Origin of the sequence: Pseudomonas hefeiensis, assembly GCF_030687835.1 — a bacterium.
Taxonomy (GTDB): Bacteria; Pseudomonadota; Gammaproteobacteria; order Pseudomonadales; family Pseudomonadaceae; genus Aquipseudomonas; species Aquipseudomonas hefeiensis.
In genome coordinates, this window is the sequence record NZ_CP117449.1 from 2,759,176 (window position 1) to 2,816,313 (window position 57,138).

The following is a 57,138-nucleotide window of genomic DNA, read 5'->3' on the forward strand; positions in this document are numbered from 1 at the left end:
CGTTGATGCGCCGTGGTGTGATTGCGGCGGCGGTGGCTGGGGAGGTGGCGTTGACCCCGTTTCGTTCGGCCGAACGCACTGTGCGCGAGAACGGTTTTACCCGGCAGGTCATTGTGCGCCTGGCTGACGGCCTGGCGGCGATCGAGCCGGAAGACGGGATCACGGCAGTCAGCCTGTGCGGCATGGGCGGCGAGACGATCCGCGACATTCTCGCCGGCGGCAAGGCACGCCTGAACGGCCAGGAACGGTTGATCCTGCAGCCCAACGGCGGCGAGCAGCCACTGCGTCAATGGCTGATGGAAAATGGTTATCGCATCTGCTTTGAAGAAGTGCTGCGGGAAAACCGCTTCTACTATGAAATCATCGTCGCCGAGCGCGCCGGGCCGGTGATGTACACCGCGCAGGAGTTGTACTTCGGACCATTGCAGATGCGAGCCCGCAGCCCGGCGTTCCTGGCCAAGTGGCAACGCATGCTGCGCCTCAAGCAACGGACCCTGACTCACTTCGCCCGGGCGCGACAAGCCGTGCCTGAGCAGAAAATGCAGGACATCGCTGTGCAAACCCGGTGGATCACCGAGCTGCTGGCTTGAGCCCGATACACGGGAAATGACGAAGCAATTATCCCTCGTCGACCCCGTCACCGCCGCGGGAAAACCTCGATATGAGCGCGAAGCGCTCGCAAGGGCTTGCCCCTGTCATGTGAACCTTCCGCCAATGCAGCGCTCACTTGTTAAGTCGCCGCGTTGAGTGATCGCGCTGTCTCATTGCCGATAAGGAATTCGCATGCACCCAACCTCGCCAACAATCGCCCTGGATTACCCTGTCGAACGTGAGCTCAGCCTGCGAGCGGTCGGTACGGGAATCGTGATCGGTATCCTGTTGACGCCTTCCAACGTGTACGCCGGTCTCAAGATCGGCTGGTCGTTCAACATGTCGATCATTGCCTTGCTGATCGGCTATGGCATCTGGCAAGGCCTGGCCAAGCGCTCCAACGCGCAACTGCCCTGGACGCTGCACGAAAGCAACATCAACCAGACCGTGGCCTCAGCCGCTGCGTCAATCATTTCCGGTGGGCTGGTTGCGCCCATCCCGGCCTACACCTTGCTCACTGGTCAACAGTTGGACGTCATCCCGATGATCGCCTGGGTGTTCTCAGTGAGCTTCCTGGGGGTGTGGATCGCCTGGTACCTGCGACCCTCGCTGCTCAATGACAAAGCGCTGAAATTCCCCGAGGGCATGGCGACCCTGGAAACCCTTCTGCACATCTACAACCACGGCCACGAAGCGGCGAAGCGCTTGAAGGTGCTGCTTAGCGCCGCGCTACTGTCCGGGCTGGTCAAATGGGTCGATACCTTCATGTGGGCCTTCCCGCGCTGGTCGCCGACCCCGCAGCTGGAACGCCTGACGTTTACCGCTGACCCTTCGCTGTTGTTGTTAGGTTTTGGCGGGATCATCGGGATTCGTGTCGGCCTGACCCTGCTGCTCGGCGCCTTGCTGGCATGGGGCGGGTTGGCGCCGTGGCTGCTGGAGCAAGGCCTGGTACAGCTGCCGCCGGGCAGCAGCGGTCCGCAGTTCGCGGCGCTGGTGGAGTGGCTGCTGTGGCCGGGCGTGAGTCTGATGGTCTGCTCGACCCTGACCTCTCTGGCGATTCGCTTGTGGGCTTTGCATACGTCCACCAAGGCGAGCGGCGGGGCGACCTGGGTGGTGCCCAAGACCGGACCTGCCGCCGGTTTCCTGGTGGCAATCGTCTTGGTGGTGAGCCTGCAAGCGCTGTTGTTTGGCATCAACCCCTGGATGGCGTTGTTGACCATTCCCTTGGCGATCTGCCTGGCGGCCGTGGCCGCCCGGGTGGTCGGCGCCACGGGCATTGCGCCCATCGGTGCGATCGGGCAGTTGTCCCAGCTGAGTTTTGGCATCGTCGCCCCGGGGCAGGTGCCGATCAACTTGATGAGCGCCAACACCGCGGGCGGTTCGGCGGGTCAATGCACGGACTTGATGAACGACTTCAAGGTGGGCCGGGCGATTGGCGCCACACCGCACAAGCAGTTGATCGCGCAAACCCTGGGGATTTTCGTCGGAAGCATCGTTGGGGTGTTGGCCTACCTGGCGCTGATCCCGGACCCACAATCGATGTTGCTCACCCAAGAGTGGCCGGCCCCGGCGGTGGCCACCTGGAAAGCCGTGGCGCAGACCCTGACCCTGGGGCTGGACTCACTGTCAGCGAGCATTCGTTGGGCGGTCATCATCGGTGCCGTGGCCGGCTTGCTGTTGGGGATCCTCGACAGCGTATTACCCGCGCACCGGGCACGTTACTTGCCCAGCACGGCAGCTTTGGGCCTGGCGTTCGTCTTGCCGGCCTCGGTGTCGCTGATGATGGCCCTCGGCGCGGTACTCACCTGGCTGGTGAGCTGCCGCTGGCCGAGCCTTACAGAACGCTTTGCCATTACTGCGGCGGCGGGGTTGATTGCCGGGGAGAGCATTACCGGGGTGGGAGCATCGTTGTGGCAAATGGTTGGGAATTGGTGAGGGTAGAGGAATGCGGGAGCCTGGTTTTTCAAGACCGGCTAATCAAAAGGCACGGCGATAGGGAAGGTATATATTTCAGCCATGCCCCCACGCTTGTCGCATCTGAAATGTGTTTAATCCCAATGGACCCCTTTGCCCAATGCTAGACATTATTGCGATATTCCTCTGTATCACCGCAGTACTCGCTTACTTCAATCGGCGCTACGTAGGGCTACCCCCGGCCATCGGTGTGATGGGCATCGCCTTGGGCTTATCGTTATTGAACATGGCCTCCGATGCGCTGGGCTTTCACTCTCTGCACACGCTTGAGCAATCACTGGTGGAGTCCATCGACTTCTCCGAGTTGCTGATGGAGGGCATGCTGTCATTGCTGCTGTTCGCGGGGGCCCTGCACGTCGACTTGTCACAACTGCGCGCCTATCGATGGCAGGTGGCGTCCCTGGCAGTGGTCGGTACGACGGTGTCGACGCTGCTCATCGGCTTCGGGCTGTGGTGGTTGTTGTCTTTTTCCGCCCTGGAGTTACCGCTTGCCTACTGCCTGGTGTTCGGTGCGCTGATTTCACCCACCGACCCGATTGCGGTCATGGGTATTCTGAAATCCGCCGGTGCTCCGAGTAGCGTGGAACTGGTGATTTCCGGAGAATCGCTGTTTAACGACGGTGTCAGCGTTGTGCTGTTTTCGCTGATTCTGGCGATGATCGCCAGTGGCGATGCGCCCTCCGTTACAGGCGTTTCGCGGCTCTTGCTGGAGGAGGCGGGTGGCGGTGCGCTTCTAGGAGCGGTCGTTGGGTATGTCACGTTCCGTATGCTCAAGAGTATCGACAGCTATCAGGAGGAAGTGCTCATCACCTTGGCCGCCGTGCTCGGCGGCTATGCCCTGGCCACTCATTTGCACGTGTCCGGCCCGCTGGCGATGGTGGTGATGGGGTTGATTGTCGGTAATCACGGACGCTCTTATGCCATGTCTGAGCAGACCGAGAAAAACCTGGACATGTTCTGGGAGTTGATTGACGAAATACTCAACGCGGTCCTGTTTGTGCTGATCGGTCTGGAAGTGATTCTGATCCACTTCACCCGTCCACTCATTGTCACGGGATTGATGGTGATCGTGCTGACCTTGTTCTCGCGTCTGTTGACGGTAGGCGTTCCGATAGCGGTCCTGGGGCGGCGTTTCCGGTTACCTGAAGGCTCCTGGAGTGTGCTGACGTGGGGTGGGCTGCGCGGCGGGATATCGGTGGCCCTGGCGTTGTCGTTGCCGCCGGGGGATGCTCGCGATGTTGTGGTGGGTATGACCTACCTGGTCGTGGTGTTTTCGATTCTGATCCAGGGTATGACCATAGGTAAACTGGTCAAGCGCGTGATCCCTTGCTCGGGCGGATAGCGCACATGCAAGTCGTGGACGTGCCTCCGTAACTTGCATGATTCTGCGTCGCTGCTGCGTTGAATTGTTCTAGGGTTGCGACGTGGTCACAAGCTCGGTGTTCACGGTTGAGCGCCGATCAATGTGGGCCACGACATAGGCACACACTCCAAGTACCGCAGGGCACAGAGCCAGTACTGCGAAGCTCTTCACCACGGGCATGCCGCTGTTGAGCACATAGGCGCCGAGTAACGGCCCGCATACAGAGCCGATCTTACCCATTGATGCTGCCCAACCGGCGCCGTTGCCGCGAATGGCACTGGGGTAGAAAATCCCGGCGATACTGGTGATGCCGTAGTGGCTGCCCTTCACGAAAATAGCGCCCACCAGGCTCAGTGCAATAAAGGCGTTACCTTGCAGTTCGCCGATGCCCAGGACCAGCAGAAAGGGTAGCGATAACAGGGGATATATCATTACGGCGTAGGGCCCCCGAGTGTCGACCACTCGCATCAACACAAGCCCCGCCATGGCTCCGCTGAACGAGGCGAAGGAACTCACCCATGACGCGGTAGCCCGGTCGAAGCCTGCGTACTGGTACACCAGCGGGCTCCATGAAGCGAGGAAGTACATGGCCATGGAGCTTGCTCCGAAGCCAATCCAGATCATGGGCGTGATCCATTTCAGTTTGCCGATGAACAACTGTCCGACACGGAATGGTCGGTGGCCAATGTCGATTTCATCGCCAAGAAAATAGCGATCCCCGGGGTGAAGATCGATGCCCGGATCCAGGCGCTTGAGGATCTGCGCCACGGTTTCGGGCCGTTTGTGCTTGCTCACCAGAAATCGCACCGATTCTGGCAGGGTGAAAAACAACAGTACACTGGAAAGCAACGTCGCGATGCCGCCCAGCGCAAACACGCTGGCCCAGCCGTAGTGTGGAGCCATCCACACGGTCAGGGGGCCGGCCACCGCGCCGCCGAGGCTGAAGCCAACCATGATGATGGTGATCACGCTTGCACGGTAGCGCTTGGGCACAAACTCGATATTCAAAGCCCAGCAAAGCGGCAACATGGCGCCCAAGGCAAAGCCATTGAGAAAGCGCAAGATCAGCAGCGAGGCGTAACTATCGGCCAAGGTGAACAGCAAGGTCATCAGGCCAAAGGCGCTGGTGGACAGGATGATGGTTGGGCGACGGCCGATCCGGTCACCCAGATAACCGAAAAAGAATCCACCCAACATCATGCCGAACAAACCTATGGAAAAGATGTTGCCCAATTGCAGTTTATCCAGGCCAATCTCCTCGGCCATGTAGGCGGCGGTATGGGAGAGCATCAGCAAGTCAAAGCCATCGAGGAAGGTGATCAGCACCGACACACAGATGATCAGATAGTTGAAACTCGACAGTTTGCGCCCCTCAATCAAGGCGGCGACATCAATTGCGCGTGACGGAATCATGATTGCTCTCCACACAGTAAGACCCAAGTGAGCGTGTTCCGGTGTGCCGGGCTCACCACAATTTCCAGGTGTAACCGACGATCAGGCGATTTTCGTCGAGCTGCTGGGTCAGGCCATCCCCGGACCGGTACGTGACGTTGCGCCAGCGCAGGTTCAGGCCTTCCAGTGCACCGCTCTGGAAGACGTAGGTCAGGTCGGTATCACGTTCCCACTCACTGCCGTTGTTTACCGTACTGGTGCGGATATCGCTGCCTTTCACATATCGGGTCATGAACGTCAGGCCTGGTATGCCGAGCGCGGCGAAGTCATATTCGTAACGCAGTTGCCAGGATTTTTCGTTGGCTTTGGTGAAGGGGTTATAAGTGACGAGGTTCGCCACATACGGAGTGCCGGTGTCGATCACTGGATACACACTGTCTCCCGACAGGTGCTGAAACGCCGCGGCGAATCGCTGGGCCCCGACGGTCAGGGTGAACATGCCATTGAAGTTGCGGTTGTCGATCTTCCCGGCCTTTGCGGCGCCAGTGTCGCTACTGTCGACGTAGCGCAAATCGGAGCGCAGGCTCATGCCTTCTCCCAGTGGCAGTATGTGAATCACTCCGGAAAAGTGCTGGCGGTAGATGTCCTGCAGCTCTCCTCGGTGGTAGCGCAGGGTCAGGTTCTTGCCCAGCGTATAGTCGCCGCCGAGCAGGTCCAGATGATCGCTGCTCTGGCCGGCGTAGCTGATGTCGTCATTACTGGAAGAGTCGCGGCCGTTGGCCGCTGTCAACCTCGCTGCGGTGACGGTCAAGTTCTCGACTTCGCTCGACGTCAGGTAGGCGCCGGTGAAGGTCGAGGGCAGTAGTCGGGTATCGCTGTAATACGCCAGCGGGTGAATCGGCATCAGGGTTCCTACCTTGAGCCGGGTCTGGGACAGACGCATTTTTGCCGTCAGCCCCAGTTCGCTGTACTCGTCAACTGGCTGGTTGCTGTCGGGCCCGTAGGGCAACAGTGCGGTGCCCCGTCGACCTCGGCCCGAGTCGAGCTTGATCCCCAGTTCACCCAAGGCATCGAGGCCAAATCCAACGGTACCTTCGGTGTAGCCAGACTGAAGTTCGGCGAAGAAGCCTTGGGTCCATTCTTCGGCCTTGGCCTGGGGCGCGCCACTCTGGCGAAAGTCGCGATTGAGATAAAAATTGCGCGTGGTCAACGTCGCGCTGCTGTCCTTGAGAAAGTCTGCCTGGGCGTAGGTGCCGTGACACAAGAGTGCAAGCGCGGTGAAGAAGGGTAGATTCCTGTTCATTTTTTTATTGCTCTCAGGAGAGGGAAGAAGATTATCCGGGGCGAGTTTTGCCTGACCGCGTCGGTGACGACGCGGCGCAGCAGGCATGGGTCTAGGTGTTGTGGGTCAGAGGCAGGCGGTCACGTCTGTGACGGTGCCGGCAGTGGATCCACCGCAAGGTCGTGGCGGGTCAGGTGACCGATTGCGAACGCACAGGCGGCCAGCATTGCCGGACAGATGGCCAGGACCAGGAAACTCTTGACCACTGGCATTCCGCTGTTCAGTACATAAGCGCCCAGCAATGGGCCGAGGATCGAACCGATCTTGGCGATCGAGGTGGCCCAGCCCGCGCCATTGGCACGGATAGCGCTGGGGTAGAAGACCCCGGCGATACTGAGGATGCCGTAGTGGGAGCCTTTGACGAACACGGCCCCGATCAGGCTCAGCATCAGGAACGCGGTGCCCTGCATGCCGGAGATGCCCAATACCAGCAGGAAAGGCAACGCCAGCAGCGGATAGATCATCACCATATAAGGGCCGCGGGTATCGACGAAACGCATCATCGCCAAGCCCGCCATTGCGCCGCTGAACGAGGCGATCGAGCTGACCCACGAAGCTGTCGCGCGGTCAAATCCTGCGTACTGATAGACCAGTGGGCTCCACGAGGCGAGGAAGTACATGGCCATGGAACTGGCGGAGTAGCCCAGCCAGATCATCGGGGTAACCCATTTCAGGCGGCCGATAAACAGTTGGCTGACCCGAAACTCCTTGTGGCCCAGATCCGGCTCGTCCAGTAGGACGAAGCGGTCGCCAGGTCGCACATCCAGGCTCGAATCCATGCGTTTGAGCGTTGCCGTGATTTTTTCCGGGCCTTTACGCTTGCTGGCCAGGAACCGGACGGATTCGGGCAGGGTGAAAAACAGCAACACGCTGGCGGCCAGGGTCAGTACACCGCCTAACACGAACACCCCCTGCCAACCGACATGCGGCGCCAGCCAGACGGTGATCGGGCCGGCCATCGCGCTGCCCAGACTGAATCCGACCATGATGATGGTCACCACCGTCGAGCGATAACGCTTGGGTACGAACTCAATGTTCAAGGCCCAGCACAACGGCAGCATGGCGCCCAGGGCGAAACCGTTGAGAAAGCGCAGGACCATCAGCGACTCATAGCTGTTGGCCAAGGCAAACAGCAAGGTCAACACCCCAAATGAGCAGGTGGAAAGAAGAATGGTGGGACGCCGCCCGATTCGGTCACCCAGGTAGCCGAAGAAGAATCCACCGAGCATCATTCCCAGCAGGCCGATGGAGAAGATCTCGCCCAGCTGGATCTTGTCCAGGCCGACTTCATCGGCGATGTAGGAGGCCGTGTGCGACAGCACCAGCAAATCGAAGCCATCGAGGAAGGTGATCAGAACCGAGACCAGAATCACCACGTAGTTGAAGCGTGACAGTTTGCGACCTTCTATAAGCGCCGCTACGTCCAGGGTGCGGGACTGTGACATGTGCGTTCTCCACTGCATTTTTTATTTTTGTTGGAGTGGCGCCCCCGTTTGAATGGTGGGCGCGTCGAACTGCTTTAAGAATTATTCCAGATTGAATGCCAGCCGCTCGCGCAATGCCGGGGCGGGTATGTCACTCAACCTGCCATCGGGGCCTGCGAGGTCCAGCGCATGGGCCGCAGCAGCCCCCATTGCGATACAGGGGCCCATCACCCGGACACTCGACAGCGCGGCCGCGTCGGCGTCGATGCAGCGCCCGGCCACGACCAGGTTATCGCTACCCTCGGCAAGCATGCTGCGCAACGGCACACTGTGAATGTGATCGTCACCAAAGGGCTCCCACTGATAACCACTGGTATTGCCGTGTAATTCCACTGGCCAGGATGTACGGGCTACCGCGTCCGGGAACATCGTCGCCGCCCGCACTTCGTCGGTTGTCAAATGATGATGTCCGACAATCCAGCGGGTCTGGCGAATACCTGGCAGTGCGTATGCCCGTACCTTGGCCTTGCTGTAGGCCTCGGGGTACTCCGACTGAAGGAAGTTGATCACCAGATCCACCTGCTGGCGTCCGGCGATCGCGACATGGGAAGCGGCCACCGGATCCAGAGGCGTTTCAATGTGAGTCATGTTGAAGGCCGCGGTGCCACGCCCGGGGAACTGAAAGAACAGTCCGTCGTCGCGTTCGATACCGTAGCTTTTGGCTTTTTGTTTGACCCGTTCGGTGAATTGCGCGCGGGTGGGCAAGTACGCTTCATTGATATGCTCAAGGACAAACATCTGGGTGCCATAGATGGGTGTGTCCGGCTCGCGACAGGCAAGCCCGGCGTTCCAGACTAATGCCGCGTCTCCGCTGGCGTCGATAAAACCGTTGGCCGCGACACGCACATCGCCGTAGCGGGTGGCCAGTTCCACTTCGCGGATCCGCGGACCTTCGCGCACTACATTGCGTAACACCGCACCGAGCACCACGGTGATCCCGGCGTCGAGTACTTTCTGGCCAATCCATCGGCCCAAGGCAACTTCGTCGTAGTAAACAACAGTTGTCAGGGGGCCAATGGCCTGATGCAAGTCCCCCGAGGCGCCCAGGTCACGAAGGATGTCGTCGGCGATACCGTGGGTCAGCAATCGGCGGTTCGGACCATTGGAGAACAACCCGCAGAAGGTTCCGATAATTGAGCCGACCGCCTGGCCGCCGAGCATCGGCAGGGCATCGAACAGCACGACGCGTTTGCCGAGCGCTGCGGCCTCCAGAGCGGCAGAAATACCGGAGATACCCGCGCCGACAATGCATACGTCGGCCTGCAAGCGTTGAGCGGTGGGGGCGCTGGTACGGCGTACCGTGCGAATGACATGAGCCATAAAACTACCTTTGAGATGTAAAAAGGGCAGCCGACCCCGAACCCGATGACCAAAGGTCACGGGAGCGGTTGTTGCGGCTGGCAGATTCCGGTTACGACAGGTCCCGCGTTCGCTCCGGGCCTGTCGGGTGTTGCGATATGAATTGATCGGTTTGCAGTTGACGCGGAGTCACTTCAACGGTCCCGGCGTCGGCATCGACGCGAACCCAATCCCCGGTTTGAATACGGCTCAATGGATCCTCTGTGAAGTCGGTCATGGCCGGCGCATGGACGACCACCGCGCCAAGGCCCATTTTTGCGGTCATTTCGTTGAACAACATGGCGCCCGGGGCTACGCCGGCGAGACGGGCGATATGGAACTGCGAGGACCAGCCGGACGAGCCCTTGGCTCCGGGAAATACCAGCACTTTGCCGGCGAAGCTGATGCCCTTGAGTTCGTGACGGGTCTCAATGACGGTGCCGCTGCGCGGGTCGATACCGCCCCAGCCGGAGATGCGGTCCCGGGTCACCAGTGCTTCGCCTTCGAAACAGCCGCCGACGACCTTGCGGCCTGTGAGGGTGAAGGTTGTGCTCATCTCAATACTCCTTTCCAGCGGCCCTCAATGGCGGCCTGAACGCAATCGGCGGTGCTGCCGAACCAGGTCTGGATACCCATGATCGCAGGCAGGTAGTGCGCCTGTTTGGCCGAATCGACTGCCGCCACCCGTGTGCCCGTGGGAACCACCTTGCCAATGGCCGAGCAGGTATCGGTCATCAGATGCCCACCGGCCTGTTCGATGATGCGGGTGTAGCCGGCGACATCGGCCAGTTGTTTGATCGACGCCGCCGTAAATATCCAGAGCTCGGTATTCGGACTCAGGCGTTGGCCTTCCAGCAATTGGCAGACCTCCCAGAGTTGTTCGAGGCTGTAGTGCGGGCAACCGAGCATCACGAAGTCAATCTCGTCATCACGCGCGGTGATATTGACTTGCTCGTAGGCCCAGCGCCGCTCGGCCTCGCCGAAGCGTATTGTGGCCAGGGGCGGGGACGCGCCAAACGCCTGCTCGCTGGTTTGGGCTTCAGGTGTCACCCCAACCAGGTGATACATTTCCACCCCGCCACTGGAAGCCGCCGCCGCCCCGAAGTGCTTGAGGCGAGCCAGGTTGGGCTGGTGACTCAAGCCCTGGATGACCGGGATGCGGTCTTGCACCTGCTCACCGACCCAGTAGCCGAGCAACCCCCAGTCAGCCGTGGTACTTACGTCTATGTCCAGCTGGATCAGGTGAGTACCGCGACGGTTCTCCTCAATGTGCAGGCCCCAATAGGGGATCTTGCCGGTCAGCATCGCCGCGCCCGTGCTTTCCCGGCCTTCGGCATTGGTGCGGGCGCCGAGTACCGAGTTGATATAGATCACCGCAGAGGATTCCATCCATGCGCAGTGTTCGCCCTTTACCGGCACGTTGCCGACCTGATAGGGCGTACAGGTGTTCAAGGGTTGTACCCCCAGACCACTGCTGTAAGCCTGACCTGTTTCATAGATGCGGACCACGTCTTGCGAGATGCCTTGGCGTACAGCGTGCCGGGGGTCGATGCCTTGCTGCAGGTGGCTGCTCGGGACCTTGACCCGAGGAATCTTGACCCATTCGGCGCTGTCGAGGTTGAACTCGCTGAACACCGCATCCATGCCGCCATTTTGGTCTGCATACTGACGCAGAAAGGGCGTGGTGGCTCCGATGGTACCGGCCACATTTCGCGTATCCACCAGACATTGCGCATCCAGGGCTTCGCCATAGCGCACCAGCAAATCCATGGCTTTTTGCACCGCCGGCCCTTGTTCGCCAGCGAGCATGGCTTTTTCGTCGTCGCGCAACTTCATTGCGGTTGCTCCCCGGGCGGGGTGATGTCCAATGGCTTTATCAACACCGCACCGTGTTCCATGGAGGACACATTGTGGCGGTATATATCCAGCCAGCCACCACCGAACTGAGGGGCCGCAGGCATCCAGCGGGCGCGTCGCGCTTGCATTTGGGTGTCGCTGATATTGGCGTCAAGGGTGTTGAGATCCAGGTCGATATCGATGATGTCGCCGTCCTCCACCAGTGCGAGGGGGCCACCGACGGCTGCCTCTGGAGCCACCTCAGCCACCACCAAGCCTTTGCACACCAGCCCCGAAAGGTGACCGTCGGTAAGCATTGCCACGTGGTCACCCAGCCCGGCCCCGTCAATGGCGAACACTACCTTTGAGGCACCGCCGCCCATGGCGGGACCGCCCTGTACACCGGCACCACGCATGACCACGACATGGCCGGGCTGAATGCGTCCGTCCTGTAACGCTTGGATGGCATCGGCGGAGCGCTCGAAGCAGATCGCGGGGCCCTTGAACTGGCGTGGCTTGTGCGGATCGATGCCGTATTTGACGATGCCGGCCTGCGGGGCGATGTTGCCGCGCAGCATCACGATGGCCGGTTGGGTGGCAAAGGGGGTGTGCAACGGGCGGATCACCTCGTCGTCGCTGACGGTTACCCCCAGCAGGTTTTGCGTCAGGGTTTTGCCGGTGACGGTCAGCACGTCACCGTGCAACAAAGGCTCAAGGCGCTTGAGCAGCCCGCGGCCACCACCTGCCGCTTCCATTTGCTCAATGCTGTGTTCGCCCACTGGTCGTACGCCGACCAGCACCGGTATCTTTTTTCCCAGTTCCCTGAAGAGTTGGTACACGTCTACGTCAATGCCACCTTCAGCCGCCACCGCCTGCATATGTTTGATGGTGTTGACCGAGCCTCCCGCGGCGAGAATTGTCGCAACGGCGTTGGCAAAGGCAGCAGGAGTCAGGATGTCGCGAGGCTTGAGATCTTCCTCGACCATTTCCACGATGCGCTTGCCAGCCTGGTGAACGAAATCGAACATCTGCGGGCTATTAGCTGCAATAGGGGAACTGCCGGGCAAGGCCATGCCCAAGGCTTCACAGACCAGGTGCATGGAGTTGGCCGTGCCCATGCCCGAACAGACCCCGGGTCCCTTGATGGCATTGCGTGCCATGCCGGCCAGTTCCTCGACTGGCAATTTGCCGGTGACCACGTGCATGGAGCTGATGAATACATCTTCGATATCGACGTGCCGGCCGTTATATTCGCCGCTTGGCTGATACCCGCACACAACAATCAGCGTCGGGATGTTCAGCCGGGCGGCCGCCATCAACTGACCGGGTACTGTTTTGTCGCAAGAGGCCAGGCAGATCATGCCGTCGAGCTGAGCGCCTTCGACCGCTACTTCAATATCGTTGGTGATGAGGTCTCGGGCGGCGAGCATATAGGCGCCTCCCGCACCGGCACCGGTGATGAAATCACTGGGCGCGGCTGTACGAATTTCGAAGGGCAGCGCACCGGCATCGCGTATCGATTGCTTGAGGCTGGCAGCGATACCATCCAGATGGCTGAAACAAATCGCCAGGTTCGACGACGAGTTCACGATGGCGATTTTCGGTTTTTCCAGCTCGCTCTCCTCAATTCCCAAGGCGCGCCACTGGGCGGCACGCACAGCCCACAAGTAGGATCCGTAGGGGAAATTACTGCGTAGCTTCTTGGGCATGATTCGCTCCGTTGTTTTTATTAGATGTCGATTCGGTTAATTACCTTAACGATCTTGTACCGAGTCTAGGCTTCGACCTAGAATCCGAAAACCTTATTTTACTTATAGATAAAATCCAAAATATGGATATCAAGGACGTCGATCTCAACCTGCTGAAAGTCTTCGATGCGCTGCGCAAAAAGCAAAGCGTGACCCTGGCCGGTGATCTCATGGGGCTCAGCCAGCCTGCCATGAGCTTCGCGTTGGCCAAGTTGCGCACGCTGTTCGATGACCCATTGTTCATTCGCACTTCACGTGGCATGCAGCCTACGGCCAGAGCCCTGCAGATCGCCGAGCCGGTGCAACGGATCCTGGAGATGGTCAGCAGTGAGGTGTTGCCATCCAGCGGTTTCGTTGCCGAACACTCCGAGCGCCAGTTGGTGCTGTGCATGTCGGATATCGGTGAGATGGTGTTCCTGCCCCGATTGATGCGAATGCTCGACAGTAAAGCGCCGCAATTGAGAATTCGTACCCTGGCGTTGTCCGCGGAGCAGTTGGAGGAGGGGCTGGATGCCGGCGAGGTGGACGCGGCAATCGGCTATTTTCCGCGCTTGCTCAATACCTCGATCCGGCATCGTGCGTTGTATCGCCATTCGTTTGTCTGCATCGTTCGTCGCGATCATCCGACCATCGGTGACAGCATGAGCGCCGAGCAATATCAGAGTGCATTGCATGTCGCGGTCCAGCCTGACGGGCGTGGAATGAGTGGGCTGGATCGTGAGCTGGCGAGCCGCGGCATCACCCGTCGAGTGCGTTTCAGCCTGCCACGGTTTATGGGCGTACCGTTTCTGGTGGCCGAGTCCGACATGATCGCCACTGTACCCTTGGCAGTCGGACGCAGGTTTGCCGACATCACCGATGTGCGCCTGGTGCCGCTGCCATGGGATATTTGCGGATACGACATTCACCTTTACTGGCATACGCGTTTCCATCATGACCCGGCCAACCGCTGGTTGCGACAATCCTTCATTGAATTACTCGAGGATTTCTCTCCCGCTGACCAGATACAGGTTTAGTTAATTTAGATAATGGTTAATTGACATAACTAAAATGGCGGGTTAATTTTTTGTTCACCTTCAAGTGCGCAAAGAGAGAGCAAAAGCCATGGAACTCAGGGCGTGAGCAGTGCCGGGCAATATTGCGCCTTTGTCGATGTGGCAATTTTCGATGCGGTGCGCACCCCCTGGGTTGATCTTGGTGGGGCCCTGGCCCAGGTTTCGCCTATCGATCTTGGGATCAAGGTCGGTCGTGAGGTGCTGGCCCGGGCCGGCATCGATCCTCTGGCCGTAGACAGCGTGCTGGCCGGCTCCATGGCTCAAGCCAGCTTTGACGCCTATTTGTTGCCACGGCACATCGGGTTGTACAGCGGCGTGGCGCAAACGGTTCCTGCGCTGGGGGTGCAGCGCATCTGCGCCACCGGCTTTGAGCTGTTGCGCCAGTCTGCTGAACAGTTGCGCGATGGCGTTCAGTTAGCCTTATGCGTGGCCAGTGAATCGATGTCACGCAATCCGATTGCTGCTTACACACACCGGGACGGGTTTCGTCTCGGTGGCGGGGTGCAATTCAAGGATTTTCTCTGGGAAGCCCTGTACGACCCGGCCCCCGGGTTGGACATGATCGCCACCGCCGACAACCTGGCGCGACGCTATGATCTGTGTCGCGAGGCGGTGGACCGTTATGCCTGCGACAGTCATCAGCGAGCCTTGCAGGCACAGCGCGCAGGCGCCTGGTGTGAGGAGATCGTCCCCATCGATAACCAGGTGTTCGAACTGGAAGGCTATCAGCCAAGGGGCATCAAGCTGCCGCGTGGCACCGGTATCGTCACCGAGGACAGCCATCCGCGACCCACTGACTTCTCGGCTCTGTCGCGCCTGCGGGCGTTACATGTCGGTGGCGTACAAACCGCCGGTAACAGCTGCGCAGTCGTCGATGGCGCGGCGGCGGCCCTGGTAGGACGGGGCTCAGCCTGCACGCGTGTGCCCTTGGCTCGTTTGCTGGCCAGCGCGGTGGTCGGTGTGGCGCCTGAGTTCATGGGCATCGGCCCGGTACCAGCGATCCGCCTGTTGCTGCAACGCAGTGGATTGAGTCTTGATGACATTGGTCGTTTTGAGATCAACGAAGCCCAGGCGGCCCAGGTACTGGCGGTTGCGCAGGAGTTGGAGCTGGATCATTCCCGGCTCAACGTCCAGGGTGGCTCTTTGGCCGTCGGGCATCCACTGGCGGCTACCGGCTTGCGGTTGGTCATGACCCTGGCCAGGCAGTTGCGCCAGCACAATCTGCGCTACGGGATAGCCGCAGCATGTGTCGGCGGTGGCCAGGGCATGGGGTTGTTGATCGAGAATCCGACCTACCACCCCTGAGTTTATGCCCGCCTTGAGTGGTGGGTGGTCCGTTTTATACCCTGACGAGGTTACTTATGTGGAGCTACCAGGCGCCTCTGCGCGATATTCAATTTGTGTTTGAGCACTGGTTGCAGGCGCCCGCTACATGGCGTCGCTGTCAGGCGTTCGATGCGCTTGATCTGCCGCTGGCGATGCAGGTGCTGGAGGAGGCGGGGCGCTTCAGTCAGAACGTGCTGGCGCCGTTGAACAGCAGTGGCGATCGCCAGGGTTGCCGTTGGAAGGCAGGCCAGGTCAGTACCCCGGACGGTTTTGCCGGTGCCTATCAGGCTTACGTCGACGGTGGCTGGCCTGCGCTGGCTTGTGGCGAGGCGCTGGGTGGGCAGGGGTTGCCGCAATTGCTCGATGCCGCGCTGCAAGAGATGCTCTATGCCAGCAACCATGCCTGGGCCATGTACACCGGCATCGTCTACGGTGCATACCTGTGCCTCAAGAGCCATGGCGCACCTTGGCTGCAGGAACGGTATCTGCCCGAGATCGTCAGTGGCCAAACCCTGCCTACCATGTGTTTGACCGAGCCCCAGGCAGGCAGTGATGTCGGCCTGCTGCGCTGTCGCGCCGAGCCTGGCGAAGATGGCAGCTATCGCCTGCAGGGTAACAAGCTGTTTATCTCCGGCGGCGAGCACGACCTTACGGAAAATATCCTGCACCTGGTGTTGGCGCGCTTGCCAGATGCGCCGTCGGGCAGTCGTGGCATCTCACTGTTCCTGGTGCCCAAACGACTGGACGATGGCCAGGCCAACGGTGTGCGCTGCGACGGCCTGGAACACAAGATGGGTATCAAGGGAAGTGCCACTTGTTCCCTGGTTTTCGATGGCGCCAAAGGCTGGTTGATCGGCGAAGCCAATCAGGGCCTGGCGGCGATGTTCGTGATGATGAATTCGGCGCGCCTGCATGTCGGCCTGCAAGGCTTGGGGCATGCCGAGGCGGCGTGGCAGAACGCAAGGAAATATGCCGCCGAGCGGTTGCAGATGCGCGCACCGCTGAGACCCGAAGGGGTAGAGGCACAGGCTGCCGACCCGATTCATTATCATCCGGCCATGCGCCGGGTGTTACTGGAGTTGCGCACTGCCAGCCAAGGCATGCGAGCCATCGGCTATTGGGCCGCCCATTTGCTGGATCAGGCCGAGCATGCCGTGGAGCTACAGACCCGGGAGCATGCCAGTCAACTGGCGCAGCTGTTGACGCCGATCATCAAGGCGTTCTTTACCGAGCAGGGTTTCCGCCAAGCCAGCAGCTCCTTGCAAGTGTTCGGCGGTTACGGCTATGTCGCCGAGTTCGCCATTGAGCAGACCTTGCGCGACAGCCGCATTGCCATGATCTATGAGGGCAGCAACGAAATTCAGGCCAATGACCTGCTGCTGCGCAAGGTACTGGGCGACCATGGCCGGGCGTTTGGCTTGCTGCTGGCGCAGATGCGCGAAGAGGCGAGGCTGGGTGGCGAATGGGTTGAGTGTCAGGGGTTCGCCGCAGCCCTGGAAAGTCTTTGCAATACACTGGCTGCGGTGGTCGAGGACGTGGTCGAACGGACGCGGGAAGACAGCGAATACCCCTATCGAATAGCAGGGGATTTCCTTCAGTTGTGTGGCGTAACGCTGCTGGCCCTGTCCTGGGCGCGGGCAGCACGGGTCTCCAGGGCATTGCCTGAAACGGATCCCCTGCGTGCCGACAAGTTGCAAAGCGCGGGGTTCTTTTTCGACTACCTGCCGTCCAGGCTGGCACAGCATCTGGCTGCGATCGTGGATGCCCGGGCTGCCCTGGCGTTTCTCTGAGGGGCGAGCCCCGGCCGGGTGTGCGCACGAGCGTGGGTACTCAAAGCCGGGCAGGGTCATCCAACGGCTCCGGCCGAGACAACTCAAACAGCAGGCCCGGCTCCGCTCGTTTTGCAGACAGCGTCCAACCATGGGCCCGGGCAATTTCCTGGCAGATAGTCAGGCCAAGCCCCGCGCCGTGATCACGGCGATGCGGCCCCCGCCAGAAGCGAGTGAATAAGTGCGGCAATTGCTCGCGATCAACGCCGGGTCCCCAATCGCGCACCCTGAGTGCATTCACGCTGACGTGCAGCCTGACCTCAGTACTTCGGGGGGCATGTTGAATGGCATTTTCCAGCAGATTCTTGAGCAACGTGAAGAGCGCGCTCCGATCGGCCTGCCATTGGCCGCCGTCAGTAGTCTCGTCAACCAGAACGAGACGTACGTCGACGGCCTCGGCCATACGCTGCAGATAGCCGGAGGCTTCCCGGGGCGACATCGGCTATTTCCACCGTGGCCAAACTGTAGTTCTGCGCCTCACTGGCTTCGGTCAGGTGCAGCAGTTGATGAACTTGCCGGGTCATATGCGCCACGTCATTGAGCAGGGCGTTGCGCGCGTGACTGCCTTGCATCAGTTCGATTTGCGCGCGAATCAGCGCCAGCGGTGTTTTCAACTCGTGCGCTGCGGTTGCAAGAAACTCCTGCTGGACACGATAGCCTTGCTCCAGGCGCGCTAGCGCTTGATTGAAGCTGGTGACCAGCGGCTCGACCTCGGACGGCACGGTTTTTACCTGCAACCGGGAGTGCAGGGAGCGAGGGGAAATGGCAGCCGCTGACACCGACACTTCACGCAAGGGTTTGAGGGTGTAGCCTAGCGTGAAGTAAGCGCAGGCGCCGAAGACGAACAGCAGCACCAGGCTGAACAGCGCGATCCCGGCCCCCATGAATGGCCAGGCAAATCCCCCGTGGAGCAAATCCATTAGCCTTTCGCTGGCGGCAAATTGCAGATACCAGGTCTTGCCTTGATGCTCGACAGGCGCGGTGGCGGCGTACATGACGATGCCTTCACGCTCGAACTTGAATCTCGGCTGTTCCAATGGAGGGCTCGTTGCAACTGAAGACCAAAACGTCGCTTCGGTGGAGGTCAGGGCCACATTGCCCGTTGAATCCAGCACGCGGAGGCCGATTTCCCGCCCCAGACTGTCGAAGGTCCAGACTCGGTCACCCTCACTGCTGTCGAATCCGATGGGCCGGCCAGTGGCATCGAACTGGAGCTTGCTGGCCAGTTCATGGGTGCGTTCGGCGACGTCCGTGGTCAATAAAATATCGCTCTTTGACGTGACGAGTGCGAGCACCCCCAATGCAATCAGCAGGATGCTCAACCCCACGCCGACAATGTAGGCGAGCAGCACCTTGAAGCTGATGCTATTGCGCCACGTCCTCTTGACGAAGGGCATATCCGAGACCTCTGAGGTTGACAATTCGATGGCGGGAGCCGATGGCAAGCAGCTTGCGGCGGATCCGGTGAAGAGCCACATCCAGTGCGTTAGGCGTGACGGCTTCGCTCAAGCCCCAGCCTGCCGCCTCTATTGCGGTGCGACGGACGATTTCCCCTGGCTTGCGCAAAAGCAACAACATGATCTGCATTTCCGCCGGCGCGAGAGGGATGCTTTGACTGGCACAGCTCATGACGCCGATATCGGGTTGCAGGCTCAGGTCACCATGACTCGGCGCCAGTGGACGACAGTCCACGGGACGCCTTAGCAACGCCCGCACGCGCGCGACCATCTCATCCATGGCGAACGGCTTGGGCAGATAGTCATCTGCTCCGGCATCAAGGCCTGCGACACGGTCATGCAGCGCGTCGCGCGCCGTAAGGACCAGGCAGGGCATGCCAAGCCCGGCGTTGCGCAACCGCTGCAACAACACGAGCCCGTCGCCGTCCGGCAAGCCTCGATCAAGAATCAGCGCCTGGTACGGGACCCGCCCGATAGCCGCCCACGCGCCATCGATGCGATTGACTACGTCGACGGCGATGCCGGCGCTCGCCAGGCCTTTGCACACCAGATGCGCCAATCGTTCGTGGTCTTCGACCAACAGAATGCGACTCATCAGAAGCGGTACAGGTAGCCGAAGAGCACGCTGTTTTCGGTAGATCGGTCTACCAGCGGGCTGTCCTTGATCTCATCGGCGAGGCTCGTGGCCTTGAGGTCAAGGAATACGGAGTGATGGTCATCGAACATATAGTTTCCACGAACACCAAGTTCGGTATTGAGGCCGGATTTCCCATCATAGGCCGCTCGATCGATGCGAGCTTCACTTTCACGAACGCCAAAATAATAATCAACGTACTTCTGGTCCTGCCATATCGCCGCCATTCGTGGCGTGAGCGTGAGGTGCTCACCCCATTGCCAGGACCTCTCCAGACCCAGGGTGAAGCGCTGGCCCTTGCTATTGCCCGATACGTCCGCCAGCCACTGGGTGCTGACATCGGCCAGAGGGTTGCGCCACTGCACCTTGGCGCCCGCCCAGAAGCCACCTTTTCGGTCGCTCATGCCATCAAGGAACCGGGCATCGTCGTCGTCATAACCACTGAAGTCGTATTCACCGACGATGCTCAGATCCAGTTGCTGGGAGTCGTTGATCGTAAAACCCGGCAGCTTGATCTCGGCGGTAGGGCCAAATACTCGCACGTAGTCATTTTCAAAGTAGATCAGCGGTATGGCCTGGCTTTCACGGTCGACGCCCTTGTACGGTTGCTGGCTGCTGACCGCTCCCATGCCAAGGCCCCAGGATGAAGACGGCTCGGCGTTGGCGGACTCAGCGGCGAGGGCGGCCATGGATGAGCACAGACCGAGCACCAGGGCTTGGGTGGTGGCAGTCAACCGGGTCGCACTTGAAACGGTAGACAGGGGCGTGCAATGCATGGGGTTCTCCAGATCAATAGGATTAAATCGACCCTATCGTCGAAAAGTTCTTCTTACTGGATACTTACCCAACAACCGACATCGATCCCTTCCAGGTACAGAGTCGCGAAAAAATCGCTATCCGATAGTGGGCCCCGGTGCCCTGCAACCCTTTGAACATACCTGTAGGGCTATTCTGACAAGAATGTCAGGAAGCGGTCAGTTTGCGGACACCTTGATTGTCTAGACTGGCGGGTGGTACCTACAGGCTACCTTGCCAGTCGTGTGCAAAAATAACGCAAACCTGGGCCTCTGTTTGCCTGGTTGTCCCGCTTCTCGAGAGGAGTTACCTGATGCGCTTGCTCATCGTCGAGGACGAGGAAAAGACCTCCTCCTATGTGCACCGTGGCCTGAGTGAGCTCGGCTACATTGTTGATGTGGCGAGTAACGGCATCGATGGGCTGCACTACGCGCTGGAAATGGAATATGACGTCGTGATCCTTGATGTCATGTTACCGGGCAAGGACGGTTATGGCGTACTGGAGGGCTTGCGCCAGCAGAAGAAAACCCCGGTCATCATGTTGTCGGCCAGGGGGACGGTGGATGATCGCGTAAGGGGGCTGCGGGAGGGCGCTGATGACTACCTCGGCAAACCCTTTTCCTTTGCCGAACTGGTCGCGCGCGTCCAGGCATTGATCCGTCGTCGCACCGCGGACACGGCTGACCTGACCCATCTGCGCATCGACGACCTGGAGGTCGACCTGCAAGCGCGCAAGGTGACCAGGGCCGGGCTGCGGCTGGATCTGACGGCCAAGGAGTTCTGTCTGTTGAGCCTTCTGGCGCGGCACCAGGGAGAGATCCTTTCCAAACTGATGATTGCCGAGCAGGTCTGGGATATGAATTTCGACAGTGATGCCAACGTGGTCGAAGTTGCGATCAAGCGTGTGCGAGCTAAAGTGGATGCGCCTTATCCACGCAAGCTGCTGCATACCGTCCGTGGCATGGGCTATGTACTGGAAAGCCGTGAAGCCGATGGCAGACAAAATGGTACGTCATGATGAAAGGATCAATAGCCAAGCGGCTCGCCCTGATGTTTGCGTTTTCGGTCATGCTGATCACCGCGATCAGCGCGACGCTGCTGCGCTGTTCCTTGAAGACATCGCTCGAAGATCAGATGCAAAACGAGTTGATCCTGCGCCATTCCGTACTTGATCCGGTGCTCGCAAAATACGATTCGCCGGCGTTCTGGGTCGGCTTGCGTGAAAAGCTGGATGGCCTGACGCCCACGGATGAGCGGGTGCGTTATTGGGTCCTGGTTGACGACCCGGCCTACAGCTATGGCGGGGCGATGCCGGACGGCCAGGATTGGTCCAAGCGCCCGGATGGATTTTTCAGCATGGCGATACCCGACCGGCATCGTCCCATGGTGCTGCAAGTCAAGACCATCTCTGCCATGGGTAATCGCCCGGAGTTGCGCTTTATCGTGGGGCTCGATTCAACACCATTCATGAAGACCCTGGACCATTTCACCAAGACGCTGATCCTGACTTCGGCGCTGGGCGTCGTACTGGTCGCGCTGCTGGGTTACTGGATCGCGCGTTTCGGCCTGGGGCCGGTCAGGCGGCTGAGCCGTCAGGCCAACAGCCTGCCGCCGGGGGATTCGAAGCAGCGACTGGACACCGAGTCGCTGCCTGGCGAATTGCAGGAATTGGCGGTGTCGTTCAACGGCGCCCTGGCTCGTCAGGAGGCCGCCTGGTGCCAGCTCGAAGGGTTCAACGCCAATGTGGCCCATGAGTTGCGAACACCGCTGACCAATCTGATCGGGCAGACCCAGGTCGCGTTGGCGCACGGGCGTGATGTGGCTGAGCTTCAGGATCTGCTGCAATCGAATCTGGAAGAGCTTGAACGCATGGGCACCATCGTCAATGACATGCTGTTCCTGGCAGGTGCTGAAAGCGGGCAGCGCGCAACCGAGCTCAGCGATGTCTCGCTCTACGAGGAGGCGTCAAAGACGGTGGAGTACCTGGAGCCCGTCTTGCACGACAAACAGCTGCACGTGGTGATCAAAGGCGACATGCGCGTATGCATCGACCGACGCCTTTTTCACCGCTCTTTGGCCAATCTGCTGCAAAACGCGGCGCGATACGCGGTGCCGCAGAGCACCATCACTGTAAGTCTGGAAAGCCATGGCGTGCAGGCCAGGGTGAGCGTTTCCAATGCGGGCGAGCCCATTGACGACGTGCACCTGCAGCACTTGTTCGAGCGCTTCTATCGCGCCGATGTCGCCCGGGCGCGAAGCGACGCGCACCATGGCCTGGGCCTCTCCATTGTGCGCGCAGTAGCGTCCATGCACGGTGGCCGTGTGTTCGCCCACAGCAAAAATGGCTTCAATACCTTCGGCTTCTCCCTGACCAGCCAGGCAGCCCGCTAGTCGCCATCACCCGATGGCCGGCGTGGCTCGCCGGCGTTTGACATCTTCCTGTCAGTCAGCAGTCACCTTGACGTCAGGCTCCCCTCCCTAGAGTGCTACGACCATCCCGGTAAGGACAGTCGTGGAGTCCACTATGAACATTCGAAACGTGTCGATCGCCAGTCTTCTGGCATTCACCACTCTGAGCGGTTTGCCTCTGGTTGCCGAAGAGAAAGCGGATGTGCCTGCCTACGAATATGGCATGCCGCTGGACATCGCCAGGGTCATCCGCATTGAAGAACCGAAGTCGCGGGTGTGCGAGGTCGTGCGCGCAAAGATGACCTACGTGAATTCGCAAGGGGTCACCGAGCGCGTCAGCTTTCTGAAGCAGTCTGAGGTGTGCGTGCTCCAGTGACCGTTCGGCGGTACCGGTTCTTCATCCAAACAGAGAGCTCAACCATGCGCATCAGAATTGCAGCAACCGAAACTGGCCTTTCGAATACCTTGAGCCGACTGGTGAAACTGGCTCGAACACTGACCGTGGGTGCCTTGCTGCTAAGTGCGGTCAGTATCGATGCGTCCAGTCGCGCCGCGCCGAAACCGGACTGGTCGACCCGCGACATGCCTTCCCAGAAAGGTCGAATTGTCCTGATCACCGGCGGCACGAGCGGCATGGGGTACGAGGACGCACTGGCACTGGCACGGGCCGGTGCCGACGTCATCATTGCTGCGCGCAACCCGGAGCGTGGCGCGCAGGCCATCGCGCAAATCAAAAAGTCCGTACCCGACGCCAAGGTGCAGTTCGAGGCCGTGGATCTGGCCAATCTTTCATCGGTACGCAGCCTGGCCCTGCGTCTCAATCAGAGACTGCCGCGCCTGGATGTGTTGATCAACAATGCCGCCGTCATGGCGCCTCCTGAGCGGGGTACCTCCGCGGATGGCTTCGAGCTCCAGTTGGCGACCAACTACCTGGGACACTTCGCGCTGACCGGCCTGCTGGTGCCGTTGTTACGTCAAAGCCAGGACGCCCGCGTGGTGAGCCTTTCCAGCATCGCCGCGGCTCGCGGAGCCATGAACTTCAACGACCTGCAGGCCGAGCAGCAGTACCAGCCTTTGGCCGCCTACGCGCAGTCCAAACTGGCGATCCTGCACTGGACTTTTGCCTTGCAGCAGCGCAGCGAGGCCGCAGGCTGGAACATTCGCAGTATCGCTGCGCATCCAGGCGTCGCCGTCACGGAGTTGGTCGCGCGTGGTCCGGGGCTGAACAGCGAGTTCGGCCAGCGATGGGCCAAGGATCGCGACGAATACCATTCAGCTGCCCAGGGGGCGCTGCCCACGCTGTATGCCGCTACCGCGCCTGAGGCGGTTGGCGGTGCCTATTACGGCCCGACCGGCGATGAGGAAAAACGCGGCCCGTTGGGTTTCGCCAGGATGCCGCCGGCCGCCACCCATGAGGCGGATGCCGAACGGCTCTGGACCGTCTCCGAGCGACTGACTGGCGTCACCTACCGCTGATCAAACCTTGGGCACGGCAATCCGCTCCGTGCCCACTCTGGCCTGTTGCCGCCTTTCAGGAGTTTCCATGAGTGCGTCTTCCTACTTGCACCGGCTGAGCCTTGCCCTCAACGCCCGTGATGATGAGCTGCGTCCGGCGCTGTACGGGTTCTTGTTGTTTCTCTGCCTCTTCACCGGCTACTTCATGTTGCGCCCGATACGTGAATCGATGGGCATCGCGGCGGGCGTGGAGAACCTGCAATGGCTGTTCACCGCCACTTTCCTGGTAATGCTGGCGGCCGTTCCGTTGTTTGCCTGGGTCAGTTCCCGGGTCCCGCGCCTGCGCCTCGTCGACTGGGTGTACGGCTTCTTCGGGATCAACTTGCTGATGTTCGTTGAACTGTTCGAGTTTCAATCGGACAGCGTCTGGCTGGCCCGTACTTTTTACGTATGGATATCGGTTTATAACCTGTTCGTGGTGTCCGTGGCCTGGAGCCTGATGGCGGATGTATTCGACAGTGAACAGGCCAAGCGTCTGTTTGCCTTCATCGCTGCCGGCGCCAGCATCGGCGGCCTGCTGGGGCCGGCCCTGAGCGCGGCACTCATTGATACCGTCGGCGCATCGGGCTTGATGTTTCTGGCGGCCCTGTTGCTCGGTGTCACGTTTGTATTGAAGCGGGCGCTGATGAGATGGCGCGAAAAGGGCGGGGCTGGTCGGCCTGGTGCCACGCCGACGCAAAGCCCTGGGCAGCCACTGCAGGGCAATCCGTTCAGCGGTTTGACGGCGGTGCTCAAGTCACCCTACCTGCTAGGGATTGCCGGGTTCGTCGTGTTATTGGCGACGGTCACCACCTTTCTTTACTTCGAGCAGGCTCGCCTGGTGGCCGAACATTTCCCGAGTCGCGAGGCGCAGGTCCGGGTTTTCGGCACCATTGACTTCATCGTGCAGGCAGGCGCCCTCGTGTCTCAGTTGTTCATCACCGGGCGCATTGCGTCGAAGCTGGGGGTGCGGGCGTTACTGGCGATCGTGCCGCTGCTCATGTGCATCGGGTTCGTGGGCCTTGCGCTGGCCCCTGGTTTCGCGCTGCTTGCAGCATTGATGATCGTGCGACGAGTCGGTGAATACGCGTTCGTCCGACCGGGTAGGGAAATGCTCTTCGCCCCCTTGGATGCCGAGAGCAAGTACAAGGCCAAGAACTTCATTGACACCGTGGTTTATCGCGGTGGTGATGCGGTGAGCGGTTGGGCCAAGAGCCTGCTCGACATGCTGGGGCAGGGCACCGGCCTGGCGGCGCTGATTGGCGCTGGCTGCGCGCTGTTGTGGGCCTATCTGGGATGGCAACTGGGACAGCGTGCCGATAATCGGCAGCAGGCGCTGGGCGTGGGCGTCAGCGCCGTTGAAACATAACCAGGCGTCAGAATTCACGACCCCATAAGCGGTCCAGTGAGTGGCGACCGGCCCCCTTGAAGGCGATATAAGTGAAAAGAAAGCCCATCAGTACCGGGTATTCGATGCCACGGTCTATCCAGGGCCAGTTCGGGCCAAGGATGTAGGCGATCGACGCCATTTGTATTGCCATCGCCACCGCCAATGGTCGGGTGGCCAATCCTAGCGCCAGCAGCAACCCACCCAAACCTTCAAGCCAGGCGACGAACAGGCCCAATAGCTCGGGGAATGGTAGATGCAGCACGTTTTCGATCAAGTGAATCGAACCCGCCATGGGGTCCGCCATCGAGCCGTGTGAAGTTCCCAAGAGCTTGGGCAAGCCATGGGTCACCATGATGATTCCCAGGCATAACCTGAGCATTGCATAAGCGAGAGGCTCGCCCCATTGATAAAAAATACCCAGGGCCGGGATGACCAGCTTAGAGGGCTGTTCAGCATTGGGAGCATGAGAGGTTGGTTTCATCTGAATGATGTCCTGGGGTCGTTTTATTTAAAGGTTGATGAGGACAGTGTGGTGTCTTCCTGCCGATGGATAAATCGACGGAGCTGCAATGACAATTCACCTCCCATAAACAATCAGCGCACGCTGGACCTTGCGCTGTCGTGAAAGTGATACTGATTGCTTCGAAGGGATGGATTAGTCAGGCATCGCGGGTAAGACTGTTCATCCCTCACCAATAAAAGGGCGTCACCCGATGGACAAATTCGATGCCTTGCAACTGTTCATCCGCATCATCGAGCAAGGCAGTTTTACTCGTGCCGCCAATGGCCTGAACATCCCGCGAGCTACAGCCACGCTGGCCATCAAGGAACTGGAGCGGCAGCTCGGTGCACGTCTGCTCGAGCGTACAACCCGGCAGGTGCGGCCGACACTCGACGGCCAGGCCTTCTATGAGCGATGCAAGGCTGTGCTCGCAGATCTGGAGGACGCCGAGTCTTCACTCAGCACGGTCGTGGCGAATCCGCGCGGCACCTTGCGTCTGGATTTGCACGGGACCCATGCGACCCGGATCATCCTCCCGAACATCCAGGATTTTCATCGGCGCTACCCCGAAATCGACCTGGTTATCAGCAGCGGTGACCGGCTGGTGGACCTGGTGAGCGAAGGCGTCGATTGCGTGGTCCGTGCCGGTAATCCGCGTGATTCTTCGCTGGTGGCCAAGCGGCTGGCATTGATGCCTGAAGTCGTCTGTGCCAGCCCCGGCTATCTGGCCGAACACGGCACGCCGACGTCTCCACAGCAGCTTGCTGAACATCAGGCCGTGGGCTTCTTTGCCAGCAATCACGACATACGTTACCCCTTCACCTTTGTCATTGACGGCCAAGTGGTCGAGCTGGAGCCAGGGAGCTGGATTTCAGTGAATGATGCCGAGTCTTACTGCTGCTGTGCGTTGAACGGCTGCGGACTGATCCAGGTGCCGCGCTTTCGCGTGGAGCAATACCTGGCGTCAGGGGAGCTGGTCGAGGTTCTCGGTGAGTGGCCCAGTCCCGGACTCCCGGTTTCGGTGTTGTATCCCTATCACCGCCAGCTCTCCCCGCGACTCAAGGTGTTTGTCGAGTGGGTGGGCGCCCTGTATGTCGAACGGTTTGGACCGCTGACCTGATGTCATCCACATCATGTACTGCTCGATGGACGCAGCGGCAGTTCACGCAAGCGTTGCCCTGTCAGCGCGAAGACCGCGTTGGCCACCGCCGCAGCGATAGGGGGCGTTGCGGGTTCGCCTACACCGCCAGGGCTCTCGGTGCTGGGCAGTACATGCGCCTCGATCTGCGGCATTTCGTTGATGCGAAGCACCCGGTAATCGTGAAAGTTGGACTGTTGGATACGACCCTCCTTGATGCTCATCTGCCCGAACAACGCTGCGCTGAGACCGAAGACAATAGCGCTTTCCATCTGTGCCTTGATGTTGTCCGGGTTGACCGGGATGCCGCAGTCGATCGCGCACACCACGCGATGAACGCGGATATTCCCAGCTTCGATGGAAACCTCCACCGCCTGGGCACAGTAGCTGCCAAATGATTGATGCACGGCGAGGCCGTGACCGCGTCCCGGCGCCGGCGTGCGCCCCCAACCGAAGCGTTCGGCGGCAAGGTTCAACACGCCCAGGTGGCGTGGGTCCGATTCAAGCAGCAGGCGTCGATACGTCAGCGGGTCCTGTCCGGTGGCGTGTGCCAGTTCATCCACCGCGCTTTCCATGACGAACGCGTTGTGGCTGTGTCCCACGGAGCGCCAATACCAAACGGGTATGTTCGAGCGGGGGGAGTGCGCTTCGACCCGATAGGCCGGGCTGCGCATGATGTAGGGCGAGTCGCTCATGCCTTCGACCGACGTCGGGTGAATGCCCGGCGCATCCGGAAAGATCGACTGACCCGCAGTGGTTTGCGACCAGGCTAGCGGTCGCCCGTCCGGCCCCAAGGCAACGCGCAGGTGTTGTGCGAAGGCTGAACGGTAGTAACCACCCTGCATGTCATCCTCGCGGCTCCAGAGGGTTTTCACCGGCACATTCACAGCCTTGGCGACCTCCACCGCTTCGGCGATGAAATCCTGCAGGGCCCGCCTGCCAAAACCGCCGCCCAGGAACGTGGTGTGAATACGGATTTGCTCAGGGGCTAGACCGGTGATCTTGGCGGCGGTTCGTTGATTGAACGTTTGCATCTGGCTGCCGACCCAGATGTCACAGCCGTCGTCGCTGAGTTTCACGGTGCAGTTGAGTGGCTCCATTGTGGCGTGCGCGAGGTAGGGCACGGTGTACGCCATCTCGATGACCTTGCCCGCAGTCTTCTGTGCTTGGTCCACCTCGCCGCGCTGCGCGACGACTTGACCCCGGGTGTGGGTCAGCGCGGTTAAATCCTGGCGTTGCTGGTCGCTGTCGAGGATGACGCTGCCGTTTGCAGCCTCCCATTGCACTTGCAGCGCATCGCGCCCGCGCTTGGCCGCCCAGTAATGATCAGCGACGACCGCAATGCCGCTGGGGACCTGAACCACATGGCGTACGCCAGGCAGTGCCTTGGCCTGCGTCGCATCGAAGGTGCGGACGCTGCCGCCGAGCATCGGCGCCCGTGCAACCACGGCGCAGAGCAACCCGTCGAACTGGATGTCGATGCCATACTTCGCGCGACCGCTGATCTTCTCTGGCGAGTCCAGCCGTAAGGCGCCCTTGCCGATCAGCGTCCAGGCAGCCGGATCTTTCAGGGACAGTGTCGCCGGATCCGGCACCGGGAGCGTGGCGGCCTGTTCGGCCAGTTCGCCATAACGCAGACGGGTATTGCCGGCGATGACCTCTCCATGTTCTGTGCGCAATGAGCTGGGTGGCTGGGCAAGACGAATAGCAGCCGCCTGGATCAACAGCGCCCGCGCCATTGCGCCTGCACGGCGATAGCGCTCGAACTCTTCACGAATGCTGGAAGAGCCGACGGTGGCCTGAAACCCACGCTGAGGGCTGGCATAGACGGCGGCGGCCGGCGCATGCTCGACCTTGAGTGTGTTCCAGTCAGCGTCCAGTTCTTCGGCGATGAGCAGGGTCAGGGTGGTCCAGACCCCCTGACCCATTTCGGAATGAGCCAGCATAATAGTGATGCTGTCATCCGGTGCTATGCGCAGAAATGCATTGGGCGCGAACTCGGGGGACTCGAGGACTTGCGCCATCAGGCGTCGGCCAGCAGGCACCGTGAAACCGACAATCAGGCCACTGCCGAGCACGGCACCAGACTTAAGAAAACTGCGACGAGAAGAGACAATCACGGCATTCATTGCAGAGCACTCCCTGGCTGAAAGGTGGCTGAGAGGATGGGGTTAGGTCTTGCTCAATTCGGCGGCGCGGTGGATTGCCAAACGAATGCGCTGGTACGTACCGCAGCGACATATATTCCCGGCCATGGCCTGATCGATGTCGGCGTCGGTGGGGGCGGGGTTGCTGGCCAACAATGCAGCGGCGGACATGATCTGGCCGGACTGGCAATAGCCGCACTGGACGACATCCAGTTCGGTCCAGGCACGCTGAACCGGATGGCCGATATCGGCTGACAGCCCTTCGATGGTGGTGATTTTTTTACCGGCCAGGGCACCGACCGGCGTGATGCAACTGCGCTGGGGCGAGCCGTCGATATGCACGGTGCAGGCGCCGCATAGGCCCATCCCGCAACCGAACTTGGTGCCGGTCATGCTCATGAGGTCTCGAATGACCCACAGCAGCGGCATATCGGCGGGCGCATCCACTTCCAGTTCGCGTTCATTGACCTGTAGCTTCATTGTTGACTCCCAGTCTGCGAAGAGAAGATCCGTGGCGACATTGAAGACACTGATTGGCGATGGACACCGTCGCGTTCAAACCGGGTCGATGATCGGCAATGACTCAAGGGTTTTGTCGCCAATGGGGATCGAGAGGGAGCTTACAAGGCAGGGGCTCTGGCTATAAAGCCAGGAGATTTGAATGGTCTGTGCAGGACGCAATAACAATATTGGCGGATGCTGGAGGGCGCCGTGAGGCGCTCTACTATCGGCGGGCTAGCCTCGGCCCGAGGCTATCGGCTGTGTTTCTATTGAGCTTTTGCATAACGTCGGTCGGACTTGCCGGCCTTGAGGATTGCCCCTGGCACCGGGTGGCCGACCAGCGTCGGCAGGGTGGCCGCCACCGCCAGCAATTTGTCCAGGTCGACGCCAGTGTCCAGCCCCATGCGTTGGAACATGTGTACCAGATCCTCACTGCAAATATTCCCGCTGGCGCCAGGCGCATAGGGGCAGCCGCCCAGCCCACCGAGCGAGGCATCGAAACGATCAATACCGGCGTCCAGTGCCGCCAGTGCATTGGCCAGTCCCATGCCTCGGGTGTTGTGAAAGTGCAGGGTAAACTGGGTTTGCGGCCAGCGCGCCAGGGCTTCACGGCAGATGCGTGCGACCTGCGCCGGATCGGCCATGCCAGTGGTGTCACACAAGGTCACGCCCTGCACACCGATGTCCAGCAAGCGTTGGATCAGCTCATGGACCCGGGCTTCGGCTACCTGGCCTTCGAACGGGCAGCCGAAGGCAGTCGACAATGAGGCGTTGATGAACACGCCGCTACCCTGGCTGACGGCAATGATCTGGCGGAACTGCTCGAGCGATTGTTCGGCAGTCATGCGCAGGTTGGCCATGCCGTGGCTGTCGCTGGCCGACATCACCAGGTTGATTTCGTCGACCTGACAGGCCAATGCCCGCTCACAGCCTTTCACGTTGGGCACCAGCACGCAGTATTCCACCCCTGGCACGCGACGGATGCCGCGCATCACCTCTTCGGCATCGCGTAGGCTGGGAATCGCTTTGGGCGAGGTGAAAGAGGTGACTTCGATTTTCGCCAACCCGGTTTGCGCCAGACGATCGATCAGGGCGATCTTGTCTTCGCTGGGGATGAACTGGGCTTCGCTCTGGAAGCCGTCGCGGGTGACGACTTCCTGGATGTACAGGCGTTTGCTCATGGGGCGGTTCTCCGGGTATCGATGACGGGCGCAGGCTTTTTTGCAGGCGCGCCCTTGTTCAGATGATGCCGCGCTCGCGCAAGCCGCGGACCTGTTCGCCGCTCAGGCCCAGGCCGGCCAGCAGGTCGTCGGTGTGCTCGCCCAGCCCTGGGCCACCGGCGCCGAGACGGCCCGGGGTGCGGCTGAGTTTGGGCAGTACACCCGGCACTTTCAGCGCGCCGGCGCTGGTTTGCACGGTCTCGATCATCTGGCGCGCCAGGTAGTGCGGGTCCTGGACGATATCGGCGGCGGTGTAGGGGAAACCGGCCGGCACCAACGCCTGATTCAGTGCCTCCAGGACCTGGTCCCGGTCGTGTTGCAGGGTCCACTCGGCGATGGCCGCATCGATGCGCTCGGCGTGTTCGCCACGTCCGTCGTTCTGCGCCAGGCGCGGGTCGTCGGCCAGATCCTGGCGACCGATCAGTTGCATCAATCGTTTGTAGATACTGTCACCATTGCCGGCAATCAATACGAAATGACCGTCGCCGCAGGGATAGGAGTTGGACGGAGTGATGCCCGGCAGGGCACTGCCGGCGGGCTCGCGAATATAACCGCAGGCGTCGTACTCCGGCACCAGGCTTTCCATCATCGCAAACACCGATTCGTACAGCGCCACGTCAATGAACTGGCCCATGCCGCTGTTCTGGCGCTCCTGCAAGGCGAGAAGCACGCCGATGACGCCATACAGTGAAGACAACGAATCGCCCAGGCTGATGCCGACACGCACCGGTGCCTGACCCGGGTGACCGGTGAGGTGGCGCAGGCCGCCCATGGCCTCGCCGATGACACCGAAGCCGGGGCGATCACGATAGGGGCCGGTCTGCCCGTAGCCAGAGATGCGCAGCATGATCAGGCGCGGGTTGATCTTCGACAGCGTGTCCCAGCCCAGGCCCCAACCTTCCAGAGTGCCGGGGCGAAAGTTCTCGACCAGTACATCGGCTTCGGCAACCAGCCGGCGGACAATGTCCTGACCTTCCGCCGCCTTCAGGTTGAGGGTCAGGGACTGCTTGTTGCGCGACTGCACATGCCACCAGAGCGAGGTGCCGTCCTTGAGCTTGCGCCACTTGCGCAACGGATCGCCAACACCCGGCGGCTCGATCTTGATCACCTGGGCACCAAACTCACCGAGCATCTTACTGGCGAAGGGGCCAGCGATCAGTTGGCCCATTTCCAGGACCTTCAGGCCTTGCAGCGCCATGCTGCTTACGTGTTGTTCTGTCATGTCTGCACCTTTGGGTCGTGCGCTGTTCTTTGGCAGGCAGGATGGCTCAGGCCCATGGTCTGAACAATTGATCAATGACCAAGCCAGGCTTCGTATCCTGCGAAGTACCACCTGTGAGAACCTTGAAACTGTTCTTTATCGTGCTGCACGTCGTGATACACGACTGACAGGAGGCCGCGCCTATGCGTCGTATCGATTTCGTCACTCTCAAGCTGTTCGTCGCCATCGCTGATGAGCGCAGCCTGACCAAGGCCGCCGAGCGCGAGCATCTGGCCCTGGCGGCGGTGAGCAAACGGGTCAGTGACCTGGAAAACCAGTTGGGAATCGCCTTGCTCTACCGTCAGCCCAAGGGCGTCGAACTGACCCCGGCCGGACATGCCTTGCTGCATCACGCACGCAATGTGATGGACAACCTTGCGCAGCTCAATGCCGACCTCAGCGAGTTCAGCGAGGGGGTCAAGGGACATGTGCGCATTCACGCCAACACCTCGGCGGTGATCGAGTTTTTGCCCGAGGACCTCAGCGCTTTTACCCGGTTGCACCCGCAGGTCAAAATCGATCTGGAAGAGCGGGTCAGCAGCGAAGCCATCCGTGCGGTGCGCGAAGGGCTGACCGATATCGGTATTTTCGCCGGGCATGTGCCTGCCGACGAGGTGCAGGTGTTTAGCTACCGCCACGATCGGTTGGTGCTGGTCACCCCACGCGAGCATCCGCTGGCCGAGCGCAGCAGCATCAGCCTGCGCGACGCCGTCGGCTACGACTTTATCGGCCTGCAGCAGGACGCCTCGTTGCACAGCCTGCTGCAGCAGGCTGCGCGTCATTTGGGCACGCCATTGCGCCTGCGTATCCAGGTGCGCAGCTTCGAGGCCATTTGCCGGATGATCCACACCGGCATGGGGATCGGCATCCTGCCGGAACTTGCCGTGCGGACCTATTTGCCGGCGCTCGATGTGCGGGTCATTGCGTTGGACGATCCCTGGGCGCGTCGCGAGTTGAAGATCGCCGTACGCAGCCTGGAAGCGCTGTCGATGACGGCACGCCAGATGCTCGAGCACCTGATGACCAGCGAGCAGAGGGAGACGTCCATGAATGAGCCTTCGTGAAAGCCGAAGGCAGCGTTGTTCAAATATGAATTTCAGTCGCGTAGGGACGGGGGTAGAGTCCAAACGGACTGAGGGGGGACGCGTCCCCACCGCTCGAACAAAAACAATAGGAGCTCACCATGAAGTATCCATCCGTGCGTCGTGGCCTGACCGGCCTGCTTGCCAGCTTTGCTCTGGTCGGTGGGTTGTCTGCCCAGGCCGCCGAGCCGATTCTGATCAAGTTCTCCCACATCACCGCCGACAGCACGCCCAAGGGGCAGGGCGCCCTGATGTTCAAGAAGTTAGTGGAGGAGCGCCTGCCGGGTAAAGTCGACGTGCAGGTCTACTCCAATTCGTCGTTGTACGGCGATGGCAAGGAGATGGAAGCCTTGCTGCTGGGAGAGGTGCAGATGTTGGCGCCGGCGCCCTCGAAACTGGAGCAGTACACCAAGCAATTGCAGTTGTTCGACTTGATGTTCCTGTTCGACGATGTAGCGGCGGCGCAGCGCTTTCAACAGTCGGACAAAGGCAAGGCGCTGCTCAGGTCAATGGAAGGCAAGGGCATCACCGGGCTGGCCTACTGGCTCAACGGCATGCGCCAGTTGACCGCGAACAAGCCGCTGGTCAAGCCAAGTGATGCTCGCGGGCAGAAGTTCCGTGTGCAGCCGTCTGACCTGCAGGCCGCACAATACAGCGCGTTGCGCGCGGTGCCGCGCAAGATGGCGTTCGCCGAGATATACCAGGGCCTGCAGACGGGAGTGGTGAATGCTCAGGACAACCCCTGGTCGAACATCTATTCCCAGAAATACTATGAAGTGCAGAAGTACATGACCGAGTCCAACCATGCGATCGGTAACTACCTGCTGATCGCCAACACCAAGTTCTGGAATGGTTTGCCGGTAGATGTACGCGATGAGCTGGAGCAGATCATCGATGAGGTCACTGTCGAAGTGAACAAGCAGGCCGAGGTGCTCAATCAGAAGGCCAAGCAGGGCATCATCGATTCAGGCAAGAGCGAGATCATCAGCCTGACCCCGCAGCAACGTGATGCCTGGCGCGACGCAGTGCGTCCAGCCTGGAAAGCCTTCGAAACCCAGATCGGCACCGAATTGATCGAAGCGGCCCAGGCGGCCAACCAATCTAACTGAAGTTTGAAGGTCCTCAGCCACGGCCGCCCGTTCGGGGTGGCCGATGACATTCATGAGAGACATCCGGCGCTGACAGGAAAAGACCGGCCCGGACCCTTCAACCCAGATCCCCAGCCCGATGCCGCTCCGGCACCTGGCTCGCTTCATCGCCCCACGTGCGGTTGACTCGTTGCCCACGGATCACCGCCGGCCGATTGGCGATCTCCTCGGCCCAGCGTTGCACATGGGTATATTCGTGGGCAGCAAGGAACTCGGCAGCCGAGTACACGTTGTCGCGAACCAGTTGACCATACCAGGGCCAGACCGCGATATCGGCGATGGTATAGCTGTCTGCGGCCAGGTATTGGCTTTCACCAAGACGACGATCCAGGACGTCGAGCTGGCGTTTGGTTTCCATGGTGAAGCGATTGATGGGGTATTCAAGCTTATCGGGCGCATACGCGTAGAAATGCCCGAAGCCTCCGCCCAGGTAGGGCGCTGCACCCATCTGCCAGAACAACCAGTTCAGGGTTTCGGTGCGCCCGGCCGGGTCGGTGGGCAGGAAGGCGCCGAATTTTTCCGCCAGGTACAGCAGGATCGAACCAGACTCGAAAACCCGGATCGGTGGCTCCACGCTGCGATCGAGCAATGCCGGGATTTTTGAGTTCGGGTTGATCTGGACAAAACCACTGGAGAACTGGTCGCCCTCGTTGATACGAATCAACCAGGCGTCATATTCCGCGCCGGTATGCCCCAGCGCCAGCAGCTCTTCCAGGAGGATGGTCACCTTCACGCCATTGGGCGTGGCCAGTGAATAGAGTTGCAACGGATGTTCGCCCACTGGCAGTACTTTTTCATGGGTCGGCCCGGCGGTAGGGCGGTTGATGTTGGCGAACTGGCCGCCAGAGGGGGCGTTATGTTTCCAGACTCTGGGCGGGACATAGGGCGCTTTGCTCATGGGAGGTGCCTCATTGCCGATTTGCAGTGACCGCGTGAACCGCGAAAAAAGCTCTGGCCCAAGCCTGCCATAGGAGGGTCAGCGTCAGCAAATCACCCCGCGTACAAGTACAGCATTACGCCCGCCGGCTAACGCTCTTGAGTCATGATCCGGTCCACTTCGCCTGACGCCTTGAGCTGCGCGAAAGCCCGTTGAGCTCTGGTGACGATCTCGTCTGGCGTGCTCAGACTAAAGGCCATGTGAACTCTGTGGGGTTGTTCATCAAGGGAAAACACCTCTTCCAGTGACGTGAAATCCACCTGGGCATCTTTGCTCATCAGGCGCGCAGTGTTCTCGGGCATCGGCAGCAACTGGACTTGATGATTCAGCAGTTTTTGAAAATTATCGTGGTTGTCCGCCGATATCACCAGGCGGGTGAAGCCTTTCTGCTGCAGGTAAACCTGCTTGGTGTCATTGCGCACCACGCCTATGCTGTATTGCTTGGCATCTTCAAGGTTGTCAACGGCTATGCCGTCACGCTCACGCAGCTTGTAAAGCTTGGTCGTCGCCCGATGTATTTCGCCCACCCATTTGAACATCTGCTCGCGGGCCGGCGTGCGATCAAGTGGGAAGATCATCACATTGGGTTCATGCAAGGCCTTTTCGTAGGCGCGTGCCCATGGGTACAGCAACATACGGTAATCGCTGATCCCTGCGCCCTTCAACGTCTCGTCGGCTATTCGAGTACCCGGTCCGACGAGCTCGCCTTCACGCAGGTAGGCGTATAACGAGTCTTCGGTCACGACTTCAATCGCCTCGGCGTGACTTTTCACGCTGATCAGGGTCAGGAGCATGCAAGAGCAGAGCATCAGACGGTAGTGCATACAGACCTCGCTGCACACGATGGTTTTATAAAGCGACGCAATTGCGTCCCTGGCGTTTGGCCCGGTACAACGCCTGGTCGGCGCGTTGCAGCAGTTGGTCGAAGTGGTCCATGGTTTCGGTGTCCAGTTCGGCGACGCCGATGCTCAGGGTGACAAAGGGCGAAACCGCCGAGCCGCTATGGGGCAGTTCAAGTTCCGCCAGGCTTTCACGAAGCCGCTGGGCTGCCCCGCATGCCTGGCTGGCGTCGATGTTGGGCAACACCACAACGAACTCTTCACCTCCCAGGCGCGCGGTCAGCTCGCCGGAGCGGCCGAACACACTGCTCAGAGCCCCGGCGATCTGTTTCAAACACTCGTCCCCCTTGATATGGCCGTAGGTGTCGTTGTAGATCTTGAAGAAGTCGACATCGCACATCAGCACGGCCAGCGGGGTGTTGTGGCGGATCGCACGGCGGAATTCGACATCCTTCAGTTCATCGAAATAACGACGGTTGGCCAAGCCCGTCAAGGCATCGTGACGCGACAGCGCTTCGAGGGCCTGGTTGGCGGTCTTGAGTTCCGAGGTGCGCGCCTCGACCAGTTCGGCCAACTGGTCGCGGCTGGCTGCAAGGGCCAGTTCGTCCGAGTGCTGGCGTTCCAAATGGGCGCGGAGGTTGTCTTGCAGTGCATTGACTTTGGATTCGAGCAGGCTCAACTCGTCCTGGCGCTGGACCGAACGTTGCAGCTTGAGATGGAAGTTGAGTGTCTGTGGTGAGAGTTTCCCCAGATGCCGGGCGATATGGACAACGTGTACGGTCACCAGGCGGTTGAACATGGTCATGACCAGGCCTGCCAGCAGCAACGACTGGATCACCTGAGTGATGACGATGCTGCGCGCTTCGTCCCAGAGACGCTCCCAAAGCAGGTTGTTATCGCCCTCGATGGTCAGTTCACCGACCTTTTCGTTGGCACCGATGTAGGGCTGCGCGACGAGCTGGCGATGCACCACCGGCGCCACACCAGATGTATCGGTGGCATAGCGATTGAACTCGATGATTTCAGGCGATTGTCCTGGCCGCAGAATGTTCAACACCACGCGGCCCACCGGCGGCGCCTTCGCGACGCTGGTGATCTGTTTGTCCAACGACTCACGGTCCATTTCCCAAATGGCATGGGCCAAGGTGTTCTGGAACACCTGGTCGATCAGAACCAGTTCCGAATTCATCTGCGCCAGATTGTTTTCCCAGGCCTGCCAGGTACGCAGCGTGACCATCGCCAGGGTGAAGCACAGGCAGAACAACAGCGTAGCCAAAACCAGACGCCGTCCCAGCGAGCTGAACGTCCTGGTTTTTGGCGGGTGGATGGGGACAGTCCGAAAATCGTCGGCCATGTCATAACCACTTGCGCATGATGGCATCGTAAACGCCATTGCGGCGGATGGTCTCAAGGGCAGAGCGGAATCTCTCGACCGTTGCGGCCGGCGTCTTGCGACTGAACGCCATGCTCAAGCCATCCTGACTGCTCAATTCGGGAAGCGCCAGCGAGCGGACCAGCACTTTGTCCGGGTCTTCGCCATTCTGGCGGGTCAGGTACAGCGCGTTGAGCTCATTGGAAATCCATAGCTCCACGTGATCGACCTTGAGCTTGCGGTAGTTGTGTTCGTACTTGTTGCTCGACTGAAGGTCTTTACCAATGCGGAAACCCTCTGACACCAGGTATTGCTCACCCACGTCCTGATTGACGGTGGCAATCTGGTGACCGTGGGCATCCTCCAGTGAGTTGAGTTTTACCGGGCGCTCAGCCAGCGAGTATAGGTACCACTGGGTCGGGGCGATGGCCCCGACCCACTGGAAAAGTGCTTCGCGCGCAGGTGTTCGGGCGATTGAATAGATCAACACGTTACTTTCATTAAGCGCCAGTTCGTAGGCCCGGGCCCAAGGCATGGGCTGAATGGACGCCTCTACGCCGACCTCCTTGAGCACCGCCTGGACCACCTCGGTGCTCATACCAGTCACTCGCCCGTTCTGCGTCATGTTATAGGGCGGCAGTTCTTCGGTAACGATGCGCAGCGCAGTCTCTGCGGCGGCGTTTGGCACGGCTGCACTTGCAGCCAGGAACATCAGGACGCAGCACATCAGAAGGCGGTTAAGCGGCAAAATCATCGAGAATTACCTTATGTAACCAGCAGTGCCAGCGAGGCCTGGGAGCCGTTGACATAATGTGTTATCGGCTGGGCCTATGCGCGCTTGAGTGTCATCCGTCGAAACCGGGGGACATCGAGCATGGGGGCGATCGGTCCTGGCGATGTGGAAAAACTTGAGTTTGGCCTCTCTTGTTCCAGCTGTCGATTCGGCGACATTTAATGAACCGGGTTTGTTCGGTCATGTCAGTCGTTTGTCAGGAACGACAAATGATGGAGCCGCTGATGCGACCAATGTATTTCACCAGCCTGTCCTTCGCCGCGTTGCTGTGCGCGGCGTGCTCAAGCCAACCGCCCGCGACCTGGAGCTACATGGATGCCAAGGGTCGGGCCAATCTGCCGCCCGACCAGGCGTATCCTGAGTTGTTCGAAGCCGTGCAGAACAACCAGCTGTTCACCGACCAGAAGCATTTCGTCGATGCACTGCCCACCCGTAACCCATCGAAAATCCGTGCCGAGTACCTGGCTCGTCGCGACAACAGCGACTTCGATCTCGAAACCTTCGTGAAGGACAATTTCATCGAGTCTGGCGAAGCGCAAAGCCCGGCACCGAAACCGGGCGCGCCAATTCAAGCGCACATCGACAGCCTTTGGCCCGTGTTAAGTCGCACCTATCGCCAGGTGCCGCCCTACAGCAGCCTGTTGCCCTTGCCGCAACCCTATGTCGTTCCAGGCGGGCGCTTTCGCGAGATGTACTACTGGGATTCCTACTTCACCATGCTCGGGCTTGAACAAAGCGGTGATCAGGCGCAGGTGCGCCAGATGACCGATAACTTTGCCTACATGATCGACACGTACGGGCACATTCCCAATGGCAATCGCACTTACTACCTGAGCCGCTCACAACCGCCATTCTTCGCCTACATGGTGCAGTTGCAGGCGCACATCGAAGGTGACCAGGCTTTTGGGCGCTACCTTCCACAATTGCAGAAGGAATATGCCTATTGGATGCAAGGCGCCCGAGCGCTCAAACCCGGCACCGCCGCTGAACACGTGGTCAAGCTCGCCGATGGCAGCGTGCTCAATCGCTATTGGGACGCCAGTTCGACGCCGCGACAGGAGTCCTGGTTGCAAGATGTCAAAACCGCCGAACAGGCCTCGAACAGACCCAGGCAAGAGGTCTGGCGTGACCTGCGTGCCGGCGCGGAAAGCGGTTGGGACTTCAGTTCGCGCTGGCTCGGCGATGGTCAGAACCTTGCGAGCATACGCACCACCTCCATTGTGCCGGTGGATCTGAACAGCCTGCTCTATCATCTGGAACGCACCATCGCTAAGGCTTGTGAAACCGTGCAAAACACGCTATGTACCCAGGCCTATGGTCAGCGCGCAGAACGTCGTCAGCGCGCGATTGAACAGCATTTGTGGAATGCCGATGCAGGGTTTTACGTGGACTACGACTGGCAGCAGAAGCGTCAACGCCCGCAACTGACTGCCGCGACGCTGTTTCCCCTCTACACGGGCCTTGCCTCCACCGAGCACGCCAAACGCACGGCCGAAGCGGTACGCGATGGCCTGTTGCGCCCCGGGGGCATTGCCACCACGCAGGTCAGCAATGGCCAACAGTGGGACGAACCCAATGGTTGGGCGCCGCTGCAGTGGGTGGCGGTTGAGGGACTGGATCGCTACGGACACACCGCGCTGGCGCAACAGATTGGCACTCGCTTTCTGCAACAGGTACACAATCTCTATCGTAAGGAAGACAAACTGGTAGAGAAATACGACGTATCCGGGCGGGGAGATGGCGGGGGAGGTGGCGAATATGAGTTGCAGGACGGTTTTGGCTGGACGAATGGCGTGACGCTGAAACTGTTGAGCAAATATGGCGCAGGTTCCTCCGCAACGGCTGTGGGTGAATGAGCGGGCGCTAAGAGCAAGCGGTAACCTGGGCAGGATTTATCAGTTCCTGCCCAGGTGCCCGGCGCGTGGTTATCCGAGAATGGCGTTGAAGAACAACAGGGTGAGCAGGGAAGTGAACCAGCCGATCGTGGTCGGAACGGACCAGGTCAGCATCTGGTGCTTGGCGTTGGTGACCCCGAGCATGCGGTTGACCACCCAGAAATAACTGTCGTTGAAGTAGCCAAAGACCATCGAGCCAATGGCCGCCGCCTGGGCGGCGAAGACCATGTTAACGTCGGGAATCGAGGCCAGGATCGGCGCGGAAATCGAGGCGCCGGTGATCATTGCCACGGTACCGCTGCCCTGGATCAGACGCACCAGGGACGCGATCACGAAGGGGATCAACACCGCCGGCAGCGGCAAGGTGGCGACCCATTCGCCCATGTACTGACCCGCACCGCTGTCGCGCAACACGGCACCCAACGCGCCCCCGGCGCCGGTGACCAGCAGGATGATGCCGGCGCTTTCCACGCCTTTCTCCATATGTGCGATGACTTCCTCACGCGGGCGCCGTGGCACCAGGCCATACAGCGCCGCCACCACCCCGAGGCCGACGGCGATGACCGGGTTGCCGACAAAAGCGATGATCTGACCGAACAGGCTCTGGGTCAGAGTGCTGTCACCGTTGAGTTTGCCGAGGGCGACGACCAGGGTGTTGGCGAAGATCAGCACGATGGGTAGCACGATTGGCAGCATCGACAGCCACAGCGGCGGCAGCTCGGCCTCGCGGGCATCGGCACGTTCGAGCACTTCACGGTAGGCGGTGGCGGGTTCGACCGGCTTCTGACCGCTTTGAGCGATCATCGCCTCGATGCGTGGGCCCATAAAGCGGGCGTAGGCCACCAGCACGAAGGTGCCGGGAATGGTGAACACCACGCCCCAGAAAATCATCAGCCCCACGTCGATATTGAAGATCCCGGCAATCCCCAGCGGCCCGGGCGTCGGCGGCACGGCATGGTGGGTCAGCATCAGACCGCTGGCCAGGGCGATGCCCAGGGTCAGCATCGATTTGCCGCTGTTGCGCGCCAGCGCCCGGACTAACGGGTTGAGGATGACGAATGCCGAGTCGCAGAAGATCGGCACTGAGACAATGTAGCCGGTCACCATCATTGCCCACTCTTCGCGCTTGTTGCCCAGCCAGCGCACGAAGGTATAGGCCATCCGCTCGGCGGCGCCGGAGACTTCCAGCAGGCGACCCATCATCACACCGAAACCGATGACCAGGCCGATGGTCGACAGCGTGGCACCGAAGCCGGTGGTGATGGATTTGACCAGCGCGTCGGGCGCCATGCCGCCACCCAGGCCGGCGATCGAGGCGGCGATGATCAGCGCCAGCAGGGCGTGGATGCGGGTCTTGAGAACCAGCACGATGAGTATGACGATGGCCAGGACCAGGCTCACCATCAGCTGTGGGCCGGCGATAGAAGTTGCGTCCATTGGGTAATCACTCTTGTTGTTATTGGATGGAACGACGGCACCGCTCGGCGCCGCCTGGGTCAGTGATTCATGCTGTGCTGGTGCGCCCTTACCACGCTGTCGAAGTCGGCATCACCGCGAAAGCCCAATTGCAGCGGCCGCTGGATGTCGAAGTCGCCGGGCCAGCTGCAGACGATGCGCTGGATCCGCTCGTCCGGCTCAAAGCTGACCCGCGCGCGCGCGGCCTCGCCACCGACGCGAGCGAGACTGTCGAGCATTTCGCTGACGCGCACGCTGATGCCGGGCAGGTTGAGGGTCCGACGCAGGCCAAGCGCCTGGCCGTCCAGACGCGCGGCGTGGACCAGATTGTCGACCACGGTCTGCGGCGAAGACAGCCACATGCGGGTATCCAGTGGTACTGGACAGTTGCTCGCCTCGCCGGCCAGGGGCTCGCGCAGTATGCCGCTGGCGAATGACGAGGCCGCTGCGTTGGGTTTGCCGGGGCGAACGGAAATTGTCGGCAGGCGACACACCCGGCCATCGATGAAGCCTTTGCGCGAGTAGTCGTTGATCAGCAGTTCGGCCATTGCCTTCTGCGCGCCATAGGACGATTGCGGCAGCGGTGCGAGTTCCTCGGGCACCTGCTCGGGCATCGGCCCGCCGAATACTGCCAGTGAGCTGGCGAACACGAAACGCGGTGCCTGGCCCTGTTGGCGGCAGGCTTCGAGCAGGGCGCGGGTCGCATCGAAGTTGACCCGCATGCCAAGGTCGAAATCAGCTTCGGCCTGACCACTGACGATCGCGGCCAGGTGATAGACCAGGGAAGTTTCTGGGCCGATCAGCGATTTGATAAAGACCGGGTCGCAGATGTCGCCTGTGTGCGACACCACCCGCGGGTCATCGATGGGGCAGGGGGCCAGGTCGACCGAGACGAGGCTGGCGTCGGGGGGCAGCAAGTCACTTGCAGTGGGCGCCAGCAGCGCTTCGATCAGGCGGGCGCCGAGAAAGCCAGCGCCGCCAGTTACCAGGATCTTCATGTATTGCACTCCGCTTAAGGAGAATATTCGGGGCAGGGTGCCGAACGCCCCGTATTCTTGTTATTTGACGAACCAGGTGACAAGCAGTTGTCATGTTGTATGATGAATTTAACGTGGACGCAACCGTTGCGTGTTTTCTTCTTGCCCACAGCGAGTGGCGAGGCAGCGCGACGATTGCCGGGAGAATTTGAGTGGACAGTCTGAACGACGTTACCCCCAAGCTGGCCGAACGGCTGGCCAAACGCCTGAGTGCAGCGGTCCATGACGGCCAGTTGGCCGCCGGTAACCGCCTGCCTACTGAGCAGGCATTGTGCGAGCAGTACGGTGTCAGCCGCACGGTGGTGCGCGAAGCGATTTCGATGCTCAAGCGCGAAGGCATGCTCACTTCGCGCCAGGGCAGCGGCACCTTCGTCGTGCCCAATCCCAGTGTCGCGCTGCGCCTGTCTCCGCCCCAGGGCAACTTCGAGGCCGTGGTGGAAATCCTCGAATTGCGCAGTGCGCTGGAGATCAAGGCCGCCGAACTGGCCGCGGCGCGGCGCACCAATGCGCAACTGCGGGCGATGCAAAACGCCCTGGCCGAGCTCGACGAAGCGGTCGAGCGTGGTGAAGACGGCGTGCGCGAAGACCTCGCCTTCCACCGTTCGGTGGTGGCCGCCACCGGTAACCAGCACTTTCTCGAAACCATCGATTTTCTGCACCAGCTGCTGCAACAGGCGATCAGAGTGACCCGTTGCAATGAGGCGCGTAACAGCCAGTACATGCAGCAGGTCGACCAGGAGCACCACGCGCTGCTCGAGGCGATCGCTGCCGGTGACAGCGAGGCGGCACGTACCGCGGCCTCCTCGCACCTGCGCAACGCCGAAGTCCGCCTGCGCGAAGCGCGAAGCGAGGCCGACGCGTCCGGATAACAACCACAAGAGGATTCACCCGTGACAGCAATATCCAATATTGGTGTGGTCGGCCTGGGCTCCATGGGCCTGGGCATGGCGCGTTCCCTTTTACGTGCCGGTTTGCCCGTGTGGGGCTACGACATCCGCGAGGACGTGCGCCAGGCCTTCAGCGCCGAGGGCGGCCAGCCGGTCAGCGGCCTGAGTGACAGCGCGGCGCTCAGCGATCTGCTGTTCATCGTGGTAGTCAACGCCGCGCAGACCGAGCAACTGCTGTTCGGCGAGCAGGGTATTGCGGCGCGGTTGCGTCCGGGTTCCGTGGTCATCGCCTGTGCAACCATCTCCGCGGCGGCTGCGCGGCGCATCAGTGGGCGCTTGGCCGAGCATCAGGTGCTGATGCTCGATGCGCCGATTTCAGGCGGGGCGGTGCGCGCCGAAGCGGGCGAGTTGACCATCATGGCGTCGGGGCCGCAAGCGGCCTTCGAACGGGCGCAAACCGCACTTGCTGCGGTCGCCGCCAAGGTTTACCGGCTGGGTGAAGAGGCCGGGCAAGGCTCGCAGATCAAACTGGTCAACCAGTTGCTCGCCGGGGTCCATATTGCCGCTGCGGCCGAAGCCATGGCCTATGGCATTCGCCAGGGCTGCGATCCCGAGGCGCTGTACGAGGTGATCAGTCACAGCGCCGGTAATTCCTGGATGTTCGAAAACCGCGTGCCGCATTTGCTGGCGGGTGATTATCGACCGCGCTCGGCGGTGGACATTTTCGTCAAGGATCTGGGCCTGGTGCTCGACAGCGCCCAGGAGGCGGTCTTCCCGCTGCCGCTGACCGCCAGCGCCCACCAGATGTTCAAGCAAGCGTCGGCTTCCGGGCTGGGGCGCGAGGATGATATCGCCGTGGTGAAGATATTCCCCGGTATCAACCTGCCTGCCGCCGCCAACGAGGAGATTTGACCATGCCCCTGATCGGATGCATCGCCGATGACTTCACCGGAGCGACCGACCTTGCCAGCATGCTCGTGCGCGGCGGCGCCCGTACTGTGCAGACCATTGGTGTCCCGCACGGACCCTTGGCGGTGGGTGAAGCCGACGCCCTGGTGGTGGCGCTCAAGTCGCGCAACCTAGCGCCCGATGAAGCCGTCGCACAGTCGCTGCAGGCGCTGGAGTGGTTGCGCCAGCAGGGCTGCCGACAGTTCTACTTCAAGTATTGTTCGACGTTCGACTCCACCGCTGAGGGCAACATCGGCCCGGTCAGCGATGCACTGCTCCAAGCCCTGGGCAGCGACTTCACCGTGGCCTGTCCGGCCTTTCCGGAAAACCGCCGCAGCGTGTTCAACGGCTACCTGTTCGCCAACGACGTGCTGCTCAACGAAAGCGGGATGCAGGACCATCCACTCACGCCCATGCGCGACGCCAACCTGCTGCGCGTGCTGCAACCGCAAACACGCCACCCGGTTGGCCTGATCGACTACCGGACCCTGCGCGTCGGAGTCGAGGCGACCCGTCAGCGGATCGCCGCGTTGCGCGCCGAGGGCGTCGGCATCGCCATCAGCGACGCCATTGATAATGAAGATTTGCGCGTGCTCGGCGCCGCCTGTGCCGACTTGCCGTTGGTCACGGCCGGCTCGGGGCTGGCGTTGGGCATGGCCCAGGATTGGCAGGCCAGAGGGCTGTTGCAGGCCAGCGGCGAAGCCAGCCGACTGGAGGCGGGCTGGGGACGTCAAGCGATTCTCAGCGGTAGCTGCTCGCGAGCGACCCTCGGCCAGATCGAGCAGGCGGCAGCGGTCTATCCTGCTTTTCGTCTTGAGGCGGCTGAACTGATGGCCCGCGGTGACGCACTGGTGGCCGAGGCCCTGGCCTGGGCTGCCGGCCACCAGGGCCCGGTGCTGATCTATGCCAGCAGTCCGGCCGACGAGGTACGCCGGGTGCAACAAGAGTTCGGTGCGCAGCAGGTCGGTGAACGCATTGAATCGGCCCTGGCGGCGATTGCCCGTGCGCTGGTCGAACAGCAGGGCGTGGGCCAATTGCTGGTGGCCGGTGGCGAAACCTCCGGCGCAGTGGTCGGTGCGCTGGGTATCGAAGGTTTGCGCATCGGGCCGAGCATCGACCCCGGCGTGCCCTGGACCCAGACGCTCGGCCAATCCGGTCGGCCGCTGACGCTGGCGCTCAAGTCCGGTAACTTCGGTAGCGCCGATTTCATGATCAAGGCCTGGGAGATGCTGGCATGACAGAAAGCCAATTGCGCGAAGAGATCGTCGAGATCGGCCGTTCCCTCTACCTGCGTGGGCTCAGCCCTGGCTCCTCCGGGAATATCAGCGTGCGTCTGGACGATGGCTGGCTGCTGACACCGACCAACGCCTGTCTCGGTCGTCTGGACCCGGCCGACATCGCCAAGCTCGACTGGCAAGGTAACCACCTGGCCGGCAAACCCGCCTCCAAGGAAGCATTCCTGCACCGTGCCGTCTATGAAGGCCGTGAAGACTCAGGTGCCATCGTGCACTTGCATTGCACGCACTCGGCGGCGGTTTCGTGCCTGGATTGCCTGGACGCAACGTCGTGCCTGCCACCGCTGACACCCTATTTCGTCATGCGTGTGGGCCGCTTGCCGCTGATTCCGTACCACCGGCCCGGTGATCCGCGGCTGGGTGAGGCAATTCGCGGGCTGGTCGGGCAGCACAGCTCGGTGTTGCTGGCCAATCACGGGCCGGTCGTTTCGGGCAAGAGCCTGGAGGCGGCCACCTATGCCATCGAAGAACTCGAAGAAACCGCCAAGCTCTACCTGTTGCTGCGCCAGCAGCCGGTACGGGCGCTGGACGACGAACAAATCGACGAACTGCGCCAGACCTTCGGCGCCCAATGGTGACTGCAATGCCACGTTTCGCTGCCAACCTCAGCATGATGTTCAACGACGCACCTTTCCTGGAGCGCTTCGGCCGGGCCGCCAAGGCCGGCTTCAAGGGCGTGGAATACCTGTTCCCTTATGAGTTCGCACCGGCTGAGCTGGCCGGGCGTCTGGCCGAGCACGGGCTTAGCCAGGTGCTGTTCAACCTGCCGCCGGGGGATTTTGCCGCGGGCGAGCGCGGCATCGCGGCGTTGCCGGGGCGCGAGGCGGAATTTCGTGAAAGTGTCGACCGGGCCATCGAATACGCCCACGCCCTGGGCTGCCCCAAACTGCACGCAATGGCCGGGCTGGTGAGTGACGAGAGCCAGCGTCCGCGCATGCGCGAGGTCTATCTGGAAAACCTGCGTTACGCCGCACGACGTTTGGCCGAACACCAACTGACACTGCTAATCGAGCCGATCAACACCCGCTCGATTCCGGGTTACTTCATCAATCGCCAGACCGAGGGCCATGCAATCCTGGCCGAACTGGGCGAGCCGAATCTGCGCGTGCAACTGGACCTGTTCCACGCGCAAATCATGGAAGGCGATCTGATTGCCGGTTTCCAGCGCTTCCAGGCCGGCGTCGGGCATATCCAGATCGCCAGCGTGCCGGATCGGCACGAGCCGGACCTGGGAGAAGTGAACTACCCGTACCTGTTCAAACTGCTCGACGAGGCCGGCTACGACGGCTGGATCGGCTGCGAGTACAACCCCCGCGGCCTGACCGAGGATGGCCTGGGCTGGTTTGCGCCCTGGCGTTGAGCTGAGAGGGGATAGGGCGTCCAGGCGGGAATACAAACCCTCTCGCCCCAGACGCGGGATAAGTCCCCCTACGTACTCAGCAGAACGGCCTGGTCATCATTGACCGGTAAGGCAATATCGGGCTCGCCGGGTGTCAGGATGACCTTGCGGCAATCTTCCTGTTTTTTGTCGAATAGCTTGTAGCCCTCGGCGGCCTGTTCCAGGGACAGGCGATGGCTGATGATGACCTCCGGGCTAAGGCGACCGGTCTCGATGTGGCTGAGCAGCTCGGGAAGGTATCGCTGCACGTGGGTCTGACCCATTTTGAAGGTCAGGCCTTTGTCGAATGCGTCGCCGAACAGGAAACCGTGGATGAAACCGGCATACACGCCCGGTACGCTTACGACTCCACCGCGCCTGACGGCCGCAATGCATTGGCGTAACGCCTTGCCGCTGCTGCCTTCGAGTTTAAGCGTAGCCAGCACTGTTTCGGTGGTGCTGCCTTTGGCTTCAAAACCCACGGCATCCACCACGCCGTCCACGCCCCGCATGCCCTTGGTCTGGCGAATGATCGTGTCCGCCGGGTCGTCGTCTTCATCAAAATTGATGGGAATAACGCCATAGGTTTTCTGTGCATAGGCCAGACGATAGGGGTGATGATCGACCATGAAAATCTGGTCGGCGCCCAACATCCGCGCGCAGGCGGCGCTCAACAAGCCGACCGGCCCGGCGCCATAGATAGCGATACTCGAACCGCTGCCGATCCCGGCGTTGGTGACGGCTTGAAAAGCCGTTGGCAAGATGTCCGAGAGGAACAGCACCTTCTCGTCCGAGAGGGTGCCCGGCACTTTGAAAGGCCCAGTGTTGGCCTTTGGTACCCTTACATACTCAGCTTGTCCGCCAGGTATACCGCCGTACAAATGGCTGAAACCGAACAGAGCCGCCCCGGGCGGGATTGCCTTCTTGTTCAGAATCGCGCCACGGCCCGTGTTGGTCGTTTCGCAAGCGGCGAACAAATCCATCTGACAGAAGAAACAGCTGCCGCAGGCGATCACGAAAGGCACAACCACTCGATCGCCGGGTTGAACGGCGGTCACCGCTGAACCGGCTTCTTCAACGATTCCCATGAACTCATGGCCGAAGATGTCGCCATGTTCGACAGCGGGAATTTTTCCGCGATAAAGGTGCAGATCGGAACCACAAATCGCCGTTGCCGTGACGCGCAGAATGATGTCGTCACTGTCCTCCAGGACCGGGTCGGGGACCGTGTCGACTTTTACACTGTGCGCACCGTGGTAAGTGAGTGCTCTCATGACTTCCTGCCTCTGGGTAGCGTGGTGATATAGGGCAGAGGCGGGAGGCTGGATGGAAGTTCAGAGCGTTAGCGCAGGTACGTGACTGGCGGTCATTATTTACTCATGCACCGTCACCCGATTGCGCCCGGTTTTCTTGGACGTATACAACGCCTGGTCGGCCCGGGCGATCAGTTCGGCGTGGCCGGTCGAGGGCTGGCTCAGGTCTGCCACTCCAAGGCTGATGGTGAAACGGATGCTCTGGTCGTTGTACAGCACCTGCAGTTCTTCGACGGCCTTGCGCAGGCGCTCGGCGAACATCCGGGCACCGGTCTGGTCGGTGTCCGACAGCACCACGCCGAACTCCTCGCCGCCATAACGCCCGGCCACGTCGGAGTCGCGTACGTGTTCGTGCAGAAGCCTGGCGACCTGCTCGATGACCTTGTCCCCGGCCTGGTGGCCATAGGTGTCGTTGACCCGTTTGAAGTGGTCGATATCGAGCATCACCAGGCTCAAGGCATTGCCGTAGCGCTGATGCCGCGCATAGGCCGCTTTCAGGCTCGCCTCCCAATGACCGCGGTTGTACAGCCCGGTCAGTCGATCGGTACTGGAGAGCTGCTGCAATTGTGCGTTGGCGGCCTGTAGTTGATGCCGGTTGGTGGCGACGTCGGTGACGTCATAGATCACCAGGCAGATGTGACTGATCGTGTTGTCGGGCGAGCGCAACGGTAACAGCGTGGTGTTCTGGTACATGAACTCTTCCTGGCCGGTGATGGGCTGGTAGCTCTTGAACCGCACCAGATAGGGACGCTGCTCCCAGACAGTGAACGCTGGGGTGCCCAGGGCCGCGACGCTTTCTACCTTGCGGCTGAACCACTGGCGATCGATTTCCGGGAACAGGCTGAAAAAATGCTGGTTGTGGGCGTCCTTTGGCTGCACCCCGGAGCGGTTCTCCATGAACGTGTTCCAGACCTGCACGCGGTAGTCGCGGTCCAGCACCACCACACCGACATCGATGCTCTGAACAATGGCCAGCAACCAGTGAAACTCGTTCAGATCAATGGAATCAGGCATGGCTCAGGTCATCAGGTAGGTGAGTTTTTGGGTCAGCCGCTCGATCGAGTCTTCCGTGAACAGTAACAATAGATCGAAACGAATATCGTGCCCTTCCAGGCTGTAGCTGATTTCCACCGCCAGGGTCTTTTTCCAGTGCTTGCGGTTGACTTGAATCAGCTCCTCGATGGCCGCGTGCTGGCCGAGAATCTGCGGATGCCCCTGAGAAAACACCACGTCGATCTGTTCGGCAATGCTACTCAGGCAAGCGCCGATCAGAACGCTGGAGAGGTCCAGCAGCATTTCCAGGTCCGAATAGTCGCTGCTTTGACGTTGCATCAGTTGCGCTATGTCGGCAATTTCCGACTCGTGAAATATCAGCAGGGCTTCGCCGGCAATCCCGCTGCCAATAAAGCCCTGGCAGATGGCGGTGAGTTGTTCAGAGCTACCGGCATCGTTCAGCGCCATGTGCAGCTCACCCACCTCAAGGATGTTTACGTTCGGTACCGGTAACTGCACAAACACACCCAGCACCTTGGCGATCAGGGCGGCGGCCTGGCCGATGGCAACGTTGACCGTCTCGCGAAACGCATCGTGAAAACTGATGGCCGTGTTCGTTGCCGGACGATTTTGCGGTGGCGTCTGGCCGGGTTTCGTCAGCAGGCCCAACTGGCTGAGCGTCTGGCGCAGCTCGTTTTCGTCGAAAGGTTTTTTCAGGAATGCCAATGCGCCCAGCTCAAGCACGCGGCGTACCGCCTGTTCCTGCACGTCACCGGAGATCACGATGACTTGCGTCTTCAAGCCTTCGGCGCGCAAGGCGCTCAACACCTGATAACCATCCATCTCCGGCATGGTCAGGTCCAGCAGCACCACCTGGCCCAGGCCCTGGCGTATGGCGTCCATGGCCTGGCGACCATTGCAGGCTTCGGTGACCGAGACTGGCCAGTCCGCCGGCAATGCACGGAGCACCTGTTTGCGTGCCATGTTGGAGTCGTCACACACCACGAGGGGGATCACTGACACTGGGACGCCCATTCAAGTTGAACAGCGGGGGAGGTCATGCCTGTCACAAACCTGCGAAACTTCCCGTTAGCTAAAAAACTGGACCATTAAGTCAGGAGAGTCAAATGCACTTCATCCGTTAGGCCCGGCGCTGCGGTGCATGGAAGGATGCGGATAAAATAATTATAAAAATTAACCGGTTTGCGAGCGGCGGTTCGCGAGCAGCGCTAAAACGCCATGAAAGTCTCCAGCCGTGGGATTTACATTTTTTCCCCGTCTCGCCCTGAATTATCGATTTTGATGCCTGTTTACGGGGAAATGGCTTTCACGGGCGATTCTATAAAATTAAGAAACCTAACGGTTTCCTTTCTTGGTTTTTTTGGCATACTCCATTTGCGAGTCGGCTTTAGTGTCTGCTCACAGGGTATTTAGTGCTGTTCAATAACAATAATCAGCAGGAACCTATGCCATGAACATTCCCGGTCACTCCGCCGCGCCCGTCGGCGCCGAACAACTCACTGTCATGCTCGCCCGGATGAAGCAGGCCCACCTGGCCGACGGGCCGGCGAGCCTGGAACTGCGGCGCGACCGACTGGACCGGGCCATTGCTTTGCTGCTGGATAACCGTGAAGCCATCGTCGCGGCGGTGTCGGCGGACTTCGGCAATCGTAGCCGCGAGCAGACGCTGCTTTCCGATATTGGCGGTTCGGTGGCAAGCCTCAAGCATTGCCGTGAGCATCTGGCCGAGTGGATGCAAGCGCAATCGCATCCGTCTCCCTTCCCCGGCAGCGAGGCGCGGGTGGAGTACCAGCCGTTGGGTGTGGTGGGCGTGATCAGCCCCTGGAATTTTCCCATCGTACTGGCGTTCGGGCCGCTGGCGAGCATCTTCGCCGCCGGTAACCGGGCCATGCTCAAACCCTCGGAACTGACCCCGCGCACCTCGGCATTGATGGGTGAATTGATCGCCCGATATTTTGACGAGAATGAACTCACCACGGTGCTGGGCGATGCCGAAGTCGGCGCGCTGTTCAGTGCGCAACCTTTCGACCACCTGATCTTTACCGGTGGTACGGCAGTGGCTCGGCACATCATGCGTGCAGCCTCGGACAATCTGGTGCCGGTGACCCTGGAGCTGGGCGGCAAGTCGCCAGTGCTGGTGTCCCGTAGCGCCGATCTGGCGACGGTGGTACAGCGGGTCATGACCGTGAAGACCTTCAACGCCGGGCAAATCTGCCTGGCGCCGGACTATGTGCTGCTACCGGAAGAACGCCTGGAAGACTTCGTCGCCGAGGCGGTGCGCTTCGTCGGTGCCATGTATCCCTCGTTGCACAGCAACCCGGATTACACCTCCATCATCAACCCACGCAATTTCGACCGCCTGCAGGGCTATCTGGTCGATGCCCGCGCCAAAGGCGCCCGGCTGATCGAGATCAACCCGGCGCAGGAAGACCTGAGCGATCGCCAGACGCGCAAGATCGCTCCGACGCTGGTGCTCGATGCCACCGAGCAGATGCAGGTGCTGCGCGAGGAGATCTTCGGTCCGCTGTTGCCGATCAAGACCTACCGCGATTTCGCCACGGCGATCGACTACGTCAACGGTCAGCCTCGACCTCTGGCCGCCTATTACTTCGGCGAGGACGCCGCTGAACGCCAGCAGGTGCTTGAACGCACGACTTCGGGCGGTGTGGTGATCAATGATGTCATGAGTCATGTGCTGTTCGAGGCGCTGCCATTTGGCGGTGTCGGTCATTCCGGCATGGGGGCCTATCACGGTGTCTACGGTTTCCGTACGTTCAGCCATGCCAAGGCGGTGGTGGTGCAGAGCGCGGTCGGTGAGTCCAACCTGGCGATGCGCGCGCCCTACGGCGCAATGATCCACGGTCTGCTGGACCAATTGCTGACGGCCCACTGAGTCATTCAGGAGTTTGATCATGAACGTGTTGTCGACTCTCAAGGCCAAGCTGCTGCGTGCCTTTGCCAAGCGCATGAAAGCCAAGTTCACCTACGACGCGGCGCAGTATCCGTTGCGCCTGTTCGAGGAGAAGCTCATCCCCACGGAGTGGGGCCCGGCCCGGGCCTTGTTCTATTGGCCCCATACGCCGTCCAGTGAACCTCTGCCTGTGTATCTGAACCTGCATGGCGGCGGTTTTGTCGCCGGGGTGCCGGAGCATGACGACAGCTATTGCCGGCGGTTGGCCCACAACCTGGGTTGCCTGGTGGTCAATCTGGATTATGTTCTGGCCCCCGAATATCCCTTTCCCGCAGGCTTGCGACAGAGCTTCGCGGTGCTGGAGTGGCTGGCCGAACAGGCCACGACCCTGGGCATCGACCCACAACGCATCGCGGTCGGTGGGCACAGCGCGGGCGGCAACCTGGCGACTGGCGTGGCCAATCTCGCGCGGGAGCACCAACGGCTGCGGGTGGTGCATCAGGTCATCGACTATCCGGCCCTGGATTTAGCCGAGGATCCCGAGCTCAAGCTGTCGACCTGTGACAAACCCTTGCTCGGCCCGGGCCTGATGCGCTTCTTCAATCGCTGTTACCTGAGCGATCCGGCCCATGCCCGCGACCCTCTGGCATCGCCGTTGCTGGCAACGGTCGAGCAATTGCAGGGTATGCCCCCGACAACGTTGATCACCGCCGAGCACGATATCCTGCGTGCTGAGGGTCAGGCCTACGCGCAGAAATTGCGCCAGGCCGGTGTCGTGGTGAACGAAAAAATGTTCACCGACTGCGACCACATGTTCACCCACCTGGGGCCTGATGCGACGGCGCAGGAGGCTTGGCAACTCATCGAGGATTCCCTGCGCGAGGCGTTTGCGAGGGCGGGCTGCGCTATGCGGGGCACCTCTGTGAAACCACTACCGGAACATGTGCACCATGCTGATCAACAGGCTCCGTAATGACTGAAACCACTGAGCAGCCCGTCAGGCGCGGTCGTCCGCCGATACGCAGCCGTCAGGAGCAGATGACCTCGCTGTTGGATGCGGCGGCGCAGGCGCTTGGCAGCGGCAATTTTGCCAATGTCACCATGGATGCCATCGCCCGCGCCGCCGGGATCTCCAAGAAGACCCTGTACCTGCTGGTGGCGAGCAAGGAAGCATTGCTCTCGCAACTGGTGGCCAGGGACTTGTCTACCCTGGAACTGCTATTGGAAAGCGGCATCGACTGCGCCGAGGATCTGCTCAGCGAGTTGCGCATGTACCTGACGTTATGGGCGCGCCTGACCCTCTCGCCGTTAGCCCTGGGGCTCTACCTGATGGCTGCCCAGGGGCGCGAGACGGCGCCGGATATTGCCAGGATCTGGTATCAGGAAGGTGCCGAGCGTTGCCTGAGCCTGTTGCGCGGCTGGCTGGGCAAGGCGGCCGGCAAGGGATTGCTGGCAGACGACGATGTCGAGTCAGCGGTGGAGTTGATCGACGCACTGTTGATCTCTCAGCCGCTCAAGCTGTTCACCCTGGGGGTGCAACAGAGCTGGTCCGACGAGCAGATCGAGCAGCGGGTCGAGGTGACCTTGGGCCTGTTCGGCCGCTGCTTTATCCATCGTGTGCCCAAGCCGTGAGCGCTCACCGGGGCAGCTGCACGCTCCACAAGACTCCTGTGGGAGCAAAGCTTGCTCGCGATGACTGAGGCACATTCAACATTGATGCGAGCGGAACCACCGCTATCGCGAGCAAGCTTTGCTCCCACAGAGGAGGTTTGGATGGCCGGGAAATCGAAAGCAACATAAGCGTCCAAGACAGTTGCCCCCACTTTTCCCGGATCGCCACAAGATTCACATTCACCACAAGACCCCTGTGGGAGCAAATTTTGCTCGCGATAACTGAGGCACATTCAACATTGATGCGAGCGGAACCACCGCTATCGCGAGCAAGCTTTGCTCCCACAGAGGAGGTTTGGATGGCCGGGAAATCGAAAGCAACATAAGCCATCCAAGACAATTGCCCCCGCACTTTTTCCCGGATCGGCGATGCCGTTACTCGCCGGTCGAGCGCCGCGACAGACGATAGGACAACTGGGCACGGGTCAGGCCGAGACGGCGGGCCGCTTCAGAGACATTGCCTTTCACCTCGCCCAGGCAGTGGTCAATGATGGTGTCCTCGATCTCTTGCAATGACAGTCGGCTTGGATCCTTGCCGCCGAACAGTTCCAGAATCGCACCATTGCCGGTACTGGCTGCGGCGGTCGTTGTATGGGCCGATGGTGGATCGTTGGGGCTGGCAGCCAGTTGGCCACGGGTGCCGATGGAGAACATGGGCTGGGCCAGGCGCTCGCCGCTGGTAAACAAGTGCGCCAGGTCGATTGCCCCGCCATCCGGGGCGCTGATCACGCCGCGCTCCACCAGGTTCTGCAACTCGCGGATATTGCCCGGAAAGTCATAGGCCAGCAGCGTATCGGCCGTACGCGGGGTGAAGCCGCTGATCTGCCGACCATGGCGCTGGGTGAAGCGATGCAGGAAGTGGGTCATCAACAATGGGATGTCTTCCTTGCGCTCGCGCAACGGCGGCAGGTGGATCGGGAACACATTCAGGCGAAAGAACAGATCCTCACGGAACTCGCCACGTTGCGCGGCGGCGCGAAGGTCGACGTTGGTCGCCGCAACCACCCGCACATCGACCTTCAACGTGCGGCTGCCACCGACTCGCTCGACTTCGCCCTCCTGCAAGGCGCGCAGCAGCTTGCCCTGGGCCACCAGACTGAGGGTGGCGATCTCGTCGAGGAACAGGGTGCCGCCATCGGCGCGCTCGAAGCGTCCGGCGCGCGATTGAGTGGCACCGGTGTAGGCGCCGCGCTCGACGCCGAACAGCTCCGACTCCATCAGGTTTTCCGGGATGGCCGCACAGTTGATGGCGACGAAGGGTGCATCGTGACGCGGGCTGATACGGTGCAGCATTCGGGCGAACATTTCCTTGCCGACCCCGGACTCGCCGGTGAACAGCACCGTCGCCTGGGTCGGCGCGACCCGTCGCAACATGTGGCAGGCGGCGTTGAAGGCTGAGGAAATCCCCACCATGTCGCTGTCTTGTGCGGGTGTCGGATCAACCAGCAAGCTTGCCGGCAGGGCGCCTTTATCGCTGCGACGGTGGGCCGTCATGCTGCGCCCGCCAGTGCTGACGAAAGGCTCGGCGTTGAGGTCGGCCAGGTCCGCTTCGGCGTCGTCCCATTCTTCCGCAGGTTTCCCAATCAGCCGGCAAATGCTGGAACCGGTGGAGCGGCATTCGACCTCGCGGTAGAGAATCAGCCGACCGACCATCGCCGATGTGTACCCGGTGGCATAGCCGGTCTGCATCCAGCAGGCCGGTTCGGTGCCGATGCCGTATTGGGCGATGTGCTCATCGTCCTCGCTGGAATGGTGCCAGAGGAATTCGCCGTAATAGGTGCCCAGGTTCATGTCGAATTCGAAATGCACCGGTTCGACCTTCACCGCGCCTTCGATCGCATGAATGATCGGGCCGGCGGCAAACAGCGCGAGGATGTCGGCCTCGGGGAAGCGTTCCTTGATCAGGGCGGCGTCACGGGCGCCGCAATGGTAACCGGTGCGCAACATGATGCCTCGGGCGCGGGCCAGGCCCATGCTTTCAATCAGCTCTCGACGTAGCGCGCCGATGCCGCTGTTGTGGATCAGCAGCATGCGTGCGCCGTTCAACCAGATGCGCCCGTCGCCCGGGCTGAACATCAGGCATTCAGTCAGATCCTGCAGGGTAGGCGGTGCCCCTGGTGGCAACTGCTCGCTGGCACCCCGCACGGGTTTGCTTGGCGTTGCGCGAGAGAGTTCGGCCAGGGAAATCAGCTTGTTCGCCATCACAAATCCTTAATCAGGGTAATCATAATCCGCATAGTGCAGCATGAAATTGCTGAAATCATCACTTTTTTCAACCGCGTTAGCCCCCCCGCCTGAAGCTCATATCCCCGTGTTTTCGCTGGATGCCGCGTGCTTGAGCGGTTGCCGTGTGATTGTCCGGAGATGGCATATCGCTTGCTACAACTAGTTACCGAGATTAACTAATTCGGCAATAACAATATGGCTTGGCTGTCGCCGCCTGAGAGCAGGCAGTACAAGCAAGAATCGGGAAGCCCGTATGAAGTTGACCAACAAGAGGATAGTCGTGACCGGGGTCTCCTCGGGCATCGGCGCCGAAACCGCGCGGACCCTGCGTGCTCACGGTGCCACCGTCATCGGCATGGATCGGAATGAGCCCAACCTGAGCCTGGACGATTTCATCCAGGCTGATCTCAGCCACCCGGATGCCATCGATGCGGCTGTGCAGCAGTTGCCGCCGGCGCTCGACGGCTTGTGCAACATCGCAGGCGTCCCCGGTACTGCCGATCCGCAACTGGTTGCCCAGGTCAATTACCTGGGGGTGCGCCATCTCTGTGGGGTGGTGCTGCCGCGCATCGTTGCGGGGGGCAGCATCGTCAACGTCGCTTCGATTCTTGGCGCGCAATGGCCGCAGCGCCTGGACCTGCACAAGGCCCTGGCCGGTACGCAAGGCTTTGCCCATGGCCAGGCCTGGCTGGCTGAACACCCGGTGCCCCA

Annotated in this window: 50 protein-coding genes (2 of these 50 cut by a window edge); 24 read left to right on the forward strand and 26 right to left on the reverse strand. The window is 60.7% G+C overall.

Annotated features, from left to right (window positions below; all coding sequences use genetic code 11):
- The 3 genes from PSH57_RS12170 to PSH57_RS12180 form a co-directional block, all read left to right on the forward strand.
- Window positions 1–590, forward strand: partial view of a tRNA (adenine(22)-N(1))-methyltransferase gene (locus tag PSH57_RS12170; protein WP_305389736.1) — the 3' portion only. It extends 106 nt beyond the left edge of the window; 590 of the gene's 696 nt are visible here — the last part of the coding sequence; the start codon falls outside the window, past its left edge; its stop codon occupies window positions 588–590.
- Window positions 591–783: 193 nt separating this feature from the next.
- Window positions 784–2,526: an OPT family oligopeptide transporter gene (locus PSH57_RS12175; RefSeq protein ID WP_305416613.1), complete on the forward strand. Its 1,743-nt coding sequence runs from the start codon at window positions 784–786 to the stop codon at window positions 2,524–2,526.
- Between the two features lie 139 nt (window positions 2,527–2,665).
- Window positions 2,666–3,907: a cation:proton antiporter gene (locus tag PSH57_RS12180; protein ID WP_305416615.1), complete on the forward strand. Its 1,242-nt coding sequence runs from the start codon at window positions 2,666–2,668 to the stop codon at window positions 3,905–3,907.
- Between the two features lie 69 nt (window positions 3,908–3,976).
- On the opposite strand, the gene PSH57_RS12185 is transcribed toward PSH57_RS12180, so the two are convergent.
- From PSH57_RS12185 to ilvD, 7 genes are all read right to left on the reverse strand, one after another.
- A complete protein-coding gene (locus tag PSH57_RS12185; RefSeq protein WP_305389737.1) occupies window positions 3,977–5,341 on the reverse strand; it encodes an MFS transporter in 1,365 nt (454 codons plus the stop codon).
- A gap of 52 nt (window positions 5,342–5,393) precedes the next feature.
- Window positions 5,394–6,623 (reverse strand): OprD family porin, encoded by a 1,230-nt coding sequence (locus PSH57_RS12190; protein ID WP_305416617.1) that lies wholly within the window; start codon window positions 6,621–6,623, stop codon window positions 5,394–5,396.
- A gap of 119 nt (window positions 6,624–6,742) precedes the next feature.
- Window positions 6,743–8,107: an MFS transporter gene (locus PSH57_RS12195; protein WP_305389739.1), complete on the reverse strand. Its 1,365-nt coding sequence runs from the start codon at window positions 8,105–8,107 to the stop codon at window positions 6,743–6,745.
- Between the two features lie 81 nt (window positions 8,108–8,188).
- Window positions 8,189–9,466, reverse strand: a complete 1,278-nt coding sequence (locus PSH57_RS12200) for an FAD-dependent oxidoreductase (protein WP_305389740.1) — start codon at window positions 9,464–9,466, stop codon at window positions 8,189–8,191.
- Window positions 9,467–9,557: 91 nt separating this feature from the next.
- A complete protein-coding gene (locus PSH57_RS12205) occupies window positions 9,558–10,040 on the reverse strand; it encodes an aconitase X swivel domain-containing protein (RefSeq protein ID WP_305389741.1) in 483 nt (160 codons plus the stop codon).
- The gene (locus PSH57_RS12210) at window positions 10,037–11,320 is read right to left on the reverse strand and encodes an aconitase X (RefSeq protein WP_305389742.1); all 1,284 of its coding nucleotides are present in this window, start codon (window positions 11,318–11,320) and stop codon (window positions 10,037–10,039) included. Before PSH57_RS12210 ends, PSH57_RS12205 begins: the two co-directional genes overlap by 4 nt.
- Entirely contained in the window at window positions 11,317–13,029 is a 1,713-nt protein-coding gene (gene ilvD / locus PSH57_RS12215; RefSeq protein WP_305389743.1) for a dihydroxy-acid dehydratase, read from the reverse strand. Before ilvD ends, PSH57_RS12210 begins: the two co-directional genes overlap by 4 nt.
- Window positions 13,030–13,151: 122 nt before the next feature.
- Here ilvD and PSH57_RS12220 point away from each other — a divergent pair, with 122 nt between their 5' ends.
- From PSH57_RS12220 to PSH57_RS12230, 3 genes are all read left to right on the forward strand, one after another.
- A complete protein-coding gene (locus PSH57_RS12220; RefSeq protein ID WP_305389744.1) occupies window positions 13,152–14,084 on the forward strand; it encodes a LysR family transcriptional regulator in 933 nt (310 codons plus the stop codon).
- A 102-nt stretch (window positions 14,085–14,186) separates the two neighbouring features.
- Window positions 14,187–15,428 (forward strand): thiolase family protein, encoded by a 1,242-nt coding sequence (locus PSH57_RS12225; protein ID WP_305389745.1) that lies wholly within the window; start codon window positions 14,187–14,189, stop codon window positions 15,426–15,428.
- 56 nt (window positions 15,429–15,484) lie between these two features.
- Window positions 15,485–17,239 carry an acyl-CoA dehydrogenase gene (locus tag PSH57_RS12230; protein WP_305389746.1) on the forward strand — a complete coding sequence of 585 codons (1,755 nt, stop codon included), beginning with the start codon at window positions 15,485–15,487 and terminating at the stop codon, window positions 17,237–17,239.
- 40 nt (window positions 17,240–17,279) lie between these two features.
- Here PSH57_RS12230 and PSH57_RS29150 read toward each other — a convergent pair whose 3' ends face one another.
- From PSH57_RS29150 to PSH57_RS12245, 4 genes are read right to left on the reverse strand one after another with little or no spacing between them, the layout of a single operon-like run.
- Complete coding sequence (locus PSH57_RS29150) at window positions 17,280–17,681, reverse strand: sensor histidine kinase (protein WP_340368598.1); 402 nt, start codon at window positions 17,679–17,681, stop codon at window positions 17,280–17,282.
- The gene (locus tag PSH57_RS12235; protein ID WP_340368599.1) at window positions 17,644–18,675 is read right to left on the reverse strand and encodes a histidine kinase dimerization/phospho-acceptor domain-containing protein; all 1,032 of its coding nucleotides are present in this window, start codon (window positions 18,673–18,675) and stop codon (window positions 17,644–17,646) included. The genes PSH57_RS29150 and PSH57_RS12235 overlap by 38 nt, the downstream gene beginning before the upstream one ends.
- Window positions 18,644–19,330, reverse strand: a complete 687-nt coding sequence (locus PSH57_RS12240) for a response regulator transcription factor (RefSeq protein ID WP_305389748.1) — start codon at window positions 19,328–19,330, stop codon at window positions 18,644–18,646. Before PSH57_RS12240 ends, PSH57_RS12235 begins: the two co-directional genes overlap by 32 nt.
- Entirely contained in the window at window positions 19,330–20,145 is an 816-nt protein-coding gene (locus PSH57_RS12245; protein WP_305389750.1) for a MipA/OmpV family protein, read from the reverse strand. Before PSH57_RS12245 ends, PSH57_RS12240 begins: the two co-directional genes overlap by 1 nt.
- Before the next feature lie 332 nt (window positions 20,146–20,477).
- On the opposite strand from PSH57_RS12245, the gene PSH57_RS12250 reads away from it, so the two are divergent.
- The 5 genes from PSH57_RS12250 (at window position 20,478) to PSH57_RS12270 (ending at window position 25,436) form a co-directional block, all read left to right on the forward strand.
- The gene (locus PSH57_RS12250; protein ID WP_305389751.1) at window positions 20,478–21,182 is read left to right on the forward strand and encodes a heavy metal response regulator transcription factor; all 705 of its coding nucleotides are present in this window, start codon (window positions 20,478–20,480) and stop codon (window positions 21,180–21,182) included.
- A gap of 32 nt (window positions 21,183–21,214) precedes the next feature.
- A complete protein-coding gene (locus tag PSH57_RS12255; RefSeq protein WP_305416619.1) occupies window positions 21,215–22,555 on the forward strand; it encodes a heavy metal sensor histidine kinase in 1,341 nt (446 codons plus the stop codon).
- A gap of 133 nt (window positions 22,556–22,688) precedes the next feature.
- Window positions 22,689–22,949, forward strand: a complete 261-nt coding sequence (locus tag PSH57_RS12260) for a DUF2790 domain-containing protein (RefSeq protein ID WP_305389754.1) — start codon at window positions 22,689–22,691, stop codon at window positions 22,947–22,949.
- Between the two features lie 44 nt (window positions 22,950–22,993).
- Window positions 22,994–24,049, forward strand: coding sequence for an oxidoreductase (locus PSH57_RS12265; protein WP_305389755.1), 1,056 nt, complete (start codon window positions 22,994–22,996; stop codon window positions 24,047–24,049).
- A gap of 67 nt (window positions 24,050–24,116) precedes the next feature.
- Entirely contained in the window at window positions 24,117–25,436 is a 1,320-nt protein-coding gene (locus PSH57_RS12270; protein ID WP_305389756.1) for an NTP/NDP exchange transporter, read from the forward strand.
- A 7-nt stretch (window positions 25,437–25,443) separates the two neighbouring features.
- On the opposite strand, the gene PSH57_RS12275 is transcribed toward PSH57_RS12270, so the two are convergent.
- A complete protein-coding gene (locus PSH57_RS12275; RefSeq protein ID WP_305389757.1) occupies window positions 25,444–25,938 on the reverse strand; it encodes a DoxX family protein in 495 nt (164 codons plus the stop codon).
- Between the two features lie 232 nt (window positions 25,939–26,170).
- Here PSH57_RS12275 and PSH57_RS12280 point away from each other — a divergent pair, with 232 nt between their 5' ends.
- Window positions 26,171–27,079, forward strand: a complete 909-nt coding sequence (locus tag PSH57_RS12280) for a LysR family transcriptional regulator (RefSeq protein ID WP_305416621.1) — start codon at window positions 26,171–26,173, stop codon at window positions 27,077–27,079.
- Window positions 27,080–27,090: 11 nt separating this feature from the next.
- Here the strand turns inward: PSH57_RS12280 and PSH57_RS12285 are convergent, their stop codons facing one another.
- The 4 genes from PSH57_RS12285 to PSH57_RS12300 form a co-directional block, all read right to left on the reverse strand.
- Window positions 27,091–29,226 (reverse strand): xanthine dehydrogenase family protein molybdopterin-binding subunit, encoded by a 2,136-nt coding sequence (locus PSH57_RS12285; protein WP_305416623.1) that lies wholly within the window; start codon window positions 29,224–29,226, stop codon window positions 27,091–27,093.
- A gap of 42 nt (window positions 29,227–29,268) precedes the next feature.
- Complete coding sequence (locus PSH57_RS12290) at window positions 29,269–29,724, reverse strand: (2Fe-2S)-binding protein (protein ID WP_305389760.1); 456 nt, start codon at window positions 29,722–29,724, stop codon at window positions 29,269–29,271.
- Window positions 29,725–30,011: 287 nt separating this feature from the next.
- Window positions 30,012–30,926 carry a hydroxymethylglutaryl-CoA lyase gene (locus tag PSH57_RS12295; RefSeq protein ID WP_305389762.1) on the reverse strand — a complete coding sequence of 305 codons (915 nt, stop codon included), beginning with the start codon at window positions 30,924–30,926 and terminating at the stop codon, window positions 30,012–30,014.
- A 58-nt stretch (window positions 30,927–30,984) separates the two neighbouring features.
- On the reverse strand, window positions 30,985–32,187 hold the full coding sequence (locus tag PSH57_RS12300) for a CaiB/BaiF CoA transferase family protein (protein ID WP_305389763.1): 1,203 nt from the start codon (window positions 32,185–32,187) through the stop codon (window positions 30,985–30,987).
- Between the two features lie 182 nt (window positions 32,188–32,369).
- On the opposite strand from PSH57_RS12300, the gene PSH57_RS12305 reads away from it, so the two are divergent.
- Window positions 32,370–33,290, forward strand: a complete 921-nt coding sequence (locus PSH57_RS12305) for a LysR family transcriptional regulator (protein WP_305389765.1) — start codon at window positions 32,370–32,372, stop codon at window positions 33,288–33,290.
- A gap of 119 nt (window positions 33,291–33,409) precedes the next feature.
- The gene (locus PSH57_RS12310; RefSeq protein ID WP_305389766.1) at window positions 33,410–34,417 is read left to right on the forward strand and encodes a TRAP transporter substrate-binding protein; all 1,008 of its coding nucleotides are present in this window, start codon (window positions 33,410–33,412) and stop codon (window positions 34,415–34,417) included.
- Between the two features lie 97 nt (window positions 34,418–34,514).
- On the opposite strand, the gene yghU is transcribed toward PSH57_RS12310, so the two are convergent.
- From yghU to PSH57_RS12330, 4 genes are all read right to left on the reverse strand, one after another.
- A complete protein-coding gene (gene yghU, locus PSH57_RS12315; protein WP_305389767.1) occupies window positions 34,515–35,354 on the reverse strand; it encodes a glutathione-dependent disulfide-bond oxidoreductase in 840 nt (279 codons plus the stop codon).
- 128 nt (window positions 35,355–35,482) lie between these two features.
- Window positions 35,483–36,217 (reverse strand): substrate-binding periplasmic protein, encoded by a 735-nt coding sequence (locus PSH57_RS12320; RefSeq protein WP_305389768.1) that lies wholly within the window; start codon window positions 36,215–36,217, stop codon window positions 35,483–35,485.
- Window positions 36,218–36,242: 25 nt separating this feature from the next.
- Window positions 36,243–37,586 (reverse strand): diguanylate cyclase, encoded by a 1,344-nt coding sequence (locus PSH57_RS12325; protein WP_305389770.1) that lies wholly within the window; start codon window positions 37,584–37,586, stop codon window positions 36,243–36,245.
- A gap of 1 nt (window position 37,587) precedes the next feature.
- The gene (locus tag PSH57_RS12330) at window positions 37,588–38,358 is read right to left on the reverse strand and encodes a substrate-binding periplasmic protein (protein WP_305389771.1); all 771 of its coding nucleotides are present in this window, start codon (window positions 38,356–38,358) and stop codon (window positions 37,588–37,590) included.
- Window positions 38,359–38,621: 263 nt separating this feature from the next.
- On the opposite strand from PSH57_RS12330, the gene treA reads away from it, so the two are divergent.
- The gene (gene treA / locus PSH57_RS12335) at window positions 38,622–40,253 is read left to right on the forward strand and encodes an alpha,alpha-trehalase TreA (RefSeq protein ID WP_305389773.1); all 1,632 of its coding nucleotides are present in this window, start codon (window positions 38,622–38,624) and stop codon (window positions 40,251–40,253) included.
- A gap of 69 nt (window positions 40,254–40,322) precedes the next feature.
- On the opposite strand, the gene PSH57_RS12340 is transcribed toward treA, so the two are convergent.
- Window positions 40,323–41,729, reverse strand: a complete 1,407-nt coding sequence (locus PSH57_RS12340) for a GntP family permease (RefSeq protein WP_256228589.1) — start codon at window positions 41,727–41,729, stop codon at window positions 40,323–40,325.
- A gap of 59 nt (window positions 41,730–41,788) precedes the next feature.
- Window positions 41,789–42,745: a D-erythronate dehydrogenase gene (gene denD, locus PSH57_RS12345; RefSeq protein ID WP_305389774.1), complete on the reverse strand. Its 957-nt coding sequence runs from the start codon at window positions 42,743–42,745 to the stop codon at window positions 41,789–41,791.
- A gap of 191 nt (window positions 42,746–42,936) precedes the next feature.
- Between denD and PSH57_RS12350 the strand changes: the two genes are divergently transcribed.
- The 5 genes from PSH57_RS12350 to otnI are packed head-to-tail and all read left to right on the forward strand — an operon-like array spanning window position 42,937 to window position 47,274.
- A complete protein-coding gene (locus PSH57_RS12350) occupies window positions 42,937–43,653 on the forward strand; it encodes a FadR/GntR family transcriptional regulator (RefSeq protein ID WP_305389775.1) in 717 nt (238 codons plus the stop codon).
- 21 nt (window positions 43,654–43,674) lie between these two features.
- Window positions 43,675–44,583 (forward strand): L-threonate dehydrogenase, encoded by a 909-nt coding sequence (ltnD, locus tag PSH57_RS12355; RefSeq protein WP_305444895.1) that lies wholly within the window; start codon window positions 43,675–43,677, stop codon window positions 44,581–44,583.
- A 2-nt stretch (window positions 44,584–44,585) separates the two neighbouring features.
- Window positions 44,586–45,857, forward strand: a complete 1,272-nt coding sequence (gene otnK / locus PSH57_RS12360; RefSeq protein WP_305389777.1) for a 3-oxo-tetronate kinase — start codon at window positions 44,586–44,588, stop codon at window positions 45,855–45,857.
- The gene (gene otnC, locus PSH57_RS12365; protein ID WP_305389779.1) at window positions 45,854–46,492 is read left to right on the forward strand and encodes a 3-oxo-tetronate 4-phosphate decarboxylase; all 639 of its coding nucleotides are present in this window, start codon (window positions 45,854–45,856) and stop codon (window positions 46,490–46,492) included. Before otnK ends, otnC begins: the two co-directional genes overlap by 4 nt.
- A 5-nt stretch (window positions 46,493–46,497) precedes the next feature.
- Window positions 46,498–47,274 carry a 2-oxo-tetronate isomerase gene (gene otnI / locus PSH57_RS12370; RefSeq protein ID WP_305389781.1) on the forward strand — a complete coding sequence of 259 codons (777 nt, stop codon included), beginning with the start codon at window positions 46,498–46,500 and terminating at the stop codon, window positions 47,272–47,274.
- A 68-nt stretch (window positions 47,275–47,342) separates the two neighbouring features.
- Here the strand turns inward: otnI and PSH57_RS12375 are convergent, their stop codons facing one another.
- The 3 genes from PSH57_RS12375 to PSH57_RS12385 all read right to left on the reverse strand — a co-directional run bounded on the left by PSH57_RS12375 (window position 47,343) and on the right by PSH57_RS12385 (window position 50,582).
- Window positions 47,343–48,566, reverse strand: coding sequence for a zinc-dependent alcohol dehydrogenase (locus PSH57_RS12375; RefSeq protein WP_305389782.1), 1,224 nt, complete (start codon window positions 48,564–48,566; stop codon window positions 47,343–47,345).
- 99 nt (window positions 48,567–48,665) lie between these two features.
- A complete protein-coding gene (locus tag PSH57_RS12380; RefSeq protein ID WP_305389783.1) occupies window positions 48,666–49,619 on the reverse strand; it encodes a sensor domain-containing diguanylate cyclase in 954 nt (317 codons plus the stop codon).
- 3 nt (window positions 49,620–49,622) lie between these two features.
- A complete protein-coding gene (locus PSH57_RS12385; RefSeq protein WP_305389785.1) occupies window positions 49,623–50,582 on the reverse strand; it encodes a response regulator in 960 nt (319 codons plus the stop codon).
- Window positions 50,583–51,069: 487 nt separating this feature from the next.
- Between PSH57_RS12385 and PSH57_RS12390 the strand changes: the two genes are divergently transcribed.
- From PSH57_RS12390 to PSH57_RS12400, 3 genes are read left to right on the forward strand one after another with little or no spacing between them, the layout of a single operon-like run.
- The gene (locus tag PSH57_RS12390; RefSeq protein WP_305389786.1) at window positions 51,070–52,512 is read left to right on the forward strand and encodes a coniferyl aldehyde dehydrogenase; all 1,443 of its coding nucleotides are present in this window, start codon (window positions 51,070–51,072) and stop codon (window positions 52,510–52,512) included.
- Window positions 52,513–52,531: 19 nt separating this feature from the next.
- Window positions 52,532–53,503 (forward strand): alpha/beta hydrolase, encoded by a 972-nt coding sequence (locus PSH57_RS12395; protein ID WP_305389787.1) that lies wholly within the window; start codon window positions 52,532–52,534, stop codon window positions 53,501–53,503.
- Window positions 53,503–54,162, forward strand: a complete 660-nt coding sequence (locus PSH57_RS12400; protein ID WP_305389788.1) for a TetR/AcrR family transcriptional regulator — start codon at window positions 53,503–53,505, stop codon at window positions 54,160–54,162. Before PSH57_RS12395 ends, PSH57_RS12400 begins: the two co-directional genes overlap by 1 nt.
- A 414-nt stretch (window positions 54,163–54,576) precedes the next feature.
- Here PSH57_RS12400 and PSH57_RS12405 read toward each other — a convergent pair whose 3' ends face one another.
- Complete coding sequence (locus tag PSH57_RS12405) at window positions 54,577–56,403, reverse strand: sigma-54-dependent Fis family transcriptional regulator (protein WP_305389789.1); 1,827 nt, start codon at window positions 56,401–56,403, stop codon at window positions 54,577–54,579.
- Between the two features lie 277 nt (window positions 56,404–56,680).
- Between PSH57_RS12405 and PSH57_RS12410 the strand changes: the two genes are divergently transcribed.
- Window positions 56,681–57,138, forward strand: partial view of a coniferyl-alcohol dehydrogenase gene (locus PSH57_RS12410; protein ID WP_305389790.1) — the 5' portion only. Its footprint extends 310 nt past the window's final position; the window shows 458 of its 768 coding nt (coding positions 1–458); its start codon is at window positions 56,681–56,683; its stop codon lies beyond the right edge, outside the window.

What these genes read in the sequence shown, in the direction of transcription:
- PSH57_RS12400 (WP_305389788.1), top strand. Translation starts at nt 53,503, where the DNA reads ATGACTGAAACCACTGAGCAGCCCGTCAGGCGCGGTCGTCCGCCGATA.
- PSH57_RS12175 (WP_305416613.1), top strand. Translation starts at nt 784, where the DNA reads ATGCACCCAACCTCGCCAACAATCGCCCTGGATTACCCTGTCGAACGT.
- PSH57_RS12230 (WP_305389746.1), top strand. Translation starts at nt 15,485, where the DNA reads ATGTGGAGCTACCAGGCGCCTCTGCGCGATATTCAATTTGTGTTTGAG.
- PSH57_RS12325 (WP_305389770.1), bottom strand. Translation starts at nt 37,586, where the DNA reads ATGGCCGACGATTTTCGGACTGTCCCCATCCACCCGCCAAAAACCAGG.
- PSH57_RS12330 (WP_305389771.1), bottom strand. Translation starts at nt 38,358, where the DNA reads ATGATTTTGCCGCTTAACCGCCTTCTGATGTGCTGCGTCCTGATGTTC.
- PSH57_RS12375 (WP_305389782.1), bottom strand. Translation starts at nt 48,566, where the DNA reads ATGAGAGCACTCACTTACCACGGTGCGCACAGTGTAAAAGTCGACACG.
- PSH57_RS12195 (WP_305389739.1), bottom strand. Translation starts at nt 8,107, where the DNA reads ATGTCACAGTCCCGCACCCTGGACGTAGCGGCGCTTATAGAAGGTCGC.
- PSH57_RS12240 (WP_305389748.1), bottom strand. Translation starts at nt 19,330, where the DNA reads ATGAGTCGCATTCTGTTGGTCGAAGACCACGAACGATTGGCGCATCTG.
- otnK (WP_305389777.1), top strand. Translation starts at nt 44,586, where the DNA reads ATGCCCCTGATCGGATGCATCGCCGATGACTTCACCGGAGCGACCGAC.
- PSH57_RS12295 (WP_305389762.1), bottom strand. Translation starts at nt 30,926, where the DNA reads ATGAGCAAACGCCTGTACATCCAGGAAGTCGTCACCCGCGACGGCTTC.
- treA (WP_305389773.1), top strand. Translation starts at nt 38,622, where the DNA reads ATGCGACCAATGTATTTCACCAGCCTGTCCTTCGCCGCGTTGCTGTGC.
- PSH57_RS12275 (WP_305389757.1), bottom strand. Translation starts at nt 25,938, where the DNA reads ATGAAACCAACCTCTCATGCTCCCAATGCTGAACAGCCCTCTAAGCTG.
- PSH57_RS12390 (WP_305389786.1), top strand. Translation starts at nt 51,070, where the DNA reads ATGAACATTCCCGGTCACTCCGCCGCGCCCGTCGGCGCCGAACAACTC.
- PSH57_RS12180 (WP_305416615.1), top strand. Translation starts at nt 2,666, where the DNA reads ATGCTAGACATTATTGCGATATTCCTCTGTATCACCGCAGTACTCGCT.
- PSH57_RS12300 (WP_305389763.1), bottom strand. Translation starts at nt 32,187, where the DNA reads ATGACAGAACAACACGTAAGCAGCATGGCGCTGCAAGGCCTGAAGGTC.
- otnI (WP_305389781.1), top strand. Translation starts at nt 46,498, where the DNA reads ATGCCACGTTTCGCTGCCAACCTCAGCATGATGTTCAACGACGCACCT.
- PSH57_RS12380 (WP_305389783.1), bottom strand. Translation starts at nt 49,619, where the DNA reads ATGCCTGATTCCATTGATCTGAACGAGTTTCACTGGTTGCTGGCCATT.
- PSH57_RS12290 (WP_305389760.1), bottom strand. Translation starts at nt 29,724, where the DNA reads ATGAAGCTACAGGTCAATGAACGCGAACTGGAAGTGGATGCGCCCGCC.
- PSH57_RS12200 (WP_305389740.1), bottom strand. Translation starts at nt 9,466, where the DNA reads ATGGCTCATGTCATTCGCACGGTACGCCGTACCAGCGCCCCCACCGCT.
- PSH57_RS12270 (WP_305389756.1), top strand. Translation starts at nt 24,117, where the DNA reads ATGAGTGCGTCTTCCTACTTGCACCGGCTGAGCCTTGCCCTCAACGCC.
- PSH57_RS12260 (WP_305389754.1), top strand. Translation starts at nt 22,689, where the DNA reads ATGAACATTCGAAACGTGTCGATCGCCAGTCTTCTGGCATTCACCACT.
- PSH57_RS12405 (WP_305389789.1), bottom strand. Translation starts at nt 56,403, where the DNA reads ATGGCGAACAAGCTGATTTCCCTGGCCGAACTCTCTCGCGCAACGCCA.
- PSH57_RS12190 (WP_305416617.1), bottom strand. Translation starts at nt 6,623, where the DNA reads ATGAACAGGAATCTACCCTTCTTCACCGCGCTTGCACTCTTGTGTCAC.
- PSH57_RS12235 (WP_340368599.1), bottom strand. Translation starts at nt 18,675, where the DNA reads ATGCCCTTCGTCAAGAGGACGTGGCGCAATAGCATCAGCTTCAAGGTG.
- PSH57_RS12285 (WP_305416623.1), bottom strand. Translation starts at nt 29,226, where the DNA reads ATGAATGCCGTGATTGTCTCTTCTCGTCGCAGTTTTCTTAAGTCTGGT.
- PSH57_RS12255 (WP_305416619.1), top strand. Translation starts at nt 21,215, where the DNA reads ATGTTTGCGTTTTCGGTCATGCTGATCACCGCGATCAGCGCGACGCTG.
- PSH57_RS12280 (WP_305416621.1), top strand. Translation starts at nt 26,171, where the DNA reads ATGGACAAATTCGATGCCTTGCAACTGTTCATCCGCATCATCGAGCAA.
- yghU (WP_305389767.1), bottom strand. Translation starts at nt 35,354, where the DNA reads ATGAGCAAAGCGCCCTATGTCCCGCCCAGAGTCTGGAAACATAACGCC.
- ilvD (WP_305389743.1), bottom strand. Translation starts at nt 13,029, where the DNA reads ATGCCCAAGAAGCTACGCAGTAATTTCCCCTACGGATCCTACTTGTGG.
- PSH57_RS12305 (WP_305389765.1), top strand. Translation starts at nt 32,370, where the DNA reads ATGCGTCGTATCGATTTCGTCACTCTCAAGCTGTTCGTCGCCATCGCT.
- PSH57_RS12185 (WP_305389737.1), bottom strand. Translation starts at nt 5,341, where the DNA reads ATGATTCCGTCACGCGCAATTGATGTCGCCGCCTTGATTGAGGGGCGC.
- denD (WP_305389774.1), bottom strand. Translation starts at nt 42,745, where the DNA reads ATGAAGATCCTGGTAACTGGCGGCGCTGGCTTTCTCGGCGCCCGCCTG.
- PSH57_RS12220 (WP_305389744.1), top strand. Translation starts at nt 13,152, where the DNA reads ATGGATATCAAGGACGTCGATCTCAACCTGCTGAAAGTCTTCGATGCG.
- PSH57_RS12385 (WP_305389785.1), bottom strand. Translation starts at nt 50,582, where the DNA reads ATGGCACGCAAACAGGTGCTCCGTGCATTGCCGGCGGACTGGCCAGTC.
- PSH57_RS29150 (WP_340368598.1), bottom strand. Translation starts at nt 17,681, where the DNA reads ATGGCCGAGGCCGTCGACGTACGTCTCGTTCTGGTTGACGAGACTACT.
- PSH57_RS12250 (WP_305389751.1), top strand. Translation starts at nt 20,478, where the DNA reads ATGCGCTTGCTCATCGTCGAGGACGAGGAAAAGACCTCCTCCTATGTG.
- PSH57_RS12310 (WP_305389766.1), top strand. Translation starts at nt 33,410, where the DNA reads ATGAAGTATCCATCCGTGCGTCGTGGCCTGACCGGCCTGCTTGCCAGC.
- PSH57_RS12340 (WP_256228589.1), bottom strand. Translation starts at nt 41,729, where the DNA reads ATGGACGCAACTTCTATCGCCGGCCCACAGCTGATGGTGAGCCTGGTC.
- PSH57_RS12395 (WP_305389787.1), top strand. Translation starts at nt 52,532, where the DNA reads ATGAACGTGTTGTCGACTCTCAAGGCCAAGCTGCTGCGTGCCTTTGCC.
- PSH57_RS12245 (WP_305389750.1), bottom strand. Translation starts at nt 20,145, where the DNA reads ATGCATTGCACGCCCCTGTCTACCGTTTCAAGTGCGACCCGGTTGACT.
- PSH57_RS12265 (WP_305389755.1), top strand. Translation starts at nt 22,994, where the DNA reads ATGCGCATCAGAATTGCAGCAACCGAAACTGGCCTTTCGAATACCTTG.
- PSH57_RS12320 (WP_305389768.1), bottom strand. Translation starts at nt 36,217, where the DNA reads ATGCACTACCGTCTGATGCTCTGCTCTTGCATGCTCCTGACCCTGATC.
- PSH57_RS12210 (WP_305389742.1), bottom strand. Translation starts at nt 11,320, where the DNA reads ATGAAGTTGCGCGACGACGAAAAAGCCATGCTCGCTGGCGAACAAGGG.
- otnC (WP_305389779.1), top strand. Translation starts at nt 45,854, where the DNA reads ATGACAGAAAGCCAATTGCGCGAAGAGATCGTCGAGATCGGCCGTTCC.
- PSH57_RS12205 (WP_305389741.1), bottom strand. Translation starts at nt 10,040, where the DNA reads ATGAGCACAACCTTCACCCTCACAGGCCGCAAGGTCGTCGGCGGCTGT.